Origin of the sequence: Nostoc sp. (assembly GCF_036916655.1) — a bacterium.
In the GTDB taxonomy this organism is placed as follows: Bacteria; Cyanobacteriota; Cyanobacteriia; order Cyanobacteriales; family Nostocaceae; genus Nostoc.
This window is the reverse complement of record NZ_JBALFY010000032.1, coordinates 57672-105616: the sequence shown is the minus strand read 5'-3', so window position 1 is coordinate 105616 and position 47945 is coordinate 57672. Positions and strand designations below refer to the sequence as shown.

Sequence of the window (47945 nt, the reverse complement as noted above, 5' to 3'; positions counted from 1 at the left end):
GACCAACCTACGAATACGAAGCGATCGCGCTTGAGCCAGTCGTCGAGAACGTCAAACCACCCTCTACTGGGGGCACGTCCAACTGCGATGGTCATCGGACTAAAATCCTCTTTTTTTACTAAAATTGCAACGTTTCTAAGGCGGTACGGAGAGCCAGTCTAACCGACTACCGTGAGGAATTAACGTTTTTTTGACAATCTCAACTGCTTTTAACCAACTGAGATTCTGAGAGCTTACTGACTAGTTAAGTCATTATTTCTCAGGGTTATGACATTACACGTACCATCGGCTAGTAATCTAGCTTGTGGTAACTTAATGATTCTTAACTTATCACACTACTCAGGGTTTTTGCCTGATACACAGGAGCAAATGAGCTATGAAACACGAACCTTATAAATAATATGAATATCAGAATTTTTACAATTTGACACAACTTTTCTCAGAAATCTAAAAAAAAATTAATGCAAATGGACCTATGTAGGTAACTTTTTTCCAAGAGGTCAAAAAGAGGGAGGGAGAGGCGAGCAGGGAAGAAAGGGGGCAGAGGGGCAGGGGTGAAAGAATTTTTATCCGCCATTAAGTAAAAAAATGGTACAACATTCTCTAAAAAATTAGATCGGTAGCAGGAACATGAAAGGACGCAGTTGAGTTTTTGTCAACGATGTTTGGTAAAATGTGGATGGTAACTTCGCTGCCACAGTCGTTGATACACCTCTAGAAAACCTATGTGAAACGTTGGACAAGGAGGAAAAGAAGTTGGCACATCTAGACTAAATACAAATAGCCTAAGTGGTTTGTTCCGTAGTGCAAGTAAGCTAGCATCATCCGGGATAGTAAAATTTGTAGAGTACAGGGTAAAAGATTTATAGTCTGCGGTAAGGTTTCCGGGGACTTAAAACATAGCTCTCAGTGCCTCCTCAGCAATAGCTAAATGGCACAGACAGCTACCACTCTATGCAAAAGCATTTAGTGGGCGAGTATGTAACAGCGAGTATCTCACGGGCAATGGTAGTTCAATGACGACATCAACAACGATTAACAAAGGCGATCGCCTCCTGCATCAAAATGTTCTCGGTTCTCGTCGGTTCAGCAACTACTGGTGGGCAACTATCGTTACCTTGGGAGCGAGTGGCTTTCTCTTGGCTGGAATATCCAGTTATTTAAAAGTTAATTTACTTATAGTTTCCGATCCAACCCAACTGGTATTCGTCCCTCAAGGATTGGTAATGGGGTTATATGGGGCTGCTGGCTTGCTATTAGCCACATACCTATGGCTAGTGATTTTATTGGATGTTGGAGGCGGTTACAACGAATTTAATCACGAAACTGGCGCAATCAAAATCTTCCGTTGGGGGTTTCCTGGCAAAAACCGCCGAATTGAAATTGATAGTCGCATAGAAGATGTGCAATCTGTGATCATAGACGTGAAAGAAGGTCTTAATCCCCGTCGCGCCCTCTATCTACGCATTAAGGGTCGGCGAGATATACCCTTAACACGGGTTGGACAACCTTTATCTTTAACAGAGTTAGAAACAGAAGGCGCACAGTTAGCCCGCTTTTTGGGAGTGTCGTTAGAAGGATTGTAAAGGACTGGGAATTGGGGATAGGGGACTGGGTATTGGGGACTGGTAAAAATTTATTTACCTGATATTTGGCCAATTCCTACATCCCTCATCCCCAGTACCTAATCCCCATTACCCCTTATCCCCAGAGGGGGCCCCACCATCCCCAATCCCTAACACCCCTTAAAACGATAAGATACTCTGGTTAAATCGGTAACAGGCAATGCGGTTAAAAATTTCACAATTTTTGCTTTCTTTTGTGCTTATCAGTGCCTTGATGTTGGGAGGATGCTCAACACAGCAAGTCGCTTCTAATGCGTCTTCTCCAAGCTCGACAGCTACCTCGAACACAAGCGAGGCAAGCACCAAGACAACTACTGAAGCAACTTCTGTATCTCAAACTAGTAGTGAGAGTATTCCTGGACTGGCAGATTTACCAAGGCTGGAAGGTAAGGCAACTGTGGTAATCACGGTTAAAGGCTCACCGATTACGATTGAAGTAGACGGCACTGATGCCCCGATTACAGCTGGCAATTTCGTAGATTTAGTGCAAAAGGGTGTGTACAACGGTTTAGCTTTCCATCGAGTTGTGCGCGAACCCCAACCGTTTGTAGTTCAAGGGGGCGATCCTCAAAGCAAAGACCCGAAAGTTCCAGCAGATAGCTTGGGAACCGGTAGTTATATTGACCCAAAAACCGGAAATGCTCGTTATATACCTTTAGAAGTTAAGCCAAAAGGCTCAAATACTCCGATTTACAATAAACCATTTGATGCTAGTGCCCAACCTGTTGTATTACCCCATAAGCAGGGTGCAGTAGCAATGGCGCGATCGCAATCACCAGACTCCGCTTCTGCCCAGTTTTACTTTGCTTTAGCAGATTTGGCGTTCTTAGATGGTAACTACGCCGTGTTTGGCAATGTCACGCAAGGCTTTGATGTCGTGAACAAAATTCAGCAAGGCGATCGCATTGAGTCCGCTAAAGTCACCCAAGGTGCTGAAAATCTGAAAACGCCAGGTAAGTAGAGGAAGAGGGCAGGGAGCGGGGAGCAGGGGGAGAATAATTACTAACTTCTAACTCCTAACTTCTAAATTGGTAAAGGTTGTTGTCACTGGTATTGGTTTAGTTTCCGCCTTGGGTGGAAGCTTAGAGGATAGTTGGCGAAATTTAATCGCGGGTAAATCTGGAATTGGTTTACATCAACCATTTCCAGAACTTACACCACTTCCTCTAGGTTTGATTGGTGAACAACCATCTGAGTTGACAAGGTTAACTCAGATGGTTGTTGCTTTTGCTTTACAAGATTCTGGGTTAGTTGCACCTTTAGCTGATTGTGCTGTAGTTATTGGATCGAGTCGCTCTTATCAAGCTTCTTGGGAGAAGTTGGCACGGCAAATGCATAGTGATGCAGAAAATTTTCCCGTATCCTCTTTTGGAAATTGGCTAGATACATTACCTCATATAAATGCGATCGCATCTGCAAGACAAATCGGTGCATCGGGTATAGTTTTGGCACCAATGACAGCTTGTGCTACTGGAATTTGGTCTATTGCCCAAGCAGCTATGCTTATCCAAACTGGGCAATGTCAACAAGCGATCGCAGGTGCAGTAGAAGCACCGATTACACCCTTAACTTTAGCTGGGTTTCAGCAGATGGGTGCTTTGGCGAAAACTGGCGCTTATCCCTTTGATTTGCATCGAGAAGGCTTGGTATTGGGTGAAGGCGCGGCTGTGTTTGTCTTAGAATCAGCAGAGTTTGCCAAGCAGCGCCAAGCAAAAGTGTATGGTGAAATTCTTGGTTTTGGTTTAACCAACGATGCATATCATAGTAATTCACCAGAACCTAATGGCAAAAGTGCGATCGCAGCCATCAAACAATGTCTAGAACGTAGTTGTCTATCACCAAGCGATATCGATTATATTCATGCTCATGGCACAGCTACCCAGCTAAATGACCAAATGGAGAGTATGGTAATCCAGCGTTTGTTTCCCCAAGGCGTGGCAGTTAGTTCCACCAAGGGAAGCACAGGTCATACATTAGGAGCATCTGGAGCTTTAGGTGTAGCTTTTTCACTCATGGCATTAAAGCATCAAATATTACCGCCTTGTGTAGGCTCGAAACAGCCAGAGTTTGATTTAGACATTGTTACAGCCGCACGTCTCAGTAAAATTCAGCAGGTATTATGTTTGAGTTTTGGCTTTGGGGGACAGAATGCCGCGATCGCCTTAGCAAGATCAGAGGTACTGAGTTGAAAAAGAATTTTTACGTATCAGAATATAAAATATAAAACTGTAACAAAAACTACAAAATTTTCATTTTTCTCAAAAAAAGGGATAAGCTTAAGTACAGATGATATCCGGTTCGTAAAGATACCGTGATTAGGAGAAAATTTATGATTTCAAAATCCTCGTTGCTGGCGGAAACTGCTTCTCCAGCGCATATATGCCCATTTGACCAAGCCTGTAGCTACTTAGAAGCGGCAGCTAAAGAATTAAATTTAAATCAGGGTTTACTAGAAATTCTCAGCCACCCGCGTAAGGTTGTCACAGTTTCCATACCCGTGAAACTAGATGATGGGGAAATACAGGTTCTCGCTGGACATCGGGTACAGCACTCTGATGTCTTAGGCCCATACAAGGGTGGAATTCGTTTCCATCCGGCTGTAACATTGCGCGAGGTATCCGCTCTAGCTATGTTGATGACCTGGAAATGTGCTTTGTTAGGTATTCCTTACGGTGGTGGTAAGGGTGGCATTGCTATAGATCCCAAACGCTACAGTGTTGGCGAATTAGAACGAATCAGCCGTCGTTATATCAGCGAGTTGATTAAAGATATTGGTCCTTCCGTAGATATTCCTGCGCCAGATATGGGTACTTCTGCCCGTGAGATGGCTTGGATGATGGATACTTACTCTGTAAATGTCGGTCATGCTGTACCAGGAGTTGTAACTGGGAAACCCCTTTCGATTGGTGGTTCTCTGGGTAGAGAAATGGCAACCGGACGTGGCACGATGATTATTGTCCGTGAGGCGTTAGCAGATCGAGGTAAATCCTTGGTAGGAGTGCGAATAGCGATTCAGGGTTTCGGTAACGTCGGCTGTGCCGCAGCAGAATTACTATATGAAGCAGGCGCGAAAATTATCGCTGTTTCAACTGGTGCTGGGGGAATATTCTCTGAAGTTGGTCTTGATATTCCCAAGTTAAAAGTCTACGCAGCTGAAAATCGTAAGAGTATTGCGGGTTTCCCCCAATCTGTACCAATTAGCAATGCAGATTTATTAACTTTACCCTGTGATGTCTTAATACCAGCAGCTTTAGAAAACCAAATCACTGAAGAAAATGTGAATCAGGTACAGGCGCAAATTGTGGCAGAAGCAGCCAACGGCCCGGTTACTCTTGAGGCTAACTTGGCATTAGAGGCGCGGGGTGTGACAGTGCTACCGGACATTTTGGCGAATGCTGGCGGCGTAGTCGTGAGTTATTTGGAATGGGTGCAGGGTCTTTCTTACGTATTTTGGGATGAGGAGCGCGTGAACCGCGAAATGGAGCATTTGATGGTACAAGCCTACCGTAAGGTGATTCATCAGTCGGAGGTGCGCCAAATTTCTTTGAGGTTAGCAGCTTACACTTTAGGGGTGGGTAGAGTGGCTCAGGCACTAACTGACAGGGGTCTTTATCCTTAATTGTTGATAGCGACAATTGAATTTATGAGGGAGAATAAATCATCAGTGGGCAAAAGTTTAGGCGATCGCTCACTGATGATTTTTCTATTACAGCATTACTCTGATTTCAGTCCGTTTCAACGGACTTGAGCTATTAGCCCGAAATTTATTTCAGGGTGGGAAAACAACGCCAAACCAATCTTTTAGGGGTGAGGGGTCAAACCCACCGTGAATTGAGCAACAGGCTCATTCTATTCGCTTAAATTTGTTGTGAAAGCCAATACGAGCAAAAATTAACCAGGATTTTTACGAGATATCTATAAATATGAATATGTGGCTAATAGTAGCTTTTATCTGTTTTGGTTGGATATTGTCTTTATGTTTGCATGAGTTTGGTCATGCAATAGCAGCATATTGGGGTGGTGATACTTCTGTCAAAGATAAGGGGTATTTGACATTGAACCCACTTAAATATACCGAACCGAGTTTGAGTTTGATGATGCCATTATTTTTTCTCTTGATTGGTGGTATTGCTCTACCTGGGGGAGCAGTTTATATCAATCACAGTCGATTACGCGATCGCAAATGGAAAAGTGCTGTTTCGGCTGCTGGCCCAATTGCCAATTTGATTCTAGCTTACCTGCTATCACTGCCTTTTCAATTGGGTTGGGATTCTTTAGTTCTCGAAAATCCAAATTCAGTTTTATTTTCTTTGATTACTGCTCTAACTTATATAATTTCCCTAAATATCTATGTTGTTTTGATTAATTTATTACCTATTCCTGGCCTAGATGGTTATGGAATTATCGAACCGTGGCTACCAAAAGCAATTCAACAGCAAATCAATAAGGTTGCGAAATATGGAATTTGGATATTGATTGGTTTGTTATGGTTTGCCAGACCTTTTAATCAATTTTTATGGAATTTCACTCATGCAATTAGCGAATATCTTCATCTCCCAGAAAATTTAACTGTTTTCGCGAATGCCATATTTAGAGAAAATTCGCGGTATTTAATTATTGGATTAGTTTTAGTTCTATGGATATTTAGAGATCAAAACCAAGAGTTACAAAGACAAGGTGATAAATTAGTCTCATCGCAACAATATGAGCAAGCGATCGCTTGCTATGACAAAATAATTAAAAAGAAACCCAAAAATGCTGATGCTTGGTATTGGCGAGGTTACGCGCTTTATTCTTTAAACAAACATGATGAAGCGATCGCCTCCTACGATCGAGTAATTAAAATTCAGCCAAACTACGTTAAGGCTTGGTATTCACGGGGTTATTCCCTTTATTTTTTGCAAAGATATGTAGAAGCAGTTGATTCCTATAAAAAAGCTTTGGAAATCAAATCTGATGATTCCAAAACGTGGTACTATCTGGGCATTGCTCTTACAGATTTAGGACGCGATGAAGAAGCTTTAGCAGCATATAAACAAGCGATCGCCATTCAGTTAGATTTTTATCAAGCTTGGTATAAGCAAGGCGAAACCTTGGCAAAATTACAGCGTTATGAAGAAGCGATCGCAGCCTACGATAAAGTAATAGAAATTAGACCAGAAGATAGCAATACTTGGTGGTTACGAGGACAAGCTTTAGCAGCACATAAAAATTATCAAGCAGCCATAGACTCATACAATCAAGCAATTACCATCTATTCTGACTTTTATGGTTTCTGGTTGGATCGTGGTAATGCACTCTATTATTTAGAAGAATATGAAGAGGCGATCGCCTCTTACGAAAAAGTTATTGAATTAAAGCCAGATAACATCAATGGTTGGAATAATAAAGGTGGTAGTTTGATAAAATTGCAACGTTATGAAGAGGCGTTAATTGTCTACGATCGAGCAATTGAAATTAAATCTGACAGTGCTGATTGCTGGTATAATAAAGCCTGTTGTTACGCCCTACAAAACAATGTCACTCTAGCAATAGAAACCCTACAACAATCAATCAAACTTGAATCAAATAGATTGGAAATTGCTAAAACTGATCCTGATTTTGATGCTATTAGAGGACATGAGATGTTCCAAATTTTAGTTGACGAGTATAGCTAGTAGAAAATAGACACTACAAAATAGTGCTAGATATATTAAATACCAGCCTCAGTCAATGCCCGACTCAACGTATCAACCAAACCTAAATTTTCCGCCCACTCTATAAGGTACGTATAGTCTAAACTTTGTGCTTGCAATTTGATTATCCCCAATACATCACGCCACTGTTTTTCAGATTGACTACTTTGCCCCCACCACAACTTCTGTAAAATCGTATCTTCTGGCGAAGCCACCCAAAATTGAGGTATCCCATCTAAATCAGGCAATATCCGACGCGCCATCTGCGATATTGCAAATAGTGAACCATCACTGATGTAAAGGTCTACGTTAGCTATGGTTTCGGTATGTGTAATGTTAAGCATTCGCTCGTATCCTCGCTTCAAATCTTCAACTGCTCCTGCTGGACAATAGTATCCGGCTGTTTCCAGTGTCGTCACTAACAAATCGATTTGGTCGGGTTGAACCGAAATTACTAAATCTAAATCGCGAGTCGAGCGAGGTTCCCCGTGAATTGAACTAGCAACACCTCCACTAACGTAATAAGGTATATTTATTGACTCAAAAAGCTGATGGAGTTCGCCTGCTAGCGAGATGGAATCTTGAATCCACATACTTTCATCAATACCAATTGATTGGAAGTTTGGAGAAAATTTTTCTGCCAACACAGCACGAGCAAATATACAACGAATTTCTTCCTGGGAAACACCGCGATGTCGTGATTTAATTCCTGCAAGACAAAGTTTTTTTATCCCACGCTCATGAGCCACGAACATTTTTATCCGTTGTGCAAGTGAGAGTTTTCGCAACTTGGTAAACAGATAAATATCGGCATCGATGCTGGTATCGGCGGCTTGCGGTCGATAATTCAGTTTTGCACTTATCTGCGAGGATGCTGTTGCAGCATCAAAAATTATTAATCCTTGTTCTGCGGTCATACTACTCAAGTTGACGCTGACATAGAAAGTGTGATTACCCTCAGCAACCTTGTATCAACGACTAAAGCAAACGTTGAGAACCCCTGAGTTATCTCCAAGCGCATTGTCACCATCATTGCTATTGCATCCCAATTTAGTATAAGCGGGCGATCGCATTGAGGAGATGAAGTCAGGTAAATCATTGCATTTACTCAGAATGAATAAACTTCCATCTCCTCCACGTCCAATTCTTAAGGTTTCATCTAAGTAAGTAATATCTAGTGTGGCAGTTCTATTATTAGGATTATTAGCGGGGACAACCTTAAAAGGGTTGAGTTGAGGGGTATTAATGCCCACAATCTTCTCAATCGATAGGTAGCGTTTGTCAAAATAAACGTTGATGCGTTTGTTCGATGGAGGCTCTAAATCTTCTTTGGCTGGCTCAAAGCTAGCTGTCACTTTGACATATCCCAATACTAGCCCCAGAGGATGTTTAACCTTAGCTATATTGAAAAAAAAATTATTTGCAACATCAATTACTTGATAAACTTTACCCAGCTTTAATCCCAATGGGAGGGAAATTAAAGAACGTATTTCTCTTGCAGTGGAGTATTGGAGTTGCCAAGCTCCTTCGAGTAAAGAAGTAGCGTAGAGAAGAGGATTGAGATTGGGATTAACGCTCTCCAGTTCCGTCGTCAATTGTTCAATTTCTTCGGCTAAGATTTTGTCTATCTGCAAGTCGGTAATGGGAGAACCATTGCTCTTAGTTAGAATATTCTCAAGGCTGGCTTGTAATTTTTCCTTAATTAAAAGTTGATTGTTCAATGGTTGAATATTTTAATTTACGTATTTTATTACTTTACAGCTATTTTCAGGTAAATAGACCATGTAGTAGGGGCACAGCAATGCTCATTAGTGTCAACTTAACGCGAAACCGCTTGTCCGCCGGGAATTTCAATTCCCGTCTCATAGCTGAAGTCATCTGAAGATGACTAAATATCGCCAAAAATCTCCAGTCTACTTCAGTAGACTTAAGTTATTAGCCCGAAAATTTATTTCCGGGCGGGCATGGAAGCCAACAGATAAGCTATTTCCAGCTTAAGTTGACACCAATGAGCAATGCTCTGCCATCACAACAGATGTGATTCAAATACATGAAAACTGCTGTAATTCAATTAAACTTTTATGCATTTACCGCATAAAAGTTTAATTATCTAGATGAGATCAGTCAATGAGTTGTGGGGTAGGAATTTGCGTATCGATGTCTGCTTGGGAATAAGTGGGAAGTAACCAGGTACTCTCACCTGCCTTGAATACTTTGGCAGGTTCAACATTCAATTCAATGGCACCAGTGGTTGGATTGGTTCTAGCAAGAGACTGTGTGCCATCAACGAACTGGATGGCGATTGGTTCAGTGAGTTCTTGTGGTTGAGCATTTGGGCCTAGAACTACTTGAGAACCTGCGGGTAAGTAAATGCCATCGCAATCCCAATCATCATCCGTGATTGTTCCTGCACCCAGAAAGTAGAGTTGGGTTGGAGATTTCTTTGGTTTGTTGGCATAGACAGCCAAAGTCTTTCCAGTTTCATTACGGCACTGCGCCCGCTTTCTAGCTGTTTCTATGATATTTTTCTGAGATTGCAATTGTGCCAATCGCTGCTGGAACTGCTCAGGTGTATAGCCAGCTTGCTCAGGTGTATCCTTTACAGTTAGAAGTTGATTGAGCGCCTGAGTTACCTCGGTATAGTCAGCCCCTTTAGTAAAATCCTTGCTTGCCCAAGAGGGTTGAGCAATTACTAGGTTCAGCATCAACACAAGAGCGACAAGAATTATTTTGAGAAACTGCATATTTTCTCCTTTTTTTAATTAGTCTTAAGTACCACTGAAACTTTACCAGATTTCAAAACCTGAAAAATTTTGACTACATCAGTAATTTTGCTTGCGATCGCGATCGCACCAACCAATAGCCGTAAGATTAATAGTCCTACAAGCTCTCCCCAATTTTCAAATAAAGCTTAAATATATGCTGTACTGAAGCACAAAAGGTAAATTAAAATTCTTATCTAAATAAAATTACACTTAGAAAAATATTGATTACTAGTGCTTGGTGAATTGTTGAGTTAAATATTAAGCAACAAAGGTATAATTACTGGGGCTTAATTAGACTAAAAATTTATCTTAATTAAAAGTATCTATTTTAACCATACATTACTTAATCGCGGTCAAGTTTTTAGAAAGCACAACTTTGTATAAGTTGAAACTAATTTTTCTGAAGCTGGGTACTGGGCACTGGACAAGAAATTCTTGATTGTTTTGGTTAGAGTGTGAATCCCCAATCCCTAGATTGGTATTAGAAATTTTCTTAAGATGCTGTCTCAAAATTAGGTGTAAGGAAATGATTTCAGCAGAAACCGAAGTAAAAATAAATCGTTTGGAATCTATTGTTGAGCAAATTGGGGAAGCAGTACTCTCTACGACTGAGACAATTGAACGTCTTGCTGAAAGGTTGGAGAGTCTCAGCATTCAAGTAGAAGCACAGGGACATCAGGTACAACAGCAAGCCTATCAAGTTATTGCTTTGTGTGACACCGTACAAACTCTTGCAGAATCTCACTATGATTCACTGCAAAAACTCAACCAACTTACACAAACTGTAGATCGGTTTATATCCTTAATTCAAGAATTAGATGATTAGTACTGCAAAGCGGATTCAAAATTAAAATGAATACAGCGTAAGCGTTTCATTGATTTGCAATGGGTGGTTTATTTACGCCGTGTTAAGCTAATGAGCATTCAAGTTGCATAATTAGGGCGGGCAAGATGCCTACCCCACAAGATATTAATAAAATTTTAATATGCAAATTAGATGTGTTTTAGCTTATGCTAACAGCCATTTTGGATGCAGTTGTCAAACCCTTAACTGTGTCACCGCGATATTGCCAGAAAAACAAACATCCACATCGCTACCAGGAGTGCGATCGCGTTTGCCATATTCCCCTACATAATAAAAATCATCGCCTTCAATTCGATAGTTTACAGGCAAAGGTTTAGTACAGGGTTGGCAAAACACTACATTAGGATCGGGTTCTCCTGGTTGCAGATGCGGCAAGTTCACATTCCAAAAGCTTCCTGGTTCTAGGGGACGCTTGAGTAAGTCCGCTAAAACGTCAGCTGTCAATTTGGCAGCTAGATCCCAATCAAAACTCTGCTTGGCTTTACGATACTGGGAAATTGCAACTCCAGGAATACCGTGCATTGCCGCTTCCCGCACGGCGGCCACTGTGCCAGAAATATAGGCATCGACTCCCAAGTTACCCCCAGCGTTGATACCTGAAAGTACAAATTTGACATCTGCGGTAATTTGTGTTATGGCAATTCTCACACAATCAGCAGGAGTACCGGCGATCGCATATTCAGTCTCAGAACGTCGCTGGAGGTTGATAGCACGAGTGGTAGTAACTTGATGTCCACAGCCAGACTGATGCTCGGCAGGAGCCGCGATAATAGTATTTATGCCGTTTACAGCTTTAAGTAGAGCTTGGATACCGGGGGCATCAATGCCGTCATCGTTAGTTAGTATGATAGTCATGTATAGCAATCCAATTTGATTTCTGAATCATTTGTAGAGAAAGAGAACAGGGAATAGAGATGTACGGAGTTTTATTCAAAAATCGAATAGGAGTCCTATGTATATTATTGATATGGATTTAGCTAAAATATCAGAAAAATGCAGATATATCGCTTCTTAGGTAAGCTCAGAATATATTGCATAGAAATCAGCGATCGCTACATCACCCATCAGAGGTAAAGCAGGAAAAGCTACTTGCAGATATGAAAAAATCTACTGGATTCTGCCAAAAATATTGATCGTAGGATATCATTTCTAGATGGTTTGCAAATTCCGCCCTAAGCATTTGGGTTAACTCCCAAAATGGGCGGTATTTCTTGTGACTAGCAAGAGTGTTAGCCTCAAGTTAATGCTTGCAGCCCCCCAGAAGAAGTTGGTGCGATCAAAAAATTCCGTGTAATATACAGCAGGAAACAAGGTTGAAAGTCTCTTGATATATGGCTTTGTACTTAAAATTTGTACCTCACTTACCTGCAATCTGCTGTATATCTGCTAGAAGTAGCAAAAACTTGATCCCGGAGAAAACCGCGAACGAGGTGATTTTTGCACTAGTTCTGTAGTATTTTTGGTGCAAGTCTGTCTTAGGAATCACACAATGAAACAGCTTTTCAAACAAGTATTTAGCAGTCAAAAACACCTCATTCAGCTAATCCTACCTTTGGTGACGGTCATTATTTTAGCAACCTCACTGTTTGCCACACCGGCTTTAGCCACAGGTGTGTATCAAATACCCAGCCTCACAGCAGGGAATAACACCTGGGTTTTGGATCAAGGTGAAGTTATCAGCCGTCTGAATGAAGGTAAAATTAGCAGCGCTTTTGAGGATTTGGCAAAGCAAACAAATAAGGAAGTCAGAATTGTTACTGTTCGCCGCCTCGACTACGGTGAAACACCAGAAAGCTTTACTAAAGAACTGTTTGAAAAATGGTTTCCGACAAAAGAAGCCCAAGCTAATCAAACCTTATTGGTGATTGACACAGTTACCAATGGTACTGCTATTCTGACTGGGGATGAAGTTAAACCTTTACTCACTGACGCTATTGCTGAGAGTGTAGCAACTGAAACCGTAAGTGTGCCATTACGCAATGGTAACAAATACAACCAGGCATTTCTTGATGCAAGCGATCGCCTTGTCGCCGTCCTCTCCGGCAAAGCCGATCCAGGGCCACCTAAAATAACTGACAATGTACAGGTAGAAGGTACTTACAAGAAAGCAGAAGAAACCAACCAAGGTAACGCTACTGCTTGGGTAGTAGGATTGTTAATCGCCGCCACCGTTATCCCAATGGCGACTTACTATATCTATCAGATAAATCAGCCATCATCTGATGGGTAGTGGGAGAGTTGTTCGATTTTAGATTTTGAATTTTGGATTTTGGATTGAATAAAAATCTAAAATCTAAAATCTAAAATCTAAAATTGGCTTAATCTTGAACATACTCTTTCCCTGTAACTAAAGCTACCTCAGCCCGAACAAATTCTCGACCCAAATAAGCTGCATGATTTAATTGAGTTACAGGAGGGGGCTGAGTTTCTTCAAAAATCTTCACACAGAGTTCTTTTGCCGTCCTCGCGTTAAAGACTGTGGTATGAATTCGTTCTACCTTTTCTCGCGCCGGAATTACCTTTCCCGTTTCGGGATCGACAGCTAAACCGCGATCGTCAATTACATTTGTAAAATGCTTGGCATAGATTAACCCTGCGTCTCTGTCTAAGTAAATAATGAAATATCCACCGGGATCGAGGTCAATATGACGCTGGGAAAGTTTATCATCAATTGCGGCTAAATCTTCAACTATTAAATCCATAAGCATTATAAAAAGAAATTTTCTTTCTTCAAGGTTTTTATACTCTATATCAAGTGTAATTCCTATCTTCCTTAGTCTTCTTGATATCTTTCAGATATTTTTGATTCTTTTTACTTGAAAGAAAATCAAAGAATTAGACTCAACTCTTCCGAACAGTGCCATCTGGCATGATGGTGTTACGAAAAGTAGTGCAACGCAAATTAGCTCCTTCCAAATTAGCTCTAGTTAAATTAGCTTCCCAGAAGTCGCATCCTCCCAAATCAGTTTCGCTCAAGTTAGCCCCGATTAAATTTCTTCTAATCAACTCATCACGATTCACACGCTCCATAAATATTTTCTGAACTTATTAGGACTTACGCAGTGATGTTACGAAAGTAGTTCCTTTTGCTCAAGCATTTTTCTCACTAAATGGCAACTCTGCATTAATTGCCTCAATCTGCTTCTGTTCAAGTTGATTCACTTCCTTAATATAGGGAAGTAAAATTTTTCCTAAACGATTATTGTAAAATCGGTGCAAACTGTGGTTGGGCATGGCAGGGAAACCACGGCGTTTTTTATGTCGTCCACCTGCGCCAGGGTCAAAAATTTGGATATTGTTAGCGATCGCCCACTCAATTGGCGCATAATAACAAACATCAAAATGTAAGCAATCTATTTCTTGAAAACTTCCCCAATAGCGTCCATAAAGTTTGTCATCTTTAAACAAACAAAAAGACATTCCTAAAGGATGAGAATTATCTTCCTCGCTATATGCAGCAACAAACAAGACTCGATGGCGATAATCTGAGTGTAGCTGCTCAAAAAAGCGCTGTGTGAGATACTTACTACCCCACCAACCAAACTTATCACAGGTGTCAGCATAGAAACGGTGCATCAAGGGAAACAAAGACTGAGGAATTTCATCACCCGTCAGCGGTTGTAATCGTAAACCTGCTTTTTCTACAGCTTTGCGTTCCCGCTTGATATTGCGGCGCTGATTGGCGTTAAACACCTTTAAGTAGTCATCAAAAGTTTTAAAGCCTGCATTTTCCCAGATGTAGCTGTGGTGCAGCCAAGTTGTAAAGCCATGCCGTTCCAGAATAGGACGCCATTGGGGATCAACGTAGAGAAAATGACACCCAGAGATTCCATTTTTGGAGCAAAAAGTGTCAATTTCATGCACCATAATCGCTGTAATTTCATCCTCATCTTCTCCTGGGGCCATTAAAAACCGATAGCCTTCAGCCGGAGTAAATGGTGTCATTCCCAGCAATTTTGGGTAATATTGGACTCCGATGCGATCGGCTAACTCTGCCCATTGGTGATCGAAAACAAACTCACCAGAACTATGTCCTTTGAGATAAAGTGGCGCAGCAGCAATCAGCGTTCGATCTCGCCACAATGTCAAATGATTCGGCAACCAACCAGTTTTAGCCGTAGCACTCTGGGAGGTTTCGATATTGTTCAGCCACTCCCATTCTAAAAATGGCGTTTTGAGTGGCATTGCCAAAGCATTCCAGGCATTTTGGGGTACTTCAGCGATTTTGTTCGTCCAAACGACAGAATAGCGAGGCTTAGATTGTTCCACTTTTCAGAAGAGTAGGGAGTAGGGGAGTAAGAATTTTAGATTTTAGATTTTGGATTTTAGATTGAAATTTAATCCAAAATTGTCAATCCAAAATCTAAAATTGAATTGCCCCATGGCCAATCAATAACTTAACTTAGCGTAATCTAATCTGCGGGTCGTTGCAGGCGATAGTGCAAAAACACTTCTTGCTCAACTGTATTCACTTCTAAAAGTTGCAACTTGGGAGCTAAATTGGGTAAAAATCCTTTCCCATCTACAGGTGTGGGTGCGGTATTACCACCTAAAATCAACGGACAAACAGTCAACCATAATTCATCAATTAAGTCTAATTCCAGTAAGGAAGCGACTAATTTACCTCCACCTAAGACTACCAAGCGTGTTATATGTAGAGTGGCTAGATGCTTCAAAGCTGCGGCAATATCAATTTCTCGCGTTGGTGTTTCAAAAACCAGAATTTGCTCAAATTCTGAAGGGCACTCCTCTACTTCATTTCCCAGAGTTGAGGAAAGCGTCTGTAAACGTCCTTTCCATGAAACCACTCCTGCTGTTGTCGTGAGTAGCCAACGTCTAACTGGTTGCTGAAAAAAGTGAATTTCCGGATTAAGGTTTGCAGAATGTGTAGTCACTATATGAACTGGCTGCGGAGGCTTCTCTGCTTGGGCCCGAAGTTGCACTAGAGTTGGATCTGATACTGTAAGTGTTGTTCCATAAGCGCCCAGAGTACCAGCACCGAATAGAACGGCATCAGAGGCAGCGATTTGTTTTTCTAAGTGTGCTTTATCAACCCTTGAGCCAAATCGAGCAGGCGATCGCTTAAAATCTGCTATCTTACCATCTACACTCATTGCTAAAACAACTGTAGTATGAGGACGATGTTGCAACATTAACTTGATTTGATAGTTTTAATATTTTCTTTAGTCGTGTATAAATTCTCAAAAAAACCATGCCTGCAAGCTACTGTTTTACAATTTCACCACTGTATTATTTATATGTAGCACAAATCACTTTCATATCTAGCATATACAAGTTTTGGTATCCCACGTTTCTTTTTGGATTATAGCAATTTGTTATTTTTAAACATTGAAAATAAAATTCTGATAATTTAATAAAATGTCTCATCTAGCTGGTCTAATTACATATCTTTGCTGTTGTGGTTTGCAGATGCAAAGTGAGACACTCGATGACTAATTCCCGCCAATCTTCTTTTCGCCGAATTTTAGTAACGAGAATATTGCTGCTGTTCGTTCCAGTTTTACTTGTAGGCGAAATTGTTGCCTTAAATAAGGCACGTTCTAGCATATTGGGAACTGCGCGTCAAAATTTAACCGAAAGTGCCATCAGTAAAGGTGAGAGAATTGGAGATGCGATCGCAATCTTAAAAGCTAATTTACTGAGTGTAAGTAAAACGACAGTTATTCCGTCGGGTTCGCGGATACAAGAACAAGAAATCCTCACGCAGTTAAGACAACAACTTCCAGCCAGTATTGAATGCATCCAATTGACGAATCTGTTAAACCAAAAAATAATTGCTAGTAGCTGTGGAGATAAAGCTATTGGAGAATTGATATTACCTTTGCCCAGTGACGGAATTGATGTCAAATCAATCTTGCCACCAAAGGCAGGAATGACTGGAAAAAGAAACACACAAAATCAACTACAAGTAGTTTTATCTGCACCAGTTTCCGATAGCCCAAGAAATTTAGTTTACAGCTTAAGTATTCAGTCTGCATTGTACCAACAAACCAGAAATCCACCTGGTTCGCTCACAGGTGCGATGGTAGTGATTGCTGAAGATGGTACAATTTTGGCACACCCATTCGCAGACTGGGTGGGAACTAATATCAGTCAGCACCCTTATGCTTCTCAACTCAAAAGCATAATTAAAAATGCGATCGCTGGGCGAAATGATTCGATAAATTTGTCTTTTACAGATGGGAAAGAATTAGTAGCCGGCTATACAGCTATTGCAAATCCACTTAGTCAACAGCAGCAGGAAAAATGGGTAGTCTTAGCTGTTACAAGTGTTGAGAATGCGCTTTTTGGTTTAGAGGAAATTAAACTAATTCTCATCGTTTTGACAGTTGGTTTGATTGGTGCAAGCTTGTTAGCATCCCTATATTTAGCTCCTTACTTGGCCCGTCCTGTAGAAGAATTGCGAGATTACGCTCTCAATATTCACTCTCACCACGCTGCACAACCAGTTCCGCACAATTTTCAAATCCGGGAATTCAATCAACTAGCCCAAGCCTTAGACCAAATGGTAGAACGGCTCAAAGCTGGTTCAGAAGAACTAGAAATAGCTTGGAAAGAAGCAAAAACCGCTAACCAAATTAAAAGCCAGTTTTTGGCTACGACTTCTCATGAATTGAGAAACCCATTAAATATTATTATTAACTGTATTCGCCTAGTTGAAGATGGCTTATGTGATGACCGAGAAGAAGAAATGGAGTTTCTCAAACGTGCAGATGAAACAACGATTCATTTGCTAGGTATTATTAATGATTTACTCGACATTTCTAAAATCGAAGCAGGTAAGCTTTCAGTCGTCTCTACACCCCTTGACCTCCGACAAATATTGTTAGAGGTGATTAATTTACAATCAGTAAATGTTCAGCAAAAGGGCTTGCAATTGAAATGTGAGTTAAATTCCCAAGTTATACCAATAAAAGCAGATGCGCCAAAACTAAAGCAAGTGCTGATTAATGTTATCGGTAATGCTACTAAGTTCACCGACACAGGAAGTATCACCATTACTACAGAAATTCAACATAGTAGTAGTCAATCTCAGGTGGTAGTCGCCGTCAAAGATACAGGTATAGGCATCGATCCAACCCAACAACATAAACTATTTCGTCCCTTTGTGATGGTGAATGGTACAACCACACGTCAGTTTGAAGGCACTGGATTGGGACTAGCAATTTCACGAAACTTAATCGAACTTATGGGAGGCAGCATTACTCTTGAGAGTGCAGGACTTCATCAAGGTACAACACTGAAAATTACTTTACCTTTGATTGATATCTCGCTGTTAGCTGCTCCTAACAAAGAAGAAAATGTAGAGGATTTGGGATTATCTTCTGGGAATGATGGGGCAAAAGCAAGCCGCTACCCTAGTCTACAGGATGGGGGAAGTTCCTCTTTGGGGAGCAATAAGCCTGTGAAAATAGAGCTAGACAAAGAGATGTTACCAAAGTCCCTGGTACTAATTGGTAATGAAACTTGCGAGATTCGTCTTTCACCGCTGCAAACTATCCTGGTAAGTCTTCCAAAAAGGGGAGTTTGTGCGAATGGGACTTCCGAAAGGTAATTTTTTGACAATTCAAAATCTTTCCAGGCTATAAGTTTAGATGATAAGTGGTGAGTTAAGATTTTTAGCGATGGTGTACTGATTGCGAAACGACAAGAGTTCATTGAAGCTGGGATAAGGGTTTTTCAGCAGTTTAATCACTACTGGTAACGAGTCAGTCTCTCGATACCCTCGATAAACTAGGGTTCTGGAACCAGAGTAGAGTAAATCATAGATGCGATATCCGAGAATATTGACTAAAGTGCTAACTATGCTGCTAAATCCTGAATATTTCCAGATTTAGTATTCCCAGATATTTGAAATTATTTACCAAAAACCGCCAAAAATCATCCTGGAATTTCAATGATAAATTCTGTTCCTTCACCAATAACAGAGTTAAAACTCAATTTTCCACCGTGGGTTTCTTCGACTATTTGACGTGCGATCGCCAACCCCAAACCTGTACCTTTACCAACAGGTTTTGTAGTAAATAAATGTCCAAATATTTTGGATTTTGTTTGTTCGTTCATCCCATTACCATTATCAAAAATTGCAACTTTAACAAGATTTTTTAATGCCGAAGTAGTAATTTTAATTCTGTTGTATTTTGCTTGATTATCTGCCAAGCTCCGCCCAAGATTCGACTCATCTAAAGCATCAATTGCATTGGCAATAATATTCATAAATACCTGATTCAATTGTCCAGGGAAACACTCAACTTGAGGTAAATTACCATACTCAGTTATTACTTCAATTGCTGGACGTTGTTCATTCGCTTTGAGACGATGTTTCAAAATTAAAATCGTGCTGTCGATGCCTTGGTGAATATTAAATGGCACTTTATAATCTCTATCAGCACGAGAGAAAGTTCGCAAACTAGTACTAATATTTTTCAGGCGATCGCACGCCATAGTCATGGAATCAATTATCTTGGGCAAGTCTTGTAAACTATAATCCAAGTCAATTTCTTCGGCGTGGTTAAGGATTTTGTCATTTTTGTGAGGTAAACTTTCTTGATATAGTGCCAGATGTTCAACAATATCAGCGATGCTAGGTTTAACTTGTTTGAGACTAGCAGCAATAAAACCAAGAGGATTATTCATTTCATGAGCCACACCAGCTACTAAATTGCCCAGTGCAGACATTTTTTCACTCTGCACCATTTGTAATTGGGCGTTTTGCAAATCATTCAATGCTTGTTGTAAATCTTGTGATTTTTGCTGCAAGGCAAATTCAGCTTGTTTGCGTAAGCGCAGGTCTTCATAGACATCGCTAATATCTCGCATTACAACTACCGCACCGAGTTTGTTACCCGAAGAATCGACGATCGCCTGTCCGCTGGCTAACAAAATTCTCTTAGAACCATGCTTTGGCGCAATTACCATTTCGGCATTTTCGACTATTTCCCCCTGCAAGGCGCGAAACAGAGGGATTTCTGTAGTTGATAGAGGTGTTTTTCCATCAAGTTGATAGAGATCGAAATGTTCTGTCCATTGTTCTGGTGGTAATGATTCTACTGGTAAGCCATGAAATTCACGAGTTGCTTTGTTGAATAAAGTCAACTTGCCATGAGAATCACAGACAACAATCCCATCTGTAATATTTTGAATAATGACATTCAAAAACTCTTGTTCTTTGGCTAGAGACGCTTCGGCTTGTTTGCGTAAGCGAAGCTCGTCGTAGACATCGCTAATATCAATCATCACCCCATCCCAGATGATTGCACCATCGGCTTGTCGCTCTGGCCGAGCAGTAGATCTAACCCATTTCACGGTTCCTGAAGGCACGATAATGCGACATTCTAGCTCAAACGGTGCGACGTTTTGGGCAGAGTAGGCGATCGCTTGGGCAATAGCTGCGCGATCGTCAGGATGATTCATTGCATAAAGGCTATGCGTCCCTGCCATCACTGATTCTGGCTCTAACCCATACAAGTCAAAACAGCCAGAGCTAACGTAGGGTGTTGAAGTTGAACCGTCAGCGGCCAGACGGAATTGGTACACCATCCCAGGAATATTGTTCGCCAAATTTTGGAAGCGGATTTCAGTAGCTTGCAATTTCGCTAGAGATTGTTCTAACTGTTGAGCATGGTTTTGGGAATTTCGATAAAGTCGGGCATTTTCCAGAGAAATCGCCGCTTGCGCGCAAAGTAAGTTGAGCAGTTCGACGCGATCACTGGTAAAGGCTCCGGTTGCCAAATTGTTTTCTAAATACAATATGCCCAATAACTTACCCTGATGCAAAATCGGGCTGCACAAGATACTCTTGGGCTGCTGTTGCTGAATATACGGGTCATTGATTAATTGCGGATGCACCGTAGCATTCATAATTACAGCAGGTTGTAACCTGCGTTTCACGGTATTAATTAAGCCAATTGGCACTTCAACAGAGTCTTCAATAGACTGTGGGTTGAGCAACATTGGGTAAAAATCAACTTTGGCAGTCTGGTTCGGTACATTGCTCAGGGAAAGCTGTGCTAACGCCTGAATTAACAACCGATCTGACTCCAAAAGCATGAACACACACTTATCGGCTCCCGCATTTTCAATGACGATATGCAGCAAAGTTGAAAGCAGTTTTTCGAGTTCAATTTCCCCAGACAAGGTTTGGGAAGCTTTAAGAATGCTCGCTAAATCCAAAGCAACAGAGACGCTGCTACTATTGGAAGTGGCAGAACTAGTGGAGGTGACACTCCCCAATGTGAAGATAGTTTCGTTAGTTGAGAGCGGAGAACGGGTTTGCTCTAAGATGGGGGCGAGGAGTTGGGGATAGCGTCGTTCCAAGTCGGCGACTTTGGCTTTAGCGCCCCAACGAGCATAGCCATAGTAGGCTTGAGTTATGTATTCCTGGGCAATGCGTTGTTTACCCCAATCGAGATAAAATTTCGCTGCTAGTTCATTGGCTAGCGCTTCTTCTTGGATGTAGCCATGTTCTTTAGCAAGAGCAATGGCACGATCGTAGAATTCTAATGCCTCTGATTTTTCCCCTAAAACTCGGTATCGATCGGCTTCAACTAAATAAAATTTGTGCAGGTGATTTTCTGGAGCATGGCTAGCCCACTTTTTCATCTTTTCCTGGTTTTTAGCCACCCGTTGCAGAATGTGTTGCTGTTGTGGTTGAGAAACGTGAGAATAGATTGCCAGATGGGCTAGAGAATCATAGGTGTAGCAGAGCGGAACGATGAATAAGCCTGTAGCGCCACCGATATAGTTTTCAGCTGTGATCGCCGCTGACACCGCCAATTCAAACCTGCCAAAAATGTAACATAGACTCAGTTGGCTGGCATAAAAATAGTACAGCGCAGTCTGATCGCCCGAACGCTGGAGGGCTGGCACAATTTCCTCTCGATTAAAGGCATTTCCACTCAGCTGCCAAGGTTCAGCAGAATCGCCGATCATATTCAAAATTGCTTGCTGAAAAACGGTCAGATGACTGGTAAGACCTTCTTGCTTGAGGTGCGCCAGCTGATCTCGGAAGGCAGCGCTTTGTCGGCTGAGTTCGCTGAGTTCTTTGCCCATAAACCAACAGTACGAGATGTAAATAAATCCGCAAATAGTAGCTGATTCTAAATCTCCCGTTTCCAATCCAACTTCGTAGCCTTCCCGAAGAAACGGTAAGGTGTTCTTGAGCGGCTCTTTCCAATGCCACACACTGCAATGAATTCCGACATAGACTCTAGATTTCAGTTCTTTGGCATTGAAATGTTCGAGCAATAAAAGTGCAAGTTTTGCACACTCATAGCCAAAGTCAATCTCTCCTACCATTCCACAAAGTATTAGTCCGTAGTAGGCATAGCCAATTGCCGAAAATGAGGTGTTGCCATATTGAACGGATAAATTTACCTGCTCAAGGGTAATAAACGGTAAGAGTGCTGGAGTGACGACAAAAGCAGCAGAAGAGACAGCCGCAAGAATCCGTATAACTGCTAATTTGTTAGGGTTTGCAATCTGGGGCAGAGTGATTAAGTCTAACGGTTGTCTGCCAGCCAGGATCGATTTAGTCGCCTCGAATGCCTGTGCAATATCTAACTGACTGGGTTGCTCAGGAAAACTCGTTCCTAGACGTTCTACAATCTTCAGGGCAATCTGCACTGCCTCTATAAATTGATGTTGAGCTTGAGCAGCTTGAATTTGAACTTCATAAACTTTGACTGTATCCAACAAGTTTCTAGAGTGTTCGATGATGACTGCCGCTAATTGTGTCATCTGCTGAAAGTTGCCGCTCAGGTAAGCAGCTTCAGTGGCAGCTTCATAGAGAGCTAAGGTTAACTCATACTGGCTTTGCCACATATCTTCAGCTAACAAGGAAATACCTATAGTGCAATATTCAAATGCGGCTGTATAGGCAGTTGCGGCTCTGGCTTTTTGTCCAGCTTTTAGATTGAGTTGGGCGAGTTCTATTTGCTCAGATAGATCGACAATTAGGGATTTGCCGATATTAAGTTGGTTAACAATTTCAAACAATTTTTCGTCTTGTTTGGCAACAGGCGTATGAGTCAGTAATAATTGCCCAATTTTTAGGTGAGCGATCTGTTTTTGTACGTCTGGAATCAGGGAATAAGCAGCTTGCTGGACGCGATCGTGCAAGAATTTGTAAACCGTCATTTGTCCTTGGTGATTTGTCATTTGCAAATGACCAATCACCAATGAGGAATCCTGATAAAACTTGTAAATTTCATTGATAGGAATGATAAATCCTTCTTGCAATGCTTTCCACAAGTCTGAAGCGGTTTCCGTCTCTGACTTTTCAGAAACGATCGCTAACGTCGCCAAATCAAACTGATTGCCGATACAGGCTGCCAGTTTCAAAACATCTTGAGTGATATCGGGCAATTTCTGAAGCTGTTGCGCCATAAATTCCACCACATCGTCGGTGATAGCGATCGCTCTTACTTGCGTCACATCACACTGCCACCCCCCTTGACTTCCCTTAACAAGGGGGGACTGAGGGGGGTCAAAGGTAATCAGCCTATCCTCATGTAGCGCTTTCAAAAACTGAGTCGTGAAAAAGGGATTACCTTTAGCTTTTTGATAAACCAACTCCGTTAACGGCAATGCTTGTTCTGTTGCACAACTGAGGGAATCGGCGATTAAGTGGTTCACATCTGCTTGACTCAAGGGAAATAGAGTCAGAGTATTGATGTGGGAGGATGCCTTTTCAATCTCATCTAGAGTCAATATGAGTGGATGAGCTGCAAATACTTCGTTATCGCGGTATGCACCAATAATCAATAGATAGCCGCAATCCCTCTGGGACATCAACAGCTTCAGCAAATTAAGCGATGCCGAATCTGCCCACTGTAAATCATCGAGAAACATCACCAACGGATGCTCTGGTGTGGTAAAAACTTGAATAAACTTTTGAAACAGCAGATTGAAACGGTTCTGTGCTGCACTACCCGATAATTCTGCGATCGCAGGCTGTTTACCGATAATCTGCTCCAGTTCTGGAATCACCTCGATCAGGAGTTGCCCATTATCTCCAACTGCCGCTAAAATTTTATCCTGCCATTGCTCTAGTTGGCGATCGCTTTCACTAAGCAACTGTCCCATCAGATCCCGAAAGGCTTGGACAAAAGCAGACAGAGGAATGTTGCGGTTGAACTGGTCGTATTTGCCCTTGATGAAGTAGCCGTTCCAGCGCACAATCGGTTTATGCACTTCATTGACGACTGCGGTTTTGCCAATGCCAGAGAAACCTGCTACCAACATCAGTTGGGAGCCACCATTGGCAACATGGCCAAATGCTTCCAGTAACGTCTGTACTTCCGCTTCGCGTCCGTAAAGTTTTTCGGGTATGAGAAAGCGATCGCTAATATCTCGCTGTCCCAACTCAAACCAAGTGTGCTTACCTGTTTCTCGCCACTGTTCTAAGCAGGTAACAAGGTCATGTTTAAGTCCCATAGTACTCTGATAGCGGTCTTCGGCATTCTTCGCCATCAGTTTGCGGATAATCTCGCCCAGCATCAAGGGCAAATCGGGGTTGAAATCGCAGATAATGGGTGGAAGTTTCGCAATGTGGCAATGCACCAACTCCATCGGCTCATGGGATTCAAAGGGCAATTTTCCGCTCAGTAGTTCAAAGAAGGTTACGCCTAATGAATAAAAGTCGCTGCGGTAGTCAATGCCCCGATTCATCCGTCCAGTTTGTTCTGGCGACAGATACGCTAGCGTTCCCTCCAACCCCTTAGGACTTTGGATCTCCTGGGTTTCTCGTGGTAAGAGTGAGGCAATACTGAAGTCAATCAGCTTGATTTGTTTCGTATGAGGGTGAATCAAGATATTAGCTGGTTTAATATCTTTGTGAATGACGCGCTGTTGATGTAACTGGTGTAAAATGTCCAGCAGTTGCAGAGCAATGGGTAAAAATTGCTCTAATGTCAATGTTTTTCCTTGAGTAAATTGCCGTAAGCTAATGCCACCAAAGTCCTCCATCACTAGGGCATAGCCATTGTGATAGGCTTCCAGGCTGTAGGGTTTGATAATGTTGGCAATATCTAGATTTTTAGCGATCGCATATTGGTTGCGAAACTGTACTAATTCGCTAAAAGTTGGGTATTCTCGTTTTAAGAGCTTGATGACAACTGGTAGGCGTTGGCGAAGCCCACCGAAGGTATCGCATTCTCGAATTGCCCGATACACTTGGGTACGAGAACCTGAATAAAGTTCTTCTATAGTTTGATACCCAGCGATCTTTAAAGTTCCATCAACTTTTGCGCTCATAAACTTTTACGAAAATTTCTGTATGCTAACTTTATAATTCCCATGACAATCTCTTTAGTTAACAAATGTTAGAGGATTAGGGATTAGGGACTGGGGACTGCGGATTGGGAATGAGGAAGAGAACAAAGTGATCCAACAAGGCAAAAGTTAAAAGGCAAAAGAGAGAATAATAAAAAATGGTTACAGAGCAACTAAACTTATTTATGTAACGAAATAAAAACATTTCGAGATGGCTAGCACGTTCGCTTTTGGCGTCTCGTAGAGAGAAATAATATGTACTAAATCCCCTAAATTTATTTATGGGGATTATCTTCTTACTTATTACTTTTTACTTCTTAATCCTGCTTCTAAAGAGTCTCTCGCAGCAAAGTTGATAAATCTAAAGAGGCGAGGCGTTGATAAGCTTGATCGATGACTCGCTTGCCTCTGAGAAAGCCTGTATTAGCTCCAGGACAAATGTACCGCAGAGTTTCTGGTGTAAAACTTTTTAACAATAATTGAAGACTTTGAATTTGTCTTGGCCAGTGAAAGGTCTTAGCTGTCCGTAATGGTACTGGTTCACCCTGGTGGTTAGGAACTAAGTGGCGACCAGAAAACAATATGCCTCCAAGTTCACTATAGTAGAGACAAGATGAGCCGGGAGAGTGTCCTGGTGTCCAAATCACTTGTGTTGCGGTATCAAGAGTAAATTCTTGCCTAAAAGTAGTTACAGTTAAGCCTGGTAATAAATAAGCTTCTTGCTCTTGAATCAACACCTCGCAGCCAAAGGTTTGCTGAAATTCAGCAGTCTTGCCAATCGCGCCTCGATGGGTGAGAAATAACCAACGCACCCCTCCATAAGTGTGCAAAAAATCTTGATTTGTTTGCTCTAGGGCAGGGCAATCTATGAGGATATTGCCTTCATTTCTTACAATAAGATAAGAGGTTCCCCCTAATGTGTCCCGATTGGGTGGAAAAGCAAAAATGCTCTCTTGTGCGAAGTCCGATTGCAGAGAACTTCCGCTAGGAACTTCGTCAAGGAAGACAGCCCGTGGTGGCTTAGTTGTATGACTTGGTTGTTGAGGTAAAGGGCACATAATCAAAGTAGACAATCTGGTTACAGTGTGGCAATTCTCAAGATTGAACAGGGGACTGGGGACTAGGGACTAGGGACTGGGGATTAGGATTGGGGACTGGTACGCCAACCAAATCTTAAAAGAATTTCTTTCCCAATACCCAATACCCAGTCCCCAATCCCCTGTTAACCTTTATGAAAAAAATTGGGATTTGAGGTCTGCCTTGTAGTTAATGCTATGGTGCTGAAACTACTGGTGGGGCGTTTTGTCAAAATTACTGAAGATAATATGGCATTTTGGTTTCTGTTTATCCTGCTGCTGGGGCTAGCTACTTATCTAATGGTGCAGCACAGCGTCGCTCACATCACCCGAACACCAGTATGGTTGTTGTGGCTGGTTTTAATGACACCAGCATTTCTATTGAGTGGATGGACACTGTTCTACGGCCCGAAACAACCGCCGCCGCCAGCGTTGATCGTCTGGTCAATATTTGTTTGCACAGTGTTGTACTGGACGTTGTTTCACTGGGGGCGTCAAGTACCAAGAGATACACAGACCGAAGCCCAACCCCAAGCCTCAGAATTGCAGCCGACTATCCAGCCTACCCCAGAACCAATAGTGCGTCCCATTGAACCAGCAGAAGAAACTCTACTACGAAATTGTTTTCCTTGGTCTGTATACTACGTTCAAAATATTGAGTATCGACCCCAATCTGTAATTTGTCGCGGTCAGTTGCGAACTAAAGCCAGCAATGCTTACCAGCAGATTAAGACTAATATTGAAGCACAGTTTGGCGATCGCTTCTTGCTAATTTTTCAAGAAGGTCTAAATGATAAACCTTTCTTTGTGCTGGTTCCTAACGTTCAAGCTGCTAAAGAAAGAAATACACCAAAACGCGACCAAGAACGCTTAACTCGACCAGGGTTAGCACTTCTACTACTCGTAGCTACTTTACTAACTACTACCTTGGTCGGTGTGGAAATTGCTGGTGTTACTCTGCCGCCTATATGGAATATTGGCTCTCTATTCACAGTTCTATCTAACCCAAATGTCCTATTTAAGGGATTACCTTATGCTTTAGGATTGATGACTATTTTGGGCATTCACGAACTTGGGCATTATTTGACAGCGAGATTTTACAAGATTCGCTCGACCTTGCCTTACTTTATTCCCGTGCCTTTCTTTTTGGGAACTTTTGGTGCATTTATTCAGATGCGTAGTCCCATTCCCAACCGTAAAGCTTTATTTGATATTAGTATCGCTGGGCCATTTGCAGGTTTTATTGTTACCTTGCCATTACTAATATGGGGCTTGGCTCATTCTGATATAGTTTCTCTGAATGAAAAAACCCGACTTTTAAATCCTGATGCCCTCAATCCTAAGTATTCAATTTTACTGGCGATACTCTCGAAGTTAGCTTTGGGAAGTCAGTTAACAGCAAAATCAGCCCTTGACCTGCATCCAGTTGCAGTCGCAGGTTTTCTGGGACTAATTGTCACAGCGTTAAATTTAATGCCTGTAGGACAACTAGATGGCGGTCATATTGTCCATGCGATGTTTGGACAAAGAACTGCTCTCGTAATTGGTCAAATTGCTCGGATGTTGTTGCTATTACTGGCTTTAGTACGAGAAGAATTTTTGGTGTGGGCGATTATCTTATTATTTATGCCGTTGATTGATGAACCGGCACTGAATGATGTCACTGAATTGGATAACCAACGTGACGTTTTGGGATTACTGGCAATGGCTTTGTTGATTGTAATCATTCTGCCATTACCACAAGCGATCGCTAACTTTTTGCAAATTTAAAAAGTATTAAAACACAGCCAAAAAAGGTAAGTTTGTACTACTTTACTGCTCATGTTAAAACGTAAAAGTAGTACGAAGTACACCTACAGTTGTTGTTTCGTTTCTGCTGTCACCTTCTGGGTTAAATAGAATAAAGGCACCAGGGGTGATGCTGATATTATCGCTGACTTTCACGCGATAATACCCTTCTAAATGGTAAGGAGTCGCTCGATTGTCACCAAGTTGAGCCGAACCACTAGCATCAGTACGGTAAAGGGGTTGACCAAAAATAATCCCTGCATTATTCCCTGACTTGAATAAATCTTGAAAGTGAACTCCTACCATCCAACTTGTAAAGGTGGTGGAAGCATTGACGCTACTAGAAGAAGCATCGACAAACAGAGCTGCACCATAACCAGACAAGGCTATTTTGGGAGACAATCGCCATGTTACCGTACTCCCAACAGAGTTGAGCGCCACTGGTGTCCCAGCCGCAACCCCTGGTAAAGCACCGATATCATCACTAACTAATCCTGTACCCAAAATATTGATTTCGTGATAGCTGTGAGCATAGTTAAGACCAATATCAAGATCGCGACTTGGCTTCAAGGTTAACTGTGCGGCTATAACACTACTACCACTAAACAAACCTCCACCCAAAGGTGTAGTAGAAACTCCTGGTAGTGCCTCACTTGCAGATTTTTGGGGTAAATTGGCATTTACACTGCCATATAAAGCTCTAAAATCCAAATTTGGCGAAATGTTAAAAATAAATCCCGCCGCCGATGCTAAACCAGTACCCGAAGTCCCACCAGAAATCCGTACCACAGGATTCAAGCTGGCAAAACGAGAAATTGACTCTTGTCCTTCACCATAAAAAGGTGTAATTGCTGGGAAAGCATCTGATGTTTCCGCCGCAGTTCCCGCAAACAAGGTTAATTTATTAGCGACGGGAAAGATATACAGTAATTTGTAAAGCTGAACACTGTTTGCGCCAACACTCGACAAGGTATTAACATTTAACCCCGGAAATTGCGGCTCAAAACTGGTACGTGCGCTACTCGCACTTAAAAGCGGCGCAGCTAACCCTAAACTTTCTTGCAGGCTACCCTGTCCATTGACTCCACCCAAAAAGTTATAAGCTTGCAATCCAGTAATTAATAAATCTTTACCAGTAAAGCTAGTGGTAAGATTTAAGCGCACTCTATTTACTAGCATGAAGTTTGGATCGCTCCGATTGGGAGCGCCGCCAGTAGCACCAATACCAGCAATAATTGCCTCACCATTAAGTTTGGTAGTAGTAGAAAACTGATTTGCTTCTAGTTTTGCTGTGCGCTCTTCTACAGCATCTACTCGACCCCGTAATGTTACCAATTCCGCAGCAAATTGTTCTTGTAGTTTCTGTAACTTGGCTAAATCCTCTTTTTTGACTAAATCAGCAGTTGATGTTGTAATTAGTTCATTGATTCGAGATAAACAAGCATTTAAGCCAGCCGCAAATTCATAGCGAGTCATCGCCCGATTACCGCGATAGGTTTCATTGGGATAACCTGCGATACAACCATAGCGCTCAACTAAAGATTGTAGTGCTTGAAAAGCCCAATCTGTCGGCTGTACATCAGACAATTGGGATACGGATGTTACTTGTGCAAGTTTGTCTGATGGTTGAGATGAATTTGCCAATTGTGGTGTGATTACCTGCAAAGAATTATTAGCAGAATCCACCTCTAAATTTTTTTGGCTTTCATTAGATATCGGTAATTCATCAGAAATAGCATTGGCTAAATTGCTTTTGTTAAAATAAACTTTTTCATGGCTTTCAACATCTTGAGAAATTGCTACATTTTTATTTTCAATCTCTAAACTAGGCAGGGCTTGTACTGGTGATAAGCCAGCAATTAACCATAAAAAGCACACTCCCCCCGCAGAAGCTAGTAGATATTTTGTCATGATAACTCCCAATCTATATATGAAATGGTGACAAACTTGATTGCGATATTTAAATGATATTGATAAGTAAATTTAAAGTGAGCAAGATAGTCTTGTTAACTTTAAAATTTGCAAATCAGAAAGTTTCTTCGTGATTTGAGTTATCAAAGCATCAGGTTATATCGCAAGTATTAAATTATAGTAAATACTATTTCTGCAAAGAATTAACAATTAGTACTATTGATAATTCTAATAATTACTATTGGCAAAAGAATAATCAGGTTGGTGTACTTTTATGGTATTGGATATAAGATAAACGGTTATAAAATATAGCAATCTTAAATCAGTGGTGAATAAGCAGATACCCGACTTATTAGAGAAGTCGGGTATTTTAAGTGTTTTGATTTAAGGGAACTGCAAGAAATAAATTATCCAATATTGTGGGGTGGGCATCTTGCCCGCTATACAGACTGGGCGGGCAAGATGCCCACCCCACAAGAGTTAATTGAATATTTTTTATTTGGAAGTCCCTAAACGAAAGCAAATTTGAATTCCCTAAAGGAGTTTATCGTTTTGCTAGTTCTGGAGTTCGCCCCTTCAAGCCAATCATCAATTTCAGCATAAATACTTTTACTACAGGTACTCGCTGCAAAAACCATAAACCCAGACGACGAAACACTACCACAGGAAAGAAATTATTAGAAAACATCCGATCTAATAAATCGGTGAAACCTAAAATTGTCAGATTTTCTAGCTTGCGCCAGCGTTCATAACCTTTGAGAATCTGAATATCGCCAATATCTTTACCCGCCTTGTGCGCGGCTTGAATTACTTGCGCCAAAGCCGCTGCATCCCGAATACCTAAATTTAAACCTTGTCCGCCGACGGGATGGCAATTGTGCGCCGCATCACCAATTAACGCTAGTCGGGGGAGAACGTAGCGATCGCTTTGCATGAGTTGTACCTGAAAAACAAAGCGATCGCCTAATAATTCCAGTTTCCCCATCTGATCGCCATAGCGGCGGCTTAGTTCTGCCAAAAATTGCTCGTCATTTAAAGCACACAAAGCTTTTGCTTCTTCATGGGGGGCTGTCCAGACAATGCGGCAACGGTTCCCCGGTAAAGGTAAAATCGCAAAGGGTCCGCTAGACCAAAATCTCTCGTAAGCGGTGTTATTGTGGGGTTTTTCTGGTTTTACAAATGCCACAATGCAAGATTGCCAATATTTCCAGCCGGAAGTTTTGATGCCAGCAGCTTGGCGAATTGGCGATCGCGATCCATCTGCTGCGACAACTAATTTGCTGCGAACTGTCCTTAGCCGATCGGCAACTTTGATATCGATGGCGACTATATTCTGCTGGTATTTCGTATCTACTACTTCCGCCGGACAGAGATAAGTCACATTTGGGCAATCTTGGACGAAATCTTGCAACGGCTGCAACAGCGCTTGGTGTTCTGCCACATAACCCAACTCTGCTGTATTTATATCATCTGTGGTAAATTCCACCACATCGGGATAATCGGCATCAGAAAGACGGACTCGGCAATATTTAGCGATTTGAGGCAACATTTTCTCCCAAACGCCAATACCTTCATAAATTAGCGACGAAAGTTTGTGAACTGCATAAGCTTGTCCCTTGGCTACCGCCGCTGATGCCACTTTCGCTTCAATTAGCAAGACACTCAAGCCAGAATCTTTTAAAGCAGAGGCTAGAGTTAATCCAATAATCCCACCGCCGACAATTACCAAATCATATTCATATTCCCGCTCATTTGGCGGTGTTGGTTGAGGGGAAATTTGCTCAAGCTGCGTTATGGTCATTGTTAAGTTAGATTACAGCGTCTTAATTCTTATTTTGACGCGATCGCGCCTCCTTGAGCAACTTTACAAGCTAAACTAAGTACAGCTTTGCCCAAGTTCGTAGCAAATTATTAAACCAATAACATAGCATTCCGCGATCGCTTCACAGCTGTTTGTAATTCCCCCGACAACCAGCTATCAAATTGCGGATAAACTGGCGATCGCGGCACTAATTCCCACCCCGCAGGCTGTAAAATTTTTCTTAATGCCTGTTCCTGAACATGAGGATAATCGGGATTGACTTCATCTTTTGGCCCAATTCCACCCAAATCTCTTGCACCAGCTTCGATACAAGCGAGTAACCATTGGTCATCTGGAATTAAATTTGGCGGAATTTGAATCGTAATATCTGGCGGTAAAATCTGACGCGCCCTACAAATTACTTCTGGTAACTGATGAGGGTCAAAAGGTGGTGCATCAAAGGTTTGTTGATATCCTGGACTATGAGGTTGCAAGATAACTTCTTGAATGTGATGGTAACGTTGGTGCATATCAGATATAGCTTCCAAGGTTTCCCACCAATCATCTACAGCTTCCCCAATTCCCAACAGTAACCCAGTTGTAAAAGGAATCTGTAACTCTCCCGCCCATTGCAATTGCTGTAAACGAATTTTTGGTAATTTACTCGGTGCGTGGCGATGTACACTGTTTAACAATGTTGGCGTTAACTGTTCCAACATCAGCCCCATCGAAACATTTACACGCTTGAGCTTTTGCATTTCCTCAAAACTCAGTGGCCCCGCATTTGTATGAGGTAAAAACCCCATTGAAAGCGCTAATTCACACAAATCATAAATCCGCTCAAACCACGCCTGACGCTTTGGTGAATGTGGATGTACTTCACCACTAAGTATAAGGATTTCACAGACTTTTTCGCTTTGAAGTGGTTTTAAAATTCTGGCTGCATCTGAAAGACTCATCCAGGGACTTTTACCCGGTTCACTGCGAAAGTTGCAGTAGCTACAGCGATTAAAGCACTCGTAAGTGGGAACGATTGTATAAGCAGGGCTATAGCTGACAAGACGAGAATCATTAATTTGCATAAGCAGAATAAATTTGCTTTTAGTAAGCAGCCCCAGACTTATTTTAAGGGCTGAAACCTTTAATTATTCACGCACACTTATTTATTAGATAAAAAAGAGCTATTTTGCTTTATAAATTTCTGGTAACTGCCACCAAGGAATATGGGGATATTCGTGATGTTCCTCGTGATAGCCGAAATGATAGCACGTGATAAATGACCACCAAATTGGACGACTAATCGTTTGGGCACAATGAGGCTGAATATAGCCTGCTTTTGGTTCGCTATGTGGGAGGAAAGTACCAAAATAAAATAATTGTAATGAACTTAAAAGTGAAGGATACACCCAAAAGTAATTTAGATTATCACTGGGGATATGGAGTATATTTTTAACAAAATTATAAATAATCATGAGAGCAATTATTTGTCCCCAACTCCAGTAACCTTTCATAAAATGTAGATACCAAGCAAGGAAGTTTTTATATTTACCATTATGAAAATCTGGGTCTCTTTGAGTTGCTGGATTGTTGTGGTGTAACCAATGCTTTTTTAATAATTTTTGATAGGGTAAAAGACCATAAAGAGATAGGGTTAATGTTCCAATAAAATGATTAATTTTGCTGTTTTGGGGAAACACTACCCCATGCATAGCATCATGAGATGTAATAAATAATCCCGTATATAAAAATGTTTGCCAAGCTATGCTAGGCAATAGCATCCAAAGTTTTGACTTGGAGATGTCAAGGGGAAGTAATAAACTCAAGCTAATAACCCATACACTCACAATGACAATAGCAATGAAAAGTCCTTTAAACTGGGATTGACTTTTCACTACTGGAGTCAGTTTTGTTTGATGACTGGGTGGTTGTTCTAATTGAATCACGCTATTATTCCGCCTAGTATTCAGGTAAAAATTCCTAAAATATAGTCACCATAAAAAGCACTAACCACCAGCCAGAAAACTCTATTAGTGGTCAGTGTTTTGCATTGGATAGTGCCAACACTTTAAGATGTTTAGAAATATTAAGATACTTTAACTATTATTACACATACAACCGCCATACCAACAACTGTTTTTGGGATGGCGGTTTGATTATACAAGTTATAGTACTGATAGCTTTAGTGATTATAAAAACTAGTATTTGTAATATGGAGCTTTTTAAACAGCCGAAGTCAGGGAAAAAGGCAGTAACATAATTATCTGCAAGAGTAGGTAATGAAGTGAAGTAATTCGTGTATGATGCCGTGCCGTTGAGATCCCAAACTAATGTAGGCTAGAAACTGAATCATAGCCAAGCGTCTAAGGTTCAGACTGATGATTAAACCCCAACTCTAAAGTGTCACTTAGATAAAGTTCGTTGCTTATTTTACTGATTTAACCTATAAATTAGGACTATCTATAGTATTAAAGAAAAATATTAGGCGAATAGAATGAGATTGTTGGTCAATTCACGGTGGGTTTGACCCGTCACCTCTAAAACATTGGTTTGGCGTTGCTTTCCCGCCCTGAAATAAATTTCGGGCTAATAGCTCAAGTCCGTTGAAACGGACTGAAATTAGAGTAATCAGGAATGATGGGTTAGATACCCTATTAATTCGACAACAGTCTCATAGAATTCGCTACTGCACAAAACTTAGTCCACCTTTCCTGCGGAACGCTACGCGAAGGTGGACTAAGAGAAAATCAAGGGTTTTTAATCCACGGAGGTGGGTTTTGTTTGTATAGCCGCGACTTCCAGTCGCCCGATAAGTAATAAATTAGACTTTCCAAACAACCTCTAAAGAATGAGATTTCCTAGATTTTAAGAAAATACTTTGAAATCAGCGAAATGGTATTTCAAATGCCAAAAAGAATCTAACGAAAGTTAGAATATTTCATGAGTGTTATTGCCCAAACTAAAAAAGAGCAAATAATAGTATTTTTCAAACTTATAGTATCGCTCCTAATAAACTAATGGGCTGGAGCCACTTACTACAAGAGAATCATACTAGAAAAATAAATGACAATTAGCTCATAATGACTCACACTCACGTTTAGTTACGTAGTGCCGATAGCGAAACATCGCTTCTAATTGCGCTTGTACTAGCCAACCACTGACAAATTCAACTGTTCCTCCACCAGGCATAGAGAAGGAAATAGCGTCAGTTAATCTGGTTTTGCCATTTTCTGGTTCAAATTCATGTCGATGTACCCAATACTCGAAAGGGCCAGATATTTGTTCGTCGGTAAACAGACGATATTTTTCACATTCAGTATGACGCGCTAACCAAGTTAAGGGTAATGGGCCGAGAAACAAGCGAAATTCGGTGATAGCGCCTACTTTCAATCCCCCCTCACGACGAACCACTTGGACTGGCTGCCAAGGTGGATTTAACAGTTGTAGAATATCTGGCCTTTCATGAAATTTCCAAACTACTTCTGGCGAGGCATTAATTACTGAGGAATGTTTAAAGTGCAGCATGGAAAGAAAAACCTAAAATTCAACTTTCGGATTCGGTATCAATTTCGATATCTAGGGTATCTTCGTCAACCCGCACATACAAAATATTTGGGTTACAACAAACTTGACAATCTTCAACGTAAGATTGCTGTCCTCCAGCACTCAAATCAATAAAAGTTAAGTTCGGTTCGCCGCAATAGGCGCAGTAATACTCAGCTGTGTTTTGCATCAATTCATGGGTACTGGGTACTGGGTATTGGGTATTGGGTACTGGGTACTGGGTATTAACTTTTAATTCCTAGTTTCTATTCCCCAGTCTCTAGTCCCTAATCCCCAATACTGGCTGTAATTCTTTTGGGGATGGATTGATATAACTCTTAGCATCAGCCAAATGCTTTAGTAGTGTAGACTGTGGCAGAGGCCCTTGCAAGTGGCTCCAGGGTAATACTTGTTCTGTTGACCATTCGGCGTGGACGTAGAAATCTAAGTCGGGGATTTGTCCTTTGAGTTGCTTGAAAGCGCGTTTGTAGCTACCCAAGGAATCGCCAAAGTCACGAGTAAGTTCAAGAAGTTGGGAGAGTCTGCGATCGCCTCTCGATAACAAAGCCTGTATAATTGACCAATTATAGCTTTCTGGGCGAAATTCTATCCCCTGTGGTTTTAGCTGTTTTTGCAAAAACTGCAACCGCTTTTCGGCTTGGCGATTCACCCCAAACCATTGAAAGGGTGTGTGTGCTTTGGGTACGAAGGTGCTGCATCCAAATGTTAAGCGCAATCCTGGTGCAGCTTTTTTGATGTTACGCATCATCGTTACAGTTTGCTCTAAATCTTCTGCTTCTTCACCAGGAATTCCTGCCATTCCGTAGAGTTTCAAGCTTTTTAATCCGCCAGCTTTGGCATTGATTGCTGCTTGGATAATTTCATCGTTATGCAGCTTTTTGTTGACAATTTGCCGGATTTTCTCAGAACCACTCTCTACAGCAATGGTAAGCGATCGCGTGTCTCGTTTCGTCAAAGTTTCCGCTAACTGGACTGTTACAGTATTAGTTCGCACTGAGGCAATACTGAGACGGACATCATCATATTTTGGCTGACTAATATAATCTAGCAACGCCTCAAATTCTGGATGCTGTGTAACAGAAGCCCCTAATAATCCTAACCTGTTTGTGACTTCTAAACCTTTGGCGATCGCTGGAATTAATGAATCTTCCAGACTCGCTGTTCTAAAAGGCAGTGTGAGATAACTCGCCAAACAAAAGCGGCACATTTCTGGACAACTTCTCACCACTTCCACCATGTAGATATTTTCCCATGCCGCTTTTTCGGTGACTACAGTAGAAGCCGATAGTGTATTTCCTCTGTAAGTTTGCTTTTGCACCACTGCCGGAATTTCGGGAGAAATTGGTTTAATAGACTTTACTTCACCATCTCTGGTGTGATATTCCACCTCATACAAACTAGGTACATAAATTCCTGGTATTTGTGCAAGTCTTTTTAGTTGAGTTTGTCTTGAGGCATTTCTGACTTCTTTGTAAGCCTCAATAAAATTCCCTAATAGGTTTTCGCCATCCCCCAGTAAAACGACATCAAAAAAATCTGCAAAAGGTTCTGGGTTAGCAGTGAGAACGGGGCCGCCACCAAAAATTATCGGATGAGAATCATCACGGGAGGTTCCTCGAATGGGAATTTCTAAAGATTCCAGCAAATTTAAAATATTCACATAATCCAGTTCCCACGAAATCGAAAATCCCACAATTTCCGGTGTTCTAGGGAGTTGTTCGTGAATATCGGTAAACAGGCGACTCACCTGTACATCATCACGCATTGCAAAAGTTGCCCACACTACCTGATAGCCGAGACTAGTTATACCTACGCTGTACTCGTTGGGAAAAGCGAAGATTATGGGAATAGCGTTGGTATCTGGGGTAGTGGGGTTAAATAGAAGGCGTTCAGAGTCAAATACAGATGATGTCACAGGTGTTTGTTAGATGCAAGTTTATCTATATTTAATTTTAAGCCATAGAATAATTAAGTTAAAAACCAATGTTACGGCGTTAGCAAGAATAATTGGTAAAGATTGTAAATAAATTCCATAAATTAACCACAAAAAAATACCAGTTATAAATGTAATCAGCGTCACCAAAGAAACATCTTTTGCTGATTTTGTTTGCCATGTTTTAAACATCTGTGGCAAAAAAGAGATTGTGGTTATTGTGGCGGCAGATAATCCTAGAATTGTCAGAAAATCCATGTTTAATTATTTATATTAAGTTGCCATATCATACATCAGCGATCGTCCTTGTCTGCTTAATACAACGTTATATGTGACATTTTACACTGTTGAGCGATCGCTACAACAGCTTAACAACAAGATTAGCGACTTATTCAATAAGTCGCTAATCTAAAAATGTATCACGGTCTTAGCAAGAATAATCGGTTAAAATTGTAATTTATGTATATTAACCACCAAAAAATACCGATTATAAATGCAATTGGCATGACAAAATAAAACTCATTCAAGGATATGTGATAAACACTAGCAAAACCGATGAATTAATTCTTCACGAGACAACTGCAACAGTAAAGGCGTAAACTCTTCTGGCGGCAACGATAATAAAGGTTCAATAATTACTTGAAGCTCATTATCTATTTCACCAAAGCGAACTTTGAGCAAGTTTTCCACCACCAAGCGTTCTCCCTGCTGAATTCCTGTTTGGAGTCCCCGTTGTTCTCCTTCTTGTATCGCCTGTTCGCGGTCTTGTTGGTAAAGTGGTGCTAATCGCATAAGTAATTCCCTATCTTCCTCGTCTTGATTTTGAGTGACTTGTAAGTTTTGTTGCAAGTTGTACAGCAATTCTAACGCTGCTTTTCGGAAAGGATTATCAGGAGTAAGTGCTTCTAGTTCGTCAATTGGTTGCTTTTGAACGTTTCCCTTACCGATGATTCTCTTTAACTGATTTTGAGACTCTTTACCCATATTGATAGTAGATGCGATCGCACTTACTTAAATGTGTTATCCGCTACTATAGCAATACCAGTAAAAAAGGGCGAGTAAGACACTCACCCTCGAAGCATAAATATTTTCTGAAGTTAATATCCTGTTAACTTAGTTTCATCAATGAACTTAGGAATCCTCATTGAGTATTAGTTTTCAACTTGTTTGAGTTTTTGAAAAATTTCATCAAGTGGCGACTCAGATTCATCAGAACAAAATTCTAAAGCAAGTCTAACTTTTCCTTTTTTCCATCCCTGAGTGCTAAATTGCAAAACTTCACAATTTAATCCTTGGGTATACAAATTTACTTCATCTGTCTCTTCTGCTCCAATATATTCCTTAATTGCTGTAATCAAATCACGGACTTTAAAAGTTTTAGCAATATTTAACTTATTAAAAGTGTCTGGTTCTATAGACACAACTTCATCATGATTTAGTCTCTCAAATCCATCTTCCATAAAAATCTCCTGTCACTAAATCTATATTTTCCAGAGATATAACAGTTCATCCGAAATAAAATAATGATTTTAAGGTTATGGCGGTTTTCTGTTGAGTTCAATACAGACCTAACCCCCAGTCCCTTGCCTTACAAGGGAAAGGGGGAAGATTCAAAGTCTCTCTCCTAAAAAGGTCAGAGTGTATGGAATCACTGTATTAGAAAAACCAACCGTAAGAATGCAACCCTTTACCCAAAAGATTCACACCGAGATAGCAAACCCAAACGACAAGCAAGCCGGCGGAGGCTAAAATTGCAGGACTGCGCCCTTGCCAACCACGAGTAATTCTGGCGTGAAGGTAGGCGGCGAACACTAACCAGGTGATTAATGCCCAAGTTTCTTTCGGGTCCCAACTCCAGTAAGAACCCCAGGCTTCGTTAGCCCAAACACCACCAGCAATGATGCCAATTGTCAGCAGAGGAAATCCTAGTCCGATGATGCGATAGCTGATGTTGTCGAGGGTTTCAGCAAGGCTAAGGCGTTGGGGTGAAAGGGGTTCAGAATTTTGAATTTCGGATAGCGAAGCGTTAGCGAGTCCTCGAGCGTCTTGCGGATTTTGGATTGGGGTTGTTGTGACTAAACCCAAAACAGCGGTGTTAGCGTTGCCGTTGCTACTACTTTCAAAACGAGCAAAGCCGTTATTTTCGACGGCGGGGGCTGATGGTTGAGAAATTAGTTCAGTGGCTTTGTGCAAGCGGTAGCCATTGCTGCGATAGCCGCCAGTACCAACAGAACTGCCTTGTAGTTGGATGTTTTGACCGCGAGTGACAATTAAAAAAGCGATCGCTAATAATGAACCCACCATTAAAGCAGAATAACTCAACATCATGACGCTGACATGCATCATCAGCCAATTTGACTTTAAGGCAGGTACTAAGGGTTCTGACGCTTGCATCTGGGATGGTAGTGTCATGGTAGCAAAAGCTGCGATCGCCATTGCCACAGGAGATGTTGCAACCCCTACTAAGCGGCTACGGCTACTATTTTCAGCAATCAGATGGACTGCGGTAATTCCCCAAGTTAAGAAAAACAGAGATTCATATAGATTACTTAAGGGAAAGTAACCAGCTTCGATCCATCTTGCACCTAATAGAGTAGCTATACACAAATTTGCGATCGCCATCCCAGATGTCCCTAAAGCGGCTAGATAAGGCAGATTCGGAAAAGCCGCTCCTCCCCAATACACCAGCATTGTTAGGAATAATATGGCAAAGGAGGCATTGTCCAGCCAATTCTGGAGTACAACCAGATTCATAAAGTCTTCTCTCCGTGGATAATTTAAAATATTGATTCTGACTGTTTTGATCCTATATGGTTAAAGGGAAATAGAGAATGGGGCATTGGGAAAGAGGCAGAGGGGGGGAGGCGAAAACTTTTCTCCCTTGCCCCCTGCCTGCCTACTCCCCAGTCCCCAATCCCCTATCTACTTTTTGGACTAGGCAAAGCAGTTGCATTAGTAACTTTTTTGAGTGCGATAAAAATGTCGTAGGTGTTACTACGACTGTCGCTGACAGCAGATGTCATCCCAATTGAGCGCGTTGCATCGAGCAAAATTTGTTGATTGGGAATTAGAGTTGGTAATGGAAAATTTTTCACAGTTTTTTCAACATCCAGAAAAAATTGACCATTTGTCGGATTTGGTTCTGTAGGAACTGTTTGTTGGAAGCGAAGAGTGTTAGCTAGTGTGTTGTTGGGTTTAGGAACAATTTTATCCGTAATCGGAGCGCCCACTACCAAGAAGGCGACATCTCCATCTAACCAACCGTGGGTAGCAGTTAAAGTACCATAGGGTGAAATCCAGTTAACAACAGGTTGTCCAGCGACTTTCCCTGGTTGAACTTGGAACTGGTATTGATTTCTCATCACATCATCAAGCTGTTTTAAGGATGCTTCAGCTGAGTTGCGATTTTTTCCCTCTACCATAAACACTAAGCCAGAACGAAAATCATCTGGTGAACCTGCTTTTGGGATAGTCGGAATCACAGATAGAGAAAATTCGCCTTTCATCCAGCTGAGTAAATCCTTATCTAAATCAAGATTGGTAAGAGATTTTACACCACCTCGTAGCTGTTCTGGTGCGATCGGTGAGAGGGGATTTCCCTGGGATGTTAAAACATAATCTCCCCACAATCGCTGTAAGTTGCCCCCCGAAAGCATCATTAAGGTTTCGGCTGGTAGGCGGCTTTGCATTTTCCCAGCTTTATTTTCCACCGCCAGCACTCTTTGACTATTTGGGTTTAGCCAAGAAACGCCCTTAAAGCGGATTCCTTCTGACTCTAAGGTAATTGTCCCTGCTAAACCTTGGTTATTTTGCAGTTGAGCCAAAACTTGAGCAGGTAAAGGGCGATTTGGAGCGGCTGCGGCTATTTTGGCTGCTGTGGGCACATTTACATAAAACTGGGCAAAGGGTTGGTAATCGGCAATTTTCGGGAAATTCTCAGCAAAACCCCCTGTTGTCGCTAAGGATGTTTTATTTTTGTAGGCATCGATCGCTCTTTCTGTAGCTTTAGGATTATCAGTTATAACTAAAAAACGCCCATCTAGTAATGCGGCTGAGAAGTTTTCCCCTACTTGTCCCTCACTTTGTTTGATGGCGAACCCTTGATAAGTACGGTCAATCCATTTGCCTTGTTTAAGGGTTTTGGGTTGTGCCAAAATACTTTTGGCGATTTCTGGGTTTTTTACTGGCAATACCATTACCATCGACTGCTGATCGCTAGCAGCATCTTCGTTGGTTGTAACTGGTTTGGGTGCAGGTTTACTCCCGATTGCTGGGGCAAGGATTGCGATGGTAACGTCATTGCCTACCCAAGGAGCGATATCTTTTTGGAAGTCGTAACCATTATTAGTCAAAAAGCGATCGCGTAACTGAACTAAATTTTTGTCCAGTTCTGTTTGGGTTTCTCTTGTCCCAAACTGCCGCAATTGCTGCCACTGCTGGGGATCTGTTGTTAAAGAAACCGCAAACAGGGCATCACCAGGAATAATATTTGCACCTACGAGCAAATCGCTAGAAGATAGCCGTCTCTGAGCTAACAACCAGTATGCTGCACTCCCCGCACCAATCAATAACCCAGCAGCCGAGAGCGTCAGCACCAGAGATGGTTTCTTCTTTTTTTTCATCCGAACAGACACAAGAGGTAGTGCCATTGAAACCTATACCTCATACTTGCAAACTCATTACTTACTTGATTGGTTAAATTAACCAATAAATTTCTCGTTAGGGACTTCCAAATAAAAAATATTCAACTATTTATTGTGGGGTAGGCGTCTCGCCCGCCCAGTAACTAAAGGCGCTCATGTTGCCCACTCCACAAGATTGGATAATTTATTTCTTGGAAGTCCCTTATTTAGAGCAGTTAACTGCATAAATTTTCCATCCTAAAAATTGATGATATTTCCGTAATCAACCTTCCCGAATGTTTCAAAAGCAGTTTTTTCGTGGTTAGTTACCTTTTTTAACACGCTTTCTTGAATTTCGCAGGATACTTCCTTTAAACGGTTGCCTCTATCGGCAAGTCTCCAAAAGTTCACATCCGTCATTTCAAGCACTTCGAGGATATAACTAACTTGGGCATTGCTGCAAGTTATCAGCAATCCACACCACCTTCTATTTACAGAGCTTCCACCCGTTGTATTAACTTTATCTAACCAAGATCAATTCAGTGTTCGAGATTTCGCATCGATTACTAATTTTCCAAGTTAAATATGTTGTTAAACGATCATTTTTGGGAATTTATATCAAAATGATACAGAATAAATGTTATTTTTGCTGAGAAGCAACTGGTAATTTATTGAGAAATCAAAAATTCAAAATTAATTAAATATTGTAGACAGTGCCAACCTTACAACAATAGTGTTATTGAAATTGGTGCAAAGTTCTTATGCTCTGGGGCACAATGCCAAGGATGAAAAACTTTTAAATGATACTACGCCTCAGCATTAACAGTACTCAATTGCATAGGCCCCAAATATTTGGTTAAATAAGGCGAAAAAACTTCATAAATCAAAGTCAATGGCTGTCCATGATGCCAAAACAAGTAGTGGCGGCCCCAAAAAGGCCCAGTTACATCAAAACCCGACTCTAGTGCTGATGAGTCACCGTAGTAAATTCCTCGAACATCCCGATACAACTCTGTGCGAAGACGAGCTAAACTTGCCCAAATTGGTAGTGAACGGTTTTGCAAATACTCATCAATATGACTGGCTTCCCACCATGAAGTAGCATAGGCTAATCGCTGACCAGAAACAGTACGTAGCCATACTTGTCGTCGCAGTCGAGGCCCTGGGACAGCTTGGATTAACTCAGGAGCAGCATCCAAGTCCATACCAATTAATGACATATCAATAACATCTACTTCTACAGGTTCACCCGTGAGCAATTCTAAGTGACGTGTTGGGGAACCGTCACCCAAAAGCATTAGCTGCCAAGCAGGTGCTAGCTGAGTGTGAGGTAAAGTTTGTTGAATTATTTCCTCCCCTCCTTGCCAAATTGGAGCGAGGCGATGCCAAGCTGGTGGCACTGTTAGGTTGTTTGTGGGTGTAAAAGTAATAGTCAATGCTTTTTACAAAACTTCACGTATCTCTATAAAAGCATAAATCAGGAGTCAGAATTCAGAATACTCCACCCATAAAGGGATTGAGTTTTAAGGGAACTCCAAGAAATAAATTATCCAATATTGTGGGGTGGGCATCCTGCTCTCCCTATAGACTGGGCGGGCGAGACGCCCACCCCACAAGAGTTAATTGGATATTTTTTTATTTGGAAGTCCCTAATGCGAAAATATTTAATACTAGTTTCGCCCACTATTCCACTCGCTTTTAACCAATATTCATTATCCATTCGTACAGAATTCAACCCTGAATTCTTTTTATTATAAAAAACTAGTACTTTGATAATGCAAACTTGACTAGTATCTAGTAACACTTCATTGCTTCAGACAATCACTAGAGTACTAACTAAAACCTATATTTAAGGGTCAATAGTCTGAGGTTTTTTGATCCTTGACTATTGACCCTATGGTTAGACAAGCTAAAATGCGGATGGGGAGACTCGAACTCCCAAGGCAAAGCCACACGCACCTCAAGCGTGCGCGTATACCAATTCCGCCACATCCGCATGATTTGTCTAAATATAGACTATAGCATAAGAAAATAATTATAGTAAGGTGATATCTAAATTCAGTTGCTCAAAAATATAAATTTTTTCAAGGCGGTATCAGACTGACAGAAATCTAGCAGCTGCACAAGTGATATTAAAAAGGGTAGAGCGACTGTGTTCGGCGCGGTGCGATGCCTGCGGCGGGCGTAGCGATCGCGTACCCGCCCGCCGTCAGCAATTGCAAAAGCCCAGCTTGGCAGTCTAGCCAAGACTTACAGCAGCAATGTTGTTAGTGTAGTAAGACCCTTAAAGGCAACAAGCCTGCAATCTTACGTTTGCTTAAAATCAGGGTGGCGAATCTCCTGCAATAATTTGAAATAATGCGGAAGCGTTGTTTCAAGTTGGATCAGAGAAAATGTCAATCTACTGGTAATGATATCGAAACTAAAAAATGAAGTTTGACAAAATATTAATTGCCAATCGGGGAGAAATCGCCCTTCGCATTCTCCGCGCCTGTGAAGAAATGGGGATTGCCACAGTTGCGGTTCACTCCACTGTTGACCGTAATGCTCTCCACGTCCAACTTGCTGATGAAGCAGTTTGCATTGGCGAACCTGCTAGCAGTAAAAGTTATTTGAATATTCCCAATATCATTGCCGCTGCACTGACGCGCAATGCGACTGCCATTCATCCAGGCTATGGCTTTTTGGCAGAAAATGCCCGGTTTGCGGAAATCTGTGCCGACCATCATATTGCTTTTATCGGCCCAACTCCAGAAGCTATGAGACGGATGGGCGATAAATCCACTGCCAAAGAAACCATGCAAAAAGCTGGAGTCCCGACAGTACCAGGTAGTGAGGGATTGGTAGAATCCGAGCAAGAAGGATTAGAATTTGCCAAGGATATCGGCTATCCAGTGATGATTAAAGCTACAGCCGGTGGCGGTGGACGGGGTATGCGCCTAGTGCGTTCTGAAGATGAGTTTGTCAAACTTTTCCTCGCAGCCCAAGGGGAAGCAGGAGCAGCTTTTGGTAATTCTGGCGTTTACATCGAAAAATTTATTGAACGTCCCCGCCACATCGAATTTCAAATTTTGGCGGATAACTATGGTAATGTCATTCACTTGGGTGAACGCGATTGCTCAATTCAGCGCCGGAATCAAAAGCTACTAGAAGAAGCACCAAGTCCGGCTCTCGACCAAGACTTACGTGAGAAAATGGGACAAGCTGCTGTTAAAGCTGCCCAATTCATTAATTACAGTGGTGCAGGTACTATCGAGTTTCTCTTGGATAGATCCGGTAAATTCTACTTTATGGAAATGAATACCCGGATTCAAGTAGAACACCCTGTAACAGAGATGATTACTGGGATAGACTTAGTTGCTGAACAAATCCGCATTGCCCAAGGTGAAAGACTCAAGCTTACCCAAGACCAAGTAGTATTACGAGGTCATTCGATCGAATGCCGAATCAACGCTGAAGACCCCGATCATGACTTTCGCCCTTCTCCTGGACGGATCAGCGGCTATCTTCCCCCTGGAGGCCCTGGTGTTCGGATTGATTCTCACGTTTACACAGATTACCAAATCCCGCCCTACTACGATTCCTTGATTGGCAAGTTAATTGTTTGGGCCCCAGACCGACCCACTGCTATTAACCGGATGAAACGCGCACTGCGGGAATGTGCCATCACTGGACTACCCACTACTATCGGGTTTCATCAAAAAATTATGGAAACTCCACAGTTTTTGCAGGGTAAAGTCTATACAAATTTTGTGCAGGAAATGAACGGTTAGGGGATTGGGGGATCGGGGACTGGGGAGAAGAATTTTCCCCTCCGCCCCCCGCACCCTGCCCCTCTGCCTCTTTTCAATGCCCCATCCCTAATTCACACGAGATAGCATAGTCAGCAATCCTTGTTGACCTAGTAGGATTTCTCGTAGCAGGCTAAAGATACCAACCCAAATAATCGGTGTAATGTCTACTCCACCTATAGGTTGCACTAGCTTTCGCAGCGGGATTAAAAATGGCTCAGTGGGCCAAGATATTAAATTAAAAGGCAAACGATTCAGATCCACTTGCGGATACCAAGTGAGAATAATACGAAATATAAATAAAAATGTCATCACCCCTAACACAGGGCCAAGAATCCAAGCAGTCAGGTTAACACCAGTCATCGGTTTCAGCTACTATCTATCTGTAAAGAAAGAAAAACTTGGGTAACGGCAAGCCGCGCTTTGCTTAGGCGTAGCCCATCATAGACATCGCCACAAAAAAGTTTGAAGCTTTGTAAAGCACTCTCATCATCATTTTAACCAAATGCTGGCACTTTCTTCTGGAATAGAAAAGCAAACTCCCTAACAGCAGTTACCAAGTTTAGCAGTTCGGAGTTAGAGGCTTCTCAAGAAAGTAATACACTATTAAAATTAGGATGAAGTGTGTAAAAAAAGGTTTAGAAGTATGACGCCTTCTTTAGCAAATTTTCTTTGGAGTCTGGCTTGGGGTGCTGCAATTGTGGTAGTACCTGCTACAGTCGGTCTAATTTTCGTTAGCCAAAAGGATAAAATTCAGCGTTCATAATGCTTATGAGAGTTAATTTAACTCTCATAATCGATTGTCTGTCAGCTATCTACTTAATTGCACTAAAAGCAGCAATTTCTGCGGCTGGTGGCAGTTGTAGATGACAGAAGTATGTGTTTTTACTTTTCGGTGAATAGCTTCAGAGCTTCTTTGCCAGAGGCTTTGAAGCTTCAATATTTCGTGACTAATTACAGTAGTGATTTTAATTGTGACTCGCTAACATAGATTTGATATTGGGAAAACAGCAATGATAAATTTTGGGCTGAACTCAGCCAGTTTTCTGGCTCAGGTAAATTTTGGAGCAAACTCAGCCAGTATTCTAGGAATTTTCCTGGCTGTGGCTGGGGCAGCACTGTATTTTCTCCGCACTGTGCGTCCAGAATTGTCACGGGATCAAGATATCTTTTTTGCGGCAGTCGGCTTGCTTTGCGGCTTTATTCTCGTGTTTCAAGGATGGCGGCTAGACCCAATTCTACAATTTGGTCAATTACTTTTAGTTGGCACAACTGTATTTTTTGCAGTTGAAAGTATTCGCCTGCGGAGTATAGCTACCCAACAAGCAAAGCGCAACACTCCAATTGTGGACGAAGATCGACCAGTTAGCGATCGCTATTCGTACAACGATCGCAGAAAGTATCAAGCTGAGATGGATGCAGACTTAGATCCATTACCTTATGAAGACGAGGAAGAACGCCCCCCGCGTCGCCGAATTCAGGGTAGCAGGGATGAAATTTCAACTCGTGATGACTACTACGCGGAGCAACCCCCCCGTCGTACAGAACGCCGCAACGGCAGCAGTAGTGAAAGACCAGCTTCAGGGGATAGAACGCGTCGGCGGACTTCTGGTCGTCCTGTAAATCGCCCTTCTGAAAGTTCTGAAGAAGAAAATTGGGGTTCTTCATCTAGGCAAGTTGATGATTGGGAAACTTCGGGTGGGGAAGTCAGAAAACCTTCTCGCCGTAGTAATAATGGGCCCCAGCGTCCCGAAAGTCGTGAAGATGATGTTGCTCCCAGACCGAGAAGGCGGCGTCCATCCACTGACTCAACTCCTCGAAGACCACGCGAAGATGATGATGCGATCCCAACTGATTATGTGCCATACAATCCAATTGAAAAACCAAATGAGCGTCCAGATAATTTGACCGATTTTGATGACGATGTTTAAAACATTTGGTGTGGAAGTAGATTTAGAGGCGACGGAAAACAGTTGAGGTGGAAAAATTTACGCCGGTATTTTGGCTCCAAAGACCAATTCATTGGAGCCTGGTTTTTGGTTTAACAAGTTTACTTGTATCTTGTGGTTCTAATGATATCCCTATAGGGCCTACTTCCCTCAACAGTCGCTACACCGAGGAGCAACCTGCTTTGAGTGGAAATGGGCGCTTTTTAGCATTTGTATCTAATCGAAATGGTAATCAGCAACTCTTGGTATACGATTTAGAGAGACAGCTGTTTATTAGCACGCCAGGAA

At 41.7% G+C, this 47945-nt stretch carries 37 protein-coding genes, 1 tRNA gene and 2 pseudogenes (1 of these 40 only partly in view); 13 read left to right on the top strand and 27 right to left on the bottom strand.

Annotated elements, in window-relative coordinates:
* Positions 1-1016 precede the first annotated feature (1016 nt).
* From V7L31_RS10030 to V7L31_RS10010, 5 genes are all read left to right on the top strand, one after another.
* On the top strand, positions 1017-1586 hold the full coding sequence (locus tag V7L31_RS10030) for a photosystem I assembly protein Ycf4 (RefSeq protein ID WP_334696080.1): 570 nt from the start codon (positions 1017-1019) through the stop codon (positions 1584-1586).
* A gap of 199 nt (positions 1587-1785) precedes the next feature.
* Positions 1786-2586 carry a peptidylprolyl isomerase gene (locus V7L31_RS10025; protein WP_334696079.1) on the top strand — a complete coding sequence of 267 codons (801 nt, stop codon included), beginning with the start codon at positions 1786-1788 and terminating at the stop codon, positions 2584-2586.
* Positions 2587-2653: 67 nt separating this feature from the next.
* On the top strand, positions 2654-3814 hold the full coding sequence (locus V7L31_RS10020) for a beta-ketoacyl-ACP synthase (protein ID WP_334696078.1): 1161 nt from the start codon (positions 2654-2656) through the stop codon (positions 3812-3814).
* Positions 3815-3954: 140 nt separating this feature from the next.
* The gene (locus V7L31_RS10015) at positions 3955-5244 is read left to right on the top strand and encodes a Glu/Leu/Phe/Val family dehydrogenase (protein ID WP_334696077.1); all 1290 of its coding nucleotides are present in this window, start codon (positions 3955-3957) and stop codon (positions 5242-5244) included.
* A 304-nt stretch (positions 5245-5548) separates the two neighbouring features.
* Positions 5549-7282, top strand: a complete 1734-nt coding sequence (locus V7L31_RS10010) for a tetratricopeptide repeat protein (protein ID WP_334696076.1) — start codon at positions 5549-5551, stop codon at positions 7280-7282.
* Between the two features lie 35 nt (positions 7283-7317).
* Here the strand turns inward: V7L31_RS10010 and V7L31_RS10005 are convergent, their stop codons facing one another.
* The 3 genes and pseudogenes from V7L31_RS10005 to V7L31_RS09995 all read right to left on the bottom strand — a co-directional run bounded on the left by V7L31_RS10005 (position 7318) and on the right by V7L31_RS09995 (position 10044).
* Complete coding sequence (locus V7L31_RS10005; RefSeq protein ID WP_334696075.1) at positions 7318-8217, bottom strand: hypothetical protein; 900 nt, start codon at positions 8215-8217, stop codon at positions 7318-7320.
* A gap of 168 nt (positions 8218-8385) precedes the next feature.
* Positions 8386-9021: pseudogene (locus V7L31_RS10000) on the bottom strand (PAP/fibrillin family protein); the annotation flags it as partial.
* A gap of 399 nt (positions 9022-9420) precedes the next feature.
* Positions 9421-10044 carry a hypothetical protein gene (locus V7L31_RS09995; RefSeq protein WP_334696074.1) on the bottom strand — a complete coding sequence of 208 codons (624 nt, stop codon included), beginning with the start codon at positions 10042-10044 and terminating at the stop codon, positions 9421-9423.
* A gap of 547 nt (positions 10045-10591) precedes the next feature.
* Between V7L31_RS09995 and V7L31_RS09990 the strand changes: the two genes are divergently transcribed.
* Positions 10592-10891, top strand: coding sequence for a hypothetical protein (locus V7L31_RS09990; protein ID WP_292844666.1), 300 nt, complete (start codon positions 10592-10594; stop codon positions 10889-10891).
* A 213-nt stretch (positions 10892-11104) separates the two neighbouring features.
* Here V7L31_RS09990 and surE read toward each other — a convergent pair whose 3' ends face one another.
* Positions 11105-11785, bottom strand: a complete 681-nt coding sequence (surE, locus tag V7L31_RS09985; RefSeq protein WP_334696073.1) for a 5'/3'-nucleotidase SurE — start codon at positions 11783-11785, stop codon at positions 11105-11107.
* 634 nt (positions 11786-12419) lie between these two features.
* On the opposite strand from surE, the gene psb32 reads away from it, so the two are divergent.
* Entirely contained in the window at positions 12420-13160 is a 741-nt protein-coding gene (gene psb32 / locus V7L31_RS09980) for a photosystem II repair protein Psb32 (protein WP_334696072.1), read from the top strand.
* A gap of 88 nt (positions 13161-13248) precedes the next feature.
* On the opposite strand, the gene V7L31_RS09975 is transcribed toward psb32, so the two are convergent.
* The 4 genes from V7L31_RS09975 to V7L31_RS09960 all read right to left on the bottom strand — a co-directional run bounded on the left by V7L31_RS09975 (position 13249) and on the right by V7L31_RS09960 (position 16083).
* Complete coding sequence (locus tag V7L31_RS09975; RefSeq protein WP_292844675.1) at positions 13249-13632, bottom strand: DUF4346 domain-containing protein; 384 nt, start codon at positions 13630-13632, stop codon at positions 13249-13251.
* Positions 13633-13771: 139 nt separating this feature from the next.
* Positions 13772-13960: a pentapeptide repeat-containing protein gene (locus V7L31_RS09970; protein ID WP_334696071.1), complete on the bottom strand. Its 189-nt coding sequence runs from the start codon at positions 13958-13960 to the stop codon at positions 13772-13774.
* A gap of 60 nt (positions 13961-14020) precedes the next feature.
* Complete coding sequence (locus tag V7L31_RS09965; RefSeq protein WP_334696070.1) at positions 14021-15199, bottom strand: GNAT family N-acetyltransferase; 1179 nt, start codon at positions 15197-15199, stop codon at positions 14021-14023.
* A 143-nt stretch (positions 15200-15342) separates the two neighbouring features.
* A complete protein-coding gene (locus tag V7L31_RS09960) occupies positions 15343-16083 on the bottom strand; it encodes a RibD family protein (RefSeq protein WP_334696069.1) in 741 nt (246 codons plus the stop codon).
* Between the two features lie 296 nt (positions 16084-16379).
* On the opposite strand from V7L31_RS09960, the gene V7L31_RS09955 reads away from it, so the two are divergent.
* On the top strand, positions 16380-18506 hold the full coding sequence (locus tag V7L31_RS09955) for an ATP-binding protein (RefSeq protein ID WP_334696068.1): 2127 nt from the start codon (positions 16380-16382) through the stop codon (positions 18504-18506).
* A 39-nt stretch (positions 18507-18545) separates the two neighbouring features.
* Here V7L31_RS09955 and V7L31_RS32590 read toward each other — a convergent pair.
* The 3 genes and pseudogenes from V7L31_RS32590 to V7L31_RS09945 form a co-directional block, all read right to left on the bottom strand.
* A pseudogene (locus tag V7L31_RS32590) lies at positions 18546-18758 on the bottom strand (hypothetical protein); the annotation flags it as partial.
* A gap of 74 nt (positions 18759-18832) precedes the next feature.
* Complete coding sequence (locus V7L31_RS09950) at positions 18833-25207, bottom strand: ATP-binding sensor histidine kinase (protein WP_334696067.1); 6375 nt, start codon at positions 25205-25207, stop codon at positions 18833-18835.
* 347 nt (positions 25208-25554) lie between these two features.
* Positions 25555-26283, bottom strand: coding sequence for an MBL fold metallo-hydrolase (locus V7L31_RS09945; RefSeq protein WP_334696066.1), 729 nt, complete (start codon positions 26281-26283; stop codon positions 25555-25557).
* Between the two features lie 267 nt (positions 26284-26550).
* On the opposite strand from V7L31_RS09945, the gene V7L31_RS09940 reads away from it, so the two are divergent.
* The gene (locus V7L31_RS09940) at positions 26551-28071 is read left to right on the top strand and encodes a site-2 protease family protein (protein WP_334696083.1); all 1521 of its coding nucleotides are present in this window, start codon (positions 26551-26553) and stop codon (positions 28069-28071) included.
* Positions 28072-28125: 54 nt separating this feature from the next.
* Here the strand turns inward: V7L31_RS09940 and V7L31_RS09935 are convergent, their stop codons facing one another.
* The 15 genes from V7L31_RS09935 to V7L31_RS09865 form a co-directional block, all read right to left on the bottom strand.
* Positions 28126-30000, bottom strand: a complete 1875-nt coding sequence (locus V7L31_RS09935; protein WP_334696065.1) for an iron uptake porin — start codon at positions 29998-30000, stop codon at positions 28126-28128.
* A gap of 544 nt (positions 30001-30544) precedes the next feature.
* A complete protein-coding gene (locus tag V7L31_RS09930; RefSeq protein ID WP_334696064.1) occupies positions 30545-31801 on the bottom strand; it encodes an FAD-dependent hydroxylase in 1257 nt (418 codons plus the stop codon).
* A 110-nt stretch (positions 31802-31911) separates the two neighbouring features.
* On the bottom strand, positions 31912-32883 hold the full coding sequence (cofG, locus tag V7L31_RS09925; protein WP_334696063.1) for a 7,8-didemethyl-8-hydroxy-5-deazariboflavin synthase subunit CofG: 972 nt from the start codon (positions 32881-32883) through the stop codon (positions 31912-31914).
* Between the two features lie 99 nt (positions 32884-32982).
* Positions 32983-33744 carry a beta-carotene ketolase CrtW gene (crtW, locus tag V7L31_RS09920; RefSeq protein WP_334696062.1) on the bottom strand — a complete coding sequence of 254 codons (762 nt, stop codon included), beginning with the start codon at positions 33742-33744 and terminating at the stop codon, positions 32983-32985.
* Between the two features lie 1129 nt (positions 33745-34873).
* A complete protein-coding gene (locus tag V7L31_RS09915) occupies positions 34874-35323 on the bottom strand; it encodes an SRPBCC family protein (protein WP_334696061.1) in 450 nt (149 codons plus the stop codon).
* A gap of 19 nt (positions 35324-35342) precedes the next feature.
* On the bottom strand, positions 35343-35531 hold the full coding sequence (locus V7L31_RS09910) for a CPXCG motif-containing cysteine-rich protein (RefSeq protein ID WP_012411100.1): 189 nt from the start codon (positions 35529-35531) through the stop codon (positions 35343-35345).
* Positions 35532-35621: 90 nt separating this feature from the next.
* Entirely contained in the window at positions 35622-37277 is a 1656-nt protein-coding gene (locus tag V7L31_RS09905) for a B12-binding domain-containing radical SAM protein (protein WP_334696060.1), read from the bottom strand.
* 21 nt (positions 37278-37298) lie between these two features.
* Positions 37299-37553 carry a SemiSWEET transporter gene (locus V7L31_RS09900; protein ID WP_334696059.1) on the bottom strand — a complete coding sequence of 85 codons (255 nt, stop codon included), beginning with the start codon at positions 37551-37553 and terminating at the stop codon, positions 37299-37301.
* A gap of 285 nt (positions 37554-37838) precedes the next feature.
* On the bottom strand, positions 37839-38279 hold the full coding sequence (locus V7L31_RS09895) for a hypothetical protein (RefSeq protein ID WP_334696058.1): 441 nt from the start codon (positions 38277-38279) through the stop codon (positions 37839-37841).
* 167 nt (positions 38280-38446) lie between these two features.
* Positions 38447-38755, bottom strand: coding sequence for a KGK domain-containing protein (locus tag V7L31_RS09890; protein WP_179066929.1), 309 nt, complete (start codon positions 38753-38755; stop codon positions 38447-38449).
* A 196-nt stretch (positions 38756-38951) separates the two neighbouring features.
* Positions 38952-40049, bottom strand: coding sequence for a c-type cytochrome biogenesis protein CcsB (gene ccsB, locus V7L31_RS09885; RefSeq protein WP_334696057.1), 1098 nt, complete (start codon positions 40047-40049; stop codon positions 38952-38954).
* 164 nt (positions 40050-40213) lie between these two features.
* Complete coding sequence (locus V7L31_RS09880; RefSeq protein WP_334696056.1) at positions 40214-41944, bottom strand: DUF3352 domain-containing protein; 1731 nt, start codon at positions 41942-41944, stop codon at positions 40214-40216.
* A 231-nt stretch (positions 41945-42175) separates the two neighbouring features.
* Positions 42176-42391, bottom strand: a complete 216-nt coding sequence (locus V7L31_RS09875; RefSeq protein ID WP_334696055.1) for a hypothetical protein — start codon at positions 42389-42391, stop codon at positions 42176-42178.
* 332 nt (positions 42392-42723) lie between these two features.
* A complete protein-coding gene (locus tag V7L31_RS09870; RefSeq protein WP_334696054.1) occupies positions 42724-43353 on the bottom strand; it encodes a chorismate lyase in 630 nt (209 codons plus the stop codon).
* Positions 43354-43832: 479 nt separating this feature from the next.
* Positions 43833-43913, bottom strand: a tRNA-Leu gene (locus V7L31_RS09865).
* Between the two features lie 433 nt (positions 43914-44346).
* On the opposite strand from V7L31_RS09865, the gene accC reads away from it, so the two are divergent.
* Positions 44347-45690 carry an acetyl-CoA carboxylase biotin carboxylase subunit gene (gene accC, locus V7L31_RS09860; RefSeq protein WP_334696053.1) on the top strand — a complete coding sequence of 448 codons (1344 nt, stop codon included), beginning with the start codon at positions 44347-44349 and terminating at the stop codon, positions 45688-45690.
* An 87-nt stretch (positions 45691-45777) separates the two neighbouring features.
* Here accC and V7L31_RS09855 read toward each other — a convergent pair whose 3' ends face one another.
* Positions 45778-46071 carry a YggT family protein gene (locus V7L31_RS09855; protein ID WP_292853255.1) on the bottom strand — a complete coding sequence of 98 codons (294 nt, stop codon included), beginning with the start codon at positions 46069-46071 and terminating at the stop codon, positions 45778-45780.
* Between the two features lie 283 nt (positions 46072-46354).
* Between V7L31_RS09855 and psbX the strand changes: the two genes are divergently transcribed.
* The 3 genes from psbX to V7L31_RS09840 all read left to right on the top strand — a co-directional run.
* Complete coding sequence (gene psbX, locus V7L31_RS09850; RefSeq protein WP_334696052.1) at positions 46355-46474, top strand: photosystem II reaction center X protein; 120 nt, start codon at positions 46355-46357, stop codon at positions 46472-46474.
* A gap of 247 nt (positions 46475-46721) precedes the next feature.
* On the top strand, positions 46722-47639 hold the full coding sequence (locus V7L31_RS09845; protein ID WP_334696051.1) for a Ycf66 family protein: 918 nt from the start codon (positions 46722-46724) through the stop codon (positions 47637-47639).
* Positions 47640-47686: 47 nt separating this feature from the next.
* Positions 47687-47945, top strand: the 5' end (the start) of a protein-coding gene (locus V7L31_RS09840) for a TolB family protein (RefSeq protein ID WP_334696050.1). Its footprint extends 302 nt past the window's final position; only the first 259 of its 561 coding nucleotides appear in the window; the start codon lies at positions 47687-47689; its stop codon lies beyond the right edge, outside the window.

Excerpts from the sequence above, each read along its gene's own strand:
- V7L31_RS10030 (WP_334696080.1), top strand. The coding sequence starts at position 1,017 with ATGACGACATCAACAACGATTAACAAAGGCGATCGCCTCCTGCATCAA.
- V7L31_RS10025 (WP_334696079.1), top strand. The coding sequence starts at position 1,786 with ATGCGGTTAAAAATTTCACAATTTTTGCTTTCTTTTGTGCTTATCAGT.
- V7L31_RS10015 (WP_334696077.1), top strand. The coding sequence starts at position 3,955 with ATGATTTCAAAATCCTCGTTGCTGGCGGAAACTGCTTCTCCAGCGCAT.
- V7L31_RS10010 (WP_334696076.1), top strand. The coding sequence starts at position 5,549 with ATGAATATGTGGCTAATAGTAGCTTTTATCTGTTTTGGTTGGATATTG.
- V7L31_RS10005 (WP_334696075.1), bottom strand. The coding sequence starts at position 8,217 with ATGACCGCAGAACAAGGATTAATAATTTTTGATGCTGCAACAGCATCC.
- V7L31_RS09995 (WP_334696074.1), bottom strand. The coding sequence starts at position 10,044 with ATGCAGTTTCTCAAAATAATTCTTGTCGCTCTTGTGTTGATGCTGAAC.
- V7L31_RS09990 (WP_292844666.1), top strand. The coding sequence starts at position 10,592 with ATGATTTCAGCAGAAACCGAAGTAAAAATAAATCGTTTGGAATCTATT.
- surE (WP_334696073.1), bottom strand. The coding sequence starts at position 11,785 with ATGACTATCATACTAACTAACGATGACGGCATTGATGCCCCCGGTATC.
- psb32 (WP_334696072.1), top strand. The coding sequence starts at position 12,420 with ATGAAACAGCTTTTCAAACAAGTATTTAGCAGTCAAAAACACCTCATT.
- V7L31_RS09975 (WP_292844675.1), bottom strand. The coding sequence starts at position 13,632 with ATGGATTTAATAGTTGAAGATTTAGCCGCAATTGATGATAAACTTTCC.
- V7L31_RS09970 (WP_334696071.1), bottom strand. The coding sequence starts at position 13,960 with ATGGAGCGTGTGAATCGTGATGAGTTGATTAGAAGAAATTTAATCGGG.
- V7L31_RS09960 (WP_334696069.1), bottom strand. The coding sequence starts at position 16,083 with ATGTTGCAACATCGTCCTCATACTACAGTTGTTTTAGCAATGAGTGTA.
- V7L31_RS09955 (WP_334696068.1), top strand. The coding sequence starts at position 16,380 with ATGACTAATTCCCGCCAATCTTCTTTTCGCCGAATTTTAGTAACGAGA.
- V7L31_RS09950 (WP_334696067.1), bottom strand. The coding sequence starts at position 25,207 with ATGAGCGCAAAAGTTGATGGAACTTTAAAGATCGCTGGGTATCAAACT.
- V7L31_RS09945 (WP_334696066.1), bottom strand. The coding sequence starts at position 26,283 with ATGTGCCCTTTACCTCAACAACCAAGTCATACAACTAAGCCACCACGG.
- V7L31_RS09940 (WP_334696083.1), top strand. The coding sequence starts at position 26,551 with ATGGCATTTTGGTTTCTGTTTATCCTGCTGCTGGGGCTAGCTACTTAT.
- V7L31_RS09935 (WP_334696065.1), bottom strand. The coding sequence starts at position 30,000 with ATGACAAAATATCTACTAGCTTCTGCGGGGGGAGTGTGCTTTTTATGG.
- V7L31_RS09930 (WP_334696064.1), bottom strand. The coding sequence starts at position 31,801 with ATGACCATAACGCAGCTTGAGCAAATTTCCCCTCAACCAACACCGCCA.
- cofG (WP_334696063.1), bottom strand. The coding sequence starts at position 32,883 with ATGCAAATTAATGATTCTCGTCTTGTCAGCTATAGCCCTGCTTATACA.
- V7L31_RS09915 (WP_334696061.1), bottom strand. The coding sequence starts at position 35,323 with ATGCTGCACTTTAAACATTCCTCAGTAATTAATGCCTCGCCAGAAGTA.
- V7L31_RS09910 (WP_012411100.1), bottom strand. The coding sequence starts at position 35,531 with ATGCAAAACACAGCTGAGTATTACTGCGCCTATTGCGGCGAACCGAAC.
- V7L31_RS09900 (WP_334696059.1), bottom strand. The coding sequence starts at position 37,553 with ATGGATTTTCTGACAATTCTAGGATTATCTGCCGCCACAATAACCACA.
- V7L31_RS09895 (WP_334696058.1), bottom strand. The coding sequence starts at position 38,279 with ATGGGTAAAGAGTCTCAAAATCAGTTAAAGAGAATCATCGGTAAGGGA.
- V7L31_RS09890 (WP_179066929.1), bottom strand. The coding sequence starts at position 38,755 with ATGGAAGATGGATTTGAGAGACTAAATCATGATGAAGTTGTGTCTATA.
- ccsB (WP_334696057.1), bottom strand. The coding sequence starts at position 40,049 with ATGAATCTGGTTGTACTCCAGAATTGGCTGGACAATGCCTCCTTTGCC.
- V7L31_RS09880 (WP_334696056.1), bottom strand. The coding sequence starts at position 41,944 with ATGGCACTACCTCTTGTGTCTGTTCGGATGAAAAAAAAGAAGAAACCA.
- accC (WP_334696053.1), top strand. The coding sequence starts at position 44,347 with ATGAAGTTTGACAAAATATTAATTGCCAATCGGGGAGAAATCGCCCTT.
- V7L31_RS09855 (WP_292853255.1), bottom strand. The coding sequence starts at position 46,071 with ATGACTGGTGTTAACCTGACTGCTTGGATTCTTGGCCCTGTGTTAGGG.
- psbX (WP_334696052.1), top strand. The coding sequence starts at position 46,355 with ATGACGCCTTCTTTAGCAAATTTTCTTTGGAGTCTGGCTTGGGGTGCT.
- V7L31_RS09845 (WP_334696051.1), top strand. The coding sequence starts at position 46,722 with ATGATAAATTTTGGGCTGAACTCAGCCAGTTTTCTGGCTCAGGTAAAT.